This is a genomic window from Methylobacterium sp. Leaf456, assembly GCF_001425465.1.
Lineage (GTDB): Bacteria > Pseudomonadota > Alphaproteobacteria > Rhizobiales > Beijerinckiaceae > Methylobacterium.
The window spans coordinates 1-55,819 of record NZ_LMQV01000043.1; the positions used below are offsets into that span (position 1 = coordinate 1).

Here is a 55,819-nt window from a genome sequence, read left to right on the forward strand (position 1 = left end):
CGTCAAAACTCTGCGCCCAGCCCGCTGCATCCGCTCCCATCAGCCGCCTCATGGCCTACCTCCGCCATGACAACGCACAAAACCCGGCTGTAGTACTAGAAGGCGCAGGAAATGAACGGGAGCGGCTTGGTCGTCGACGTCCTGCGCCAATCCGAACGGACGGCCGGGACGCCTGGGCCGGACGTGGCTGTCCGCACCGTTGGGAAGGCTGCGGGCCAGGTGGGAAAGGCGAACGTAAGGACCATCGTGGATAGGCTCCTGGCAGGAGATCTCGACCATTGTCGGATGCCCACGCATCGGTAAGGTTTGCCACCATAGGGTCCCATGTGGCGGGGGATTCGAGCCGGCCGGCCGAAGGCCGCGCTGAACCGGGACGAGGGGCGGCGGTCAGTGGTGATGGCGGGCAACACCAAGCTGAAGGTCGTACCGGACGCCGGGGACGCGCCCGATCCATCCGACGTCTCCCCGTTGTCGAAGGAGTTGGTGATCGGCATCGTCGGGTTCGCCGGCTCGGGCTGCTCGACAGCGGTGAAGCGGCTTCAGCTTCTCCTGGAAGTCGCCGGTTACGACGTCGAGCCGGTCAAGCTGAGCACATTGATCGAGCGGCAGTTCGCCGACAGTCCGATAACCCAACTCGGTACGGGCGTTAACTTGGGTCCGTCACGGTTCGCGCGGGCCTGCGACCTGCAGAACCTCGGGGACGAACTCAGAAAGGCGCATGGCAACCATGCCGTGGCCGCGCTGGCGGTTCGTGAGATCATGAAGCTGCGGGGCGAGGCCGTTCCAGGCGAGAGGAGGCTGGCCGTTATCCTCGACTCCATCAAGCACTCGGACGAGGTGAAGCTCCTCCAGAACGTCTACGGGCAGTCGTTCCGGCTCGTTGCCACGCACTGTGAGCCCGCCAACCGCGAGCGGCGGCTAATCGGGGCGCAGATGGCTGTCGCCAAGTACCGTGGCGTCGACCGTGAGGAGGTGCTTCGGTACATGGAGCGGGACGAGAAGGACGTCGGGAGACCGCACGGCCAGCAGGTGCGGGACGCCTTTCACCTCGCCGACTTCTTCATCGACAACAACGAGGTCAGTCAGGAGGGTGAGAACCTCACGGACGATCTCCGGCGCTTCACGAACCTCCTACTTGGAACGGGCCTCGTTCGACCGACGCGGGCCGAGCGGGCGATCAAGCACGCCTATGCCGCCGCCCGGCAATCGTCTTGTCTCTCACGTCAAGTCGGAGCTGCTTTGACCGCAGATGACGGGACCATTGTCTCGACGGGGACGAACGACCCGCCGGCGTTCGGCGGCGGCGTGTACGACGAGGACAGCCCCGACGACAACCGCTGCAGCTCGTGGCAATGGACCGGCGAGGGTGGCTTGCAGTTCGTCGGCTGCCACAACACCCGTAAGAAGAACAACCTAAGGAACGAACTCGCCCGCTGGATGGCGACAAACCTCAGCGCGGACCTAGCCTTGGCCGCCCACCCAGTGCCTGAGACCGGCATCGATGTCGCGAAGACTGCTCGAGAGAGGGCCCAGGCCGACATCTCGGCCAAGCTCATCGCCAAGGCCGAGATCATGGGGGACATGCCGGGGGTCAAGGACCTGATCGAATACTCCCGGTCGATACACGCCGAAATGGACGCTCTCTTCTCGGCGGCCCGCAAGGGCGTGTCGCCGGTGGGCACGACGCTCTATTGCACGACGTACCCGTGCCATAACTGCGCCCGGCACCTCGTGACCGCTGGGGTCGAGCGGGTCTACTACGTCGAGCCCTACAAGAAGAGTCTCGCGAGCGAGCTGCATTCCGACGCCATCGCCAACGAGCTGCCGAAGCGCCCGAAGGGCGGTTCGGCCGTGGGTGTGGACAGGATGGTCGTGGTCCCCTTCACGGGGGTAGGCGTGCGCATGTACGAGGACTTCTTCGTCAAGCGGACCGAACTGAAGAACGAGGACGGGAGCTACCGGGTCCCTGTCGGCGGCGTCCCGGAACACGCGGTCCGCCTGAGAGCTTTGGAATCCGTGGAAGAGAAGGCTGCCGCCCTCGTGCCGGAGAAGCGAAATGCTTGAAGCCAAGGTCATAGGCTTCCCGGTCAGGACCGCGGTCGCGCCCGCCGCGCCCTGCGTGCAGGTGCAGCACTCCCTCTTCCCTGCCCGTGACGAGGGCCGCGGCAAGGTCGCGTTCATCGACGTCGGGGCGCTCGACGAGGAGCGGCTGTTCAAGCTCCTGGCGCTGAACGCCGTGACCGCGCTCGTCGACCTGCGACCGTGCCCGGTCTTCGAGCGTCCCCGTTTCCGGCACAAGTCCGTGGTCTTCCACCTGCGCGACCGCGACATCCGGTACATCGAGTTCGCGATGCTGGTCCGGCGGCCCCTGGCCGACCCGACGCTGGTCTCCATGGGCGTCTCGAACGCCTATGCCAAGATCGAGCCCGCCCTGACGATGGGCCTTTCCATCTGCATCTACGACGCGGCGGCCCGGGACCTCGGCTGGATGGACCAAATGCGCCGGTTGCTCCGACACTCCAGCACCTACCAAGCCGAATTGCATCCCCGGGCGCTCGCTGGCGTAACGGGCTGAGGCAACGGACCGACGGGCCGACCGGTGGGTCGGGCCCTTCATGATGTGCCTAGGACGCCGGGAACGTCGCCGAGGCGACTGGTGGGTGACCTGCGCGAGGCCCAGGCATTCATGAGTTCGGCCTCCCTGGCACGAACCCAGGGTGGCAGCGGGACGCCGTGCCTCTGCATCAGGAAGGCTCGGCTCGCCCAGGGCGCCCCTGCCTTGGTCATCGCGTTCAAGGTGTCCAAGCCGTCGAGGATCGGTCCGAAGGTCACGTCGTCGACCGTGCCATCGCGCAGCATCCCGGCAAGACGCGCCATGACTTGACGCTCGAATAGCCGAAGGTCGATGGCGTCCTCGGGGTCGCCGAGGTCGTGAACCTCGGTATCCGGGAGGTAGCGGATGACCGGCGGCCAAGTGCCTGGGTCCGTCCACCAGAGCGGCAGGTTCGGCAGGTCGTCCGGCCCTCCGGCGGCGGGATGTCGATGGAGGACCTCGACCGACAGGTCCACGAGCTCGCCGAAGGCGGTCATGAGCCAGATGTGATGGTCCTGGTCCCAGAAGCCGGCCCAGCGTGGCGGTTCTTCTGGCGGATCTGGCCGTTCTGATCGCGGTGCCGGCCATCGAGCCCGGGCTGCTTCATCTGTCGTACTCCGTCGTCTTCCAGGGAGGGCACAGGTGGGCGACCGCCTGGCCGGGCGCCTCCTCAAGGTTGCGTCCCGCTGCCGGGCTGGCATCCTGGGGCCCTATGCCGGCCAGGGCGTGGGATTCGGACCCGGGCCGGACAAAAACTTTTCCGAATTCGTCGAAATGCCCGGCATAGGGCATTGGGAGCGGGGGAATGGGGGGGCAGGACGCGTCCGCGTCGGTCGATGCCGACGGGGACGATCATCTCGACGATGCAGAGATGCGCGCCGCGCTCGCGTCGCTGACGAGCGCCGATTGGCTCAGGCTCGCGAAGGTCGATGCGCGCTACCGCGGCGGCACCGACTTCCGCGACGGCGACCTAGTGCAGGAAGCCCTCTGCCGGGCGATTGCCGGCAAGCGGAAATGCCCCCGAGGGGTTTCCGTGGTGAAGTTCCTTGCCGACGCCATCTGGAGCATCGCGGGCCACCGGCGGTCGCGGATGCTGGCGGAGGTATCCTTCGAGGCTTCCCCACCGACGGCGACGGGAGAGCAGAAAGAGGGACTCGCGCCGGCGGACGTCCTGTTCGCCCCCGGGGAGGACCCCGAAGCGCCCCTGCTTAAGGCCGAGGGCGATGGTGCCGTCGGCGACCTAATCGGCCTCTTCCCGGGCGACGGGGAGGTTGAGCTCGTCGTCACTGCGCTCTCCCTCGGGTTGAAAGGTGCCGACCTGTACGAGGAAACGGGGCTTGCCCCGAACAGGGTTCACTACGTGATCAAGAAGATCAGGAAACAGTCGGACAAGCGCTTCCCGGGAAGGTGGACGCGATGACCGCAGGCAAATCGACCCCGCGAACGCCCCTCGACCACATCGAGGAGGCCTTCCTGGACAACATCCTCGAAACCTCGGAGGCGGATCTCCGCGAGGAATCCGTCGAGGAGGGCCGCTCGCCCGACGAGGTGGTCGCCCTCATGAAGGCGCGCCTGGCCGCGGCGCACGAGGAATGCGCGCAGGCACGGATGGCACAGGCGCGCGAAGGTCTGGCGGCGTTCCGGCGGGAGGAGAAAGTCGTCCCGCTCGACCTCGCGCGCCAGAGGGAGCGCCTCGCCGCGATGAGGTCGCGGGCGCCGGCCGCCTCCGGGATGATGATGGCGGCGCGCAAGGGAGATGGATTGTCCGAGCGCGACGAGGAAGGCCTGCTCGAAGACCTCGCCGACCTGGAAAGGCTCTCGCAGCTTCGGGACGGGGACGGCGAGGCGTGAGCGCTCCCAGCCAAGCGGAACGCCTGCTCCACGACCTCGGCATCCGGGCACCCGGCGAGATCGACCTCGAAGCCATCGCGTTCTCGCAGGGCGCCTTGGTGAAGTTCCGGCCCATGGACCGATGCGAGGCGACCATCGTCGGCAATGCCCGGCACGCCATCATCGCGGTGAACAGCGAGAGCATCCATACGCGCAGGCGGTTCTCGCTGGCCCACGAGATCGGGCACTGGCACCTTCACCGGAACAGGCTGCTCCTCTGCACGGACAAGCAGATCGGGCGCTTCGCCGGCAGCGCGCTCGACCCCGAGCGGCAGGCCGACGACTTCGCGTCCGACCTGATCCTGCCGGGATACCTCTTCGACCCGCTGGTGCGGCGGATGCGCAGCCTCACCATCCAGGCGCTCGACGAGTTGGCCGGGACGTTCGACGCCAGTCGAACGGCGACGCTCCTGAAGGCGGTACGGGCGAACCGCTTCCCCGTCACGATGGTGCGCGACGGCCTGGATGGCCGGCGCTGGTTCTGGAAGTCGGAGGCGGTGTCCCCTCGGTGGCGGCTGCGCACCGACCTCGATCCCGAGAGCTTCGCGTTCGGCATGCTTCACAGGGATGAGACCGAGTCCTCGCACCCCCGGATGGTGGGGGCCGACGCATGGTTCGACTTCCCCTGTTGCCAGGACCACGACGTGCGCGAGTAATCGTTCCGCCCGTCCTCAGGCGAGGTGATCACGGTGGTGACGGTACCCGAGCGAGGACGTGCCTAGTTCGCGCCGCCAGGCGTCAGTCGATGCGGGTCTGGACGTGGAAGCTGCCCTCGCCCGCCAGTTCCTGGTCGAAAACCTTGCACGCCGCCCGGCAGGCGACCTCGTAGGCCGTGATGCTCTGCGTGTCCGCATCGCGCGGGAAACGCGAGACGTACCAGGTCCCGTTGGAGGTGCGCTCCGTCTCGCCGAGGGCCTTCAAGGCGTCCTGCAGCCGGCGGGTAGGCGTGTACATGATCACGTGGGCCCAGCCGAACGTGTCGACGATCAACCCGCTCTCATTGCGCCTGGCGGACCGGGTGAACGCTTCGTAGGCCGCCTCGGACGCCGCATGAGCGCGTTCCAGCGTCGCCGTCACCTTCTGCAGAAACTCCGCCTTCTCGGCGGCCTTCATCACGGCGCTGGACTTGGTTCCCGGCACGACACGTCCCGCTATTGGAAGCCTGAGCGGCCTTCGAGCCAAAGGCGCCAGCCGCAACGGTCCCAAGACTATCGCGGTCTTCCCCATGGATCCACCGCGGCCAGGCCCGAACCTTGCTGTTTACGAAGGGTAAGCTTGACGACCTCTTGCGTCGTCGCCAGTTTGCCTCCACGCTGGACAACAACGCCCCTTCGCGAGACCCAAGTGTCTTCGAGAGAGCCCAGCATCGTTCGCCACATCCCATCGGCGATGTCTCTACGCCCCGCGCGGCAGTACGAACTGCGCGAGGCGGTCAAGGACCCGGCCCCGGGCCGCGTCGTAGACCTCCTGCCCAGCGGATCGCCCCCCGCATCGCAGGTAGCCCGCGACGCTGACGACGTCTGCTACGGAAACCTGCGGCTTGCCGATAGCGAGCGGGCCGGCCGGAGACCGGTGCAGGCCGCCCATCTTGACTAGCGCCCGCACGAGGTCCTCGTCGACGGTGGCAGCCTCGGCGACCTGCTCCAGCCCATCCCGCTGGGCCCGCAGGTCGGCGACCTCGGCACGGAGGGCGTCGATCTCGGCCTGCCGGGTGGCGTCGGCCTCGCGCTGCTCCTCGCGCCACTTCCTGGCACGGTCGGCGGCGGCGACGCGGCGACGGGCGGCCGCGGTGCTCTCGCGTTCGGTGGTGGGGGTGGTGTCGGTCATGGGCGGATCGTGCCATCCCGGCCAGCAAGCCACCAGCGTCAGGCGGCCGCCGACGCCATGCGCGCGAGCCCCCACCGGAACCGCTCGTCAGCCTCGGCGAGGCGACGGGGCAGACTGCGCGCGCCGTCGACCGTGCCACAGTACGACGCGATGACCAGGACGACGCTGGCTGCGTAGCGGAACGCCAGGCCGCCGTGCTCGCGCAGGGCGATGCCCGAGTTGACGATGGCCTGGCGCAGGGCGCCCTGCATCTCATCGTCGAGCCGCGCGACCATCGCGAGTTCAGGCGCCTTCCACCAGCGCAGGACCCGACGGAGTCCCTCGGCGACCTCGTCCACCGTCGTCGGGACCGGGAGCTCGTCGAGGTCGAACTTCTTAGCGTCCTCGACGTCGAAGCCCATGTAGACGGCCCGCATGGCCTGCATCGCCGGCCGCACCGCGTTGACGCGCCAGTGTGCCGAAATCTCCTCGATCATATCGAGGCTGAGGACCGCGTCCTTGACGTGTGTCGGGTAGAACTCCGGCTCAGGGGCCGGCGCCGGGGCGGCGGGCTTTGGCGCGCGGGGCATGACGACGACGGGGTGCGAGTGGCGGCGGCCGGGGCGGGCGGAATAGGCGTCGAGTAGCACCGCCGCCTCCCAGGCCTCCGGGCACGGGGCCTTCGACAGGGCCGCCCCGATGCGCCGGACCCGCTCGCGGGCGCCGGACGGGTCCCGGCGGAGGCGGTCGGCCATGTCGCCCTTCGCGGCGTACAGCGCCCAGGCCTGATCGAGGCCCGCCTCGCACGCGCGGGTGACTATGGTGCGGACAAGCTCGACGCCGTCCTGCGTCTGGGACGAGAGGCGCCCGTTGACCTCGCTTGCCGCCGCCTTCGACATGGCGTCGGCCAGGACCAAGCTGTCGTGCTGCACGGGTTCGCCGGCGCCGTCCCATACCGTGGAGACGTCCTGCGCGGCACCGTGCAGCCCAACGGCGGTCATCGCGAGCCAGTAGTCGTCGTGCCCGGCATGGGACGCGGCGACGCGGCACACGGCCTGGGCAACGTCGCCCTCAATCGTGCCCCATAGGCCCCGGCGGGACGGCACGAGGCCGCGGGACAGGACGGCGATGCGCTTCCTTCCGCGCCGGGGCGAGACGGCAGCGTCGACGATGGCCTGCAGCCTCTCGCCCTCGGGAAGCCGGCGGCCGCGCCCGACGACGACATGAGACCCGGCGACGGCGAGGTGCAACCCGATGTCCGCGGCTTCGATGACCTCGGCGGCCACGCGCAGGCGGCGGACGTGCTGACGACTGCCCTCGGGCGTCCGCGACGGCGCCCACAGCTTACCGGCGAGAGCGATGGTTTCGACGACGCTGATGCGGTTCTGCGGGAGCTCGGCCTCCAGGGCGCCGACGAGGTCGCGCGCGGTCGGGGAAAGGCGGTTGATGGTGGCGGCGCGCCGGGGCTGGCCCCGGTGGCGCTCGACGGCGCCGCGGACCGAGGCCCGCGTCACGCCGGACAGGCCCCTCGTCGTCCGGCCGTCGGTCAGGACGACGTGGTCGGTCTTCAGCCGATCCAAGATTGCGTCGATGGAGAGCGGACGGGCCTTGCGCCCCGCCTCGTCCGCCGACGCGTCTTCCAGCTCCTGGGTTACCCTGACCTGGTAGGAAGTCTCCGCCAGTCCTTGCGACGTGCGGTTCGGTCGGACAACCGGGGGCTTGACCGCCCGCATGCGCCCGAAGAACCCGGTCAGGGCCTCGACGACGGCGGCCCGCTCCTCGTCGGTGCACGCCTGCCCGGGGACGGCCACGAAGGCCCCTGCCTCGCGCTGGAGGTGGGCTCTGAGCCGGTCGCGGTCGACGGGCGCGCGCCGGGTCCGGCGGTCCGCCTTCGCCCACTCCTTCGCCTTGGGGACCATGGCTCGGAACAGGCTCTGCCTGGCGTCGCTGAAGCCCTGCACCGGCATGGCGACGCAGAACCGGGTCACCGACCGGCACGTGTCCTCGACGACCGCGTCCGTGAGCTCGCCGACCCCGCCGCCGACCACGTACCGCGCCACCGCCTGTTGGAGGAACGTCCCCATGGCCTCCGCCGTGACCCGGGCGCCGGTCGTCCGATGGACGTGGCGCGTGTAGGCCCGGGCCTGCGGGGCGAGCGTGTCGAAGATCTCTGTCGACGCTGACACGAAGGGCGAAGCTCTGGGGACCTATTCCCCACCGACTACTATACGTCTGCATCCGCATACCGCAAGGGCCATTCGCGCATTTCATCTCCATGGCGGGCAGGTCTTTCGCGGTTTCAGGTTGTCACGCCGGGTCTTCGGAAGCCGCCGCCGCAGGCCTTGACGAGACCCGCCGGGGAGAACCCGGACCGTGGAAGCCCGATCGGCCATGACCTTCCCCCGATCCTTATACCCGCCCATCCGCATGGGACCGCCCCATTCCCGTCGGCACAACCCCCGTTCGAGTTGTCACGCCCGTTGCCGAGACCCCTTCCCGCGCAATCCTACGGGACTTGGGGACGGGAACCCGGACCGTGGGACCCGAGCCGTTCAAACCTTCCCCCAAACCTTATACCCTTCCATCCGCATGGGCTGGGCCACTCCCCTCAATAGCCCCCCGTTCGGGTTGTCACGCCGCTGCGGACAGAAGGCCGATCTCGAGCCAGCCTTGACCGCCCACCCGCCATCACCGCCCCGGCATGAGGCTGGCGGCGTGACCGCCCCGGCACTGCCGCTGAGGCCGACGCTGCCCCGGGCGACGGTCCCCCGGGACGCCGCGCCGGCCGAGAAGCCGAAGCGGTCGGCCGGGATGCGGAAGCTCCCGCTGGAGCTCATCCCCCGCGTCGCCCTGGTGCAAGAGGCCGCCGTCCTTGGCCTCGGCGCCGATTGCCCGGCCAAGGCCTACGGGCGCTGGAACTGGCGCCGGGACCCCATCGACGCCGAGACCTACGTCGGCGCCATCGAGCGGCACCTGACGCTATGGGCCGCGGGGGAGGACCTCGACGAGCAGTCCGGCGTTTCGCACCTCGCCCACATCCGGGCATGCTGCGCGATCCTGCTCGACGCCATCGACGCCGGGGCCTTCCTCGACGGGCGCCAGGTCAGCGCCGAGACCATCCGCGTCCTCAAGGGCTACGACGCGGCCTCGATGCCGGCCGTGAAACCTGTGGAGCTTGTAGTCGCCTGTGATCGCCACTAGGCGGGACCCCTCCTACCTTGGAGGCATGACCCTGCCTGACGCCAAGTGGCTGGACTTCCTCAAGGCCGGCATCCCGACCTTCGTCGGCCTCGCCGCCTTCGCCGCGGCGACGCTCTACCTGAACCGCATCGGTGAGCTCCCAATGGAGCTCCCGGCGGTCGCGGCGCTGATCATCGCGGTCATGGGGCTGCTGTCCGGCGGCCTGGCCGCAGGCCTGCTGCTCGGCGCCGGGTACCGGGCCATCGTCTGGTTCGTGAAGCCGCGCTACGAGGGCTACGTATTCCGGAAGCTGAACGCCAAGCGGAAGCGCGAGTTCATCAGCTACATCCCGAACTTGAGCGAGAAGGAGCGGCAGATCTTCGCCCATCTGCTGCACCACAACCAGCGCACGTTCGAGAACACCCCGGACTGCGGGTACGCCTCCCTGCTGTATTCCCTGGGCTACGTTCAGGTCATCGGCGGCAACCGCCAGGTGGACTACTTCGCCGTCCCCTTCGGCGTCCCGGACCCGGTCTGGGAGGCGCTGCAGGAGCGGAAGGCCGAATTCCCGTACCGGCTGGCGAACGCGCCGCGGGGGAGGACGGCGGAGATCTCGCCCTGGCGCGTGCCCAGGGTCTGAACCTCCAACGGGAAGCGCCATTTCAACAACGGCTCCGCCATCACCCTGTTGGTAAAATGGTTGGGGCTCAGTGCTCAGATGTCGCAGGCGGGGTGACGACGAATGTCACCGAAGGGGCGATTTCGGTGTTGTGCGATGCCCCCCGCACACGCGGGATGCCGCCGTGATGCTCAACGGTGCTCACCGCGACACGCGGCGTGCCCGCGGCGGCCCACCCGGCCACAGCCAGGCCGAGGGCGCAGATCGCCCACGTCGTCGCCAGTGTCGCGTCCATGCCGGTCCCTCCGCGCGGGATGATCGAGGATCCCAACAGCCGCGCTAGTCCAGCGGGGACGGAAGGCCGGCATCCTCGTCGGCCTGCGGGGCGGTCTCGGGCACGTTCCTGGCGAGCCGTGTCATCGTCGCCACGACATCGAGGCCGACCGCTTCCGCCACCAGGACGGCCATGCCGACGTCGACCGCGTGGCCCGCCTCCAGGTCGTCGATGGTGCGCTCCGCGATGCCGGTGACGGCGGACAGGCGCCTGACGGGCATGCGCCGCGCGAGGCGAACGCTGCGCACCGCCTCGGCGACGTCGCGCCGGCGCCGGGCCGCCTCGGCGACCGCGTGTTCCTCGGCCGTCGGCTCCGGACCGTCCATCGTCTCGTCGTCGTACTCGCTACTGCGCATCGTCGGTCTCCTCCGGCCGAGGTTAGTCCTCGCCCTGGCTAGTCACCAGACGAGACGTCGCCGGTGCCGCTGTCGGGGCATGGGCCGCTCATCGAGACGACGACGTCGAGGCCGTCCTGGCGGTCGACGCTCCATGTGCGCATCTGCGCCTCGCCGTACCGGCCGCTCAGGGGCGACCACGTCCCAGTGAACCCGTCCCGGTCGCGGTAGGCGGTCCCCGGGGCCTGGAGCTCGATCCGCTCCCGCCCGGTCCGGACGTCGACGGTCCCGCACGTCACCGTCGTCGTCCAGCCGTCCTTGCCGACCGGCGTGGCGTAGACCCGCGCGAATCCCGCGCGGCCGCCGACGACCGGACCGCGCACGGCCAGGAAAAAACGGTCGCCGTGCTGGGGGAACGGCGGCGGCTCGGGCTGGGCGGCCGCAACGTAGCCGGCGGTCAGCACGGGGATCACGGCGAGGCGGGTGACGGCGTGGTCGAGGAGGGCGATGATCATGGCGTGGGCCCCAGGGAGGGGATGGGCGCGAGGGCCCAGGCGGTACCATCGGGCTCGAACCAAGCGGCCGCGGCGGCGGTGATGGGACGGCCGTCGACGAGGAAGGCGCCGGCCAGGGCCATTGCCTCGACGTGGGCGACGACGCGGCCGCTTTCGCGCACGGACCAGCACCGCCGCCTCGTATGGCGATGCAGCTCGACCGTCACGGCGCCGGAGGATGCCGCGGGATCAGGTTGTAGGCGTTGTCGATGGCTTCGACCCATTGCGCTAGGCGGAGGACCTCGTCCAGCTTCATGATCCCCCTCGCCAGCGTCTCTCCGTGCCCCAGCACGTTCTCCCTGCCGCGGCGCCCGACGAAATCGGGGACGATGCCGGCCTCCCAGGCGGCATGGATGCGTTCGGCGGCGGTCGGGATCCTGGCCAGAAGCTCCACGTAGTTGGCCGGGTTGACGTAGGGGGAGCGCGGCTTGCGCTTGCGCTTGCTCGGCGGGCGAGGGGTGGGAGTTTCAAACTCGATCTCGATCTCGATCATCGTGGTCTCCTTCGGGTGGGATGAGGGGTCAGGGGCAGGCGGGGTCGCGATGCGATCCCGTCCGGGTGAGGGAGCGGGCGCAGACGGCCCGCGTCGGCGGCGGCCGCCTCGGCGTCAGCCATTGCGGCGCTTCCTGGCGGCTGTCCGGGCCAGATTGAGCTCGACGCGGAGCAGTTCGAGCGCCGCGATGGCGGGATGGAGCGTGCCTGCGTCGACCTCGCGGGAGATCTCCCAGACGCGGTCATCGGCCCTCTTGGCGTGCCACCGCGAGTGCCTGCCGGCGCGCATGCCAGTGTGGATCCTCGACGCTGCGAGGCTGGCGGCGCGCCAGATGATGTGCTCGTCCTTCAGGAGCGGCGGGATCTCAGAGGACGTACGGGATGCGGTCATTGGAGCTCTCCATGAGAGGGCGGTAGGGAGTGGACAGGGCGGCGCCGAGCAGGACGCCGGCGTCGTGGATGACGTCGTCCTCGCGGGCCCGGCCGGCGCGGACGTCGGCCTGCATGCGCTGGATCTCGATGCCGACGGCGCCGAGGACGAGGATGGAGGCGCGGCGGTCGCGTTGGGCCGTGCGGAGGCGTTCCTGGACGGCGTCCAGGCCGGGTGTCGTCGTCATGGCGGTCTCCGGAGGGCTAGTGGCGTGGCATCGCCGCGGGGCCGCTCTCGCGGCTCCGGAGACAGATTTCGACTAGGCGGCGCAGGCGGCGGATCGAGCCTCCCCGCCAGGCGTCGGCCAGGGCCGAGATCTCGTCGCCGTCAAGGTCGCCGAAGCGCTCGTCCTGTCCGGTCTCGCGGCAGACCGCCCGGGCCAGCCGGGGCGCCAGGACGCCGAGGTGCTCCGGACCCGGCTCGGGTACCCGCACGATCTTCATGCGGTCGAGCAGGCTCGTCGGCAGGCCTTCGAGCAAGTTCGCCGTGCACACGAACGGCACGTGGGCGAGCGACACCGGGTGGAGCAGGAAGACCGAGTGCCAGTCGCCGCAGGTCTCCGGTTCCCACATGCCGTGGAGGCAGTCGTGGAGGCGCCCCCCGTTCGAGTGGCGGGTGCCCGCCGCCTTCTCCAGCTCCTCGACGAGGATCATGGGTCCGGCGTGCCGGTGCCGTGCCATCGCCTGCTCGACGAAAGAGGGGTGCTTGGTCGTGTACCTGGCGTTGGTCCCGGCGAACGAGTTCTCGGCCGCGCTGTCCGCCCCGAAGCGGGCGAACGGCACGCCCAGGCTCTCGGCGGCCTCCCGGACGAGATGCGACTTCCCGGCGCCGGCAGGGCCGACGAAGCAGATGACGTCCCGGCCGACGTGCGTCCGGCCGGCCTGTCCCTCGCGGATCGCCCGGAAGGCGTCGCCGCCCCAAGGGGAGATGGCGAGGCGTGCCGTCTCCCAGGCGTTCCAGTCCTCCGGGACCGGCGTCAGGGCGAGCGGCTTGTCCAGGGCCGCGCCGAGCGCCGACTTGACGTCCCGCTTGCCCTCGGCGGTCGCATGGGCGTCGAGGACGGACGCCGGGAAGATGACGACGCCGCTTCCCTGCGGCGCCGGCTCGGACGCCGGTACCGGCTTGACGGGGACGGGCTTCGGCGCCGACGGCATGTGGCGCACGATGCCCGCGCGGTCGTCGTCCATCTCCTCGGCGTGCGTGGGACGCTCCGGACGCTCCGAGGCGCGGCCGGTCTCGTGCTCAAGCCGGGCGAGGGCGTTGCGCCCGACCTGGATCGCCGTTCCGATGACCGCCAGCGGGGGGTGTCCCGGGCGCCATTCGCCGAGGTCTTCCTGCGTGGCGAGGACGTGCCGGGCGCCGGTGGCGAAGGGCTGGTAGCCGGACGCGCACAGGGCGGCGCACGTCTCCGCGGTCTCGGCGAGCCGGATCAGCGCTTCGCGTTCCCCGCATTCGGCGAGGCAGACGTCGGCGATCTGCGCGATCCTGATGGTGAGGGTGACGGCCCGCTCGGCTGAGACGTCGAGGATGGACATCGGCTCCGCATCGAGACGCTTGGCCAGCGCGGCGGCCGCGGCGCTCAGCGTGGCGACCTGGATGCGCGCCATGGCGAGGTCGCACGTCGACGACAGCAGGTGGTCGCGGATCGCGCAGGCGGACCAGAGCATGCCCGCGTAGCGGTCGTCCTCGGCGTCGAGTCCCTCGTCCGGCTCCCGCAGGTCGGGCGTCACCGGGCACACGGACGCCGTGTAGGCGATGAGGGGAAGGAAGGGATGGGGGTCGTGGCGGGATGGGGCCGGAACGATGCCACGCAGGATGTGGTGCGCGCTCGGGCCCTCCGCCCTCTCAAAGGCTTCGGTCATGATGGTCTTCTCCAGAGCTCATCGAGGCCCATGCCCCAATCCGCTCGTCCGACCGTTCTAGCCTGGAGGTCTTAAGGAATGGTATCCGCCGAAGGATCGTGTTCGTTATCCTTGGGGCGCCATGCGGGTAGCGTGCGCCGGGCGATCTTCAGCCATTCGGACGCGTTCGAGGCCGCCTGCATGGCGCGCTCGATCCGCTCGTTCGGGTTCGAGTGTTCCCCCCACGCGTCGGCGTAGCGGGCGAGCGACATCAGCATCCAGCCCAGGCCCTCGGGGTCCGGCTCTGACGACATGTCCCCGAGGGCCCTCAGAACACCCGGCGGCAGGCCCTGGCGGGCCAGGCGGTCGGGGAGCAGGGACCGTCGGTTGACATTGAAGACCTGCGCGAACGGAACCGTCCAGCCGCCCGGCCAGAGGCGTGAGGCTGCGGCGTCGACGGCGTGCGCCAGGGCGGCGTTGACTTCGGCGCGGTCGAGCGGAACCGGCACCCCTTCGCCGATGAGGTGGGGACGCCGCTCCGGATCGTAGGCGAGCGCCAGGCGCCCGGCGCCAACGGCGCCGACGACGGTCCATCCTTCGGGGCAAGAGCAGGTCTCGGCGTAGGCGTAATGCAGTCGGATCTCCATGCGCCTCGGGATAGCACGGCCCCGGCGGCGCGCCACCGGCCCGGCGGCGTCCCTGTACGAATCGAGGGATCCCCGTACCCTCCCTAGCGGGAAGGGACCGGGACATGCTGACGGACACGGAACTGGTCGAGCTCGCGCGCGCCGTCGCCGCGCTCGACGACGAGGATGCCGGGCGCCTCGACGAGGCGGTCCGCGAGCGCCGCCGGGAAATTTGGGACAACTCAGAGCGAGCTGATGCTTTCGGGGATCCCGTGGCTATGCTCCCTCCATGAACGACCTTTCGCCAAGCACCCTAGCCAGAACCCGCGATCCAGTGGCCTTGAGCGATGCCGTAGGGTCCGCCTATGCGGCTATCGTCGATGCTGACCATCGGCGCGACCATGGCCTCTATCTGTCGCCGCCCGAGGTGGCGCGTTTCATGGCGAGCCTAGTTGGGTTCCATAAGGGTATCGTCCGGGTCCTCGACCCCTGCGCCGGCGCGGGCATCCTGTCTGCCGCGGCGGTCGAGGCCCTAGTGCGGCGCGGCGCAACCCGCATCCACGTCGTCGCCTATGAGGTCGACAAGACGCTGGCTAAGGAATTAAGGAAGGTCCTTCGCGGGGTAGAGCAGTGGGCTGCCAAGCAGGGCGCTGAGGTGACCTGCGACCTTCGAACGGCCGACTTCGTAATGGCGAACGCCGACGCTCTCGAAGGGCTCGGAAGCCTTTTCGCACCAGATGCCGACCGCACGTACGACGTGGTCATCGCCAACCCGCCCTACTTCAAGCTCAACAAGGCCGATCCGCGCGCACAGGCCGCCCTGAGCGTTGTCCACGGTCAGCCCAACATCTACGGCCTGTTCATGGCCATCGGCGCCGCGCTTCTTCGGAAGGGCGGCGACCTCGTCTTCATCACCCCGCGCAGCTTCGCCTCGGGCGACTACTTCCGGGCCTTCCGGCGCCGGTTCTTCGGTCTCGTCCGGCCGCAGGAAATGCACGTCTTCGGGTCCCGCCGGGACGCCTTCGCGCGCGACGCTGTGCTCCAGGAGAACGTCATCCTGCATGCCGTCCGCGACGATGGCTGGAAGGACGGCGACGTGACCATCAGCACCTCCGCCGGCATCGGTGACTTGGCGGAGCGGGAGACGCGCACGAAGCGCATCGGCGAGGTCCTAGACCTTGCCTCGAACGACCTCGTCCTGCGCATGCCGGCGACCGAGGGCGACGAGGATCTGATGCGGGCGGTCGACGCTTGGCAGGGGCGCCTTGCCACGCACGGCTGGAAGATTTCAACGGGGCCGGTCGTCGCTTTTCGGGCAAAGGAGTTCCAGAGCGCGACCGGCGGTTCCGGGACCGTGCCGCTCCTCTGGCTGAACCACGTTCATCCAATGGAGATCCGCTGGCCTCTGGTGAAGCGGAAGAACGAGCACATCCTCGACCGGATAGGCTCCCGCAACATCCTGGTGCCGAACGCCAACTACGTCGTCATGCGTCGGTTCTCGGCCAAGGAGGAGAAGCGCCGCCTAGTGGCCGCTCCTTACCTAGCGGCCACGATGAACGTGCCGATGGTGGGGCTGGAGAACCACCTCAACTACATCTACCGGCCGGGTGGCTCGCTTACCGAGGAGGAGGCCGTCGGGCTCGCCGCCTTCCTGAACTCGACCCTGCTCGATACCTGGTTCCGGGCGACGAACGGCAACACGCAGGTCGGCGCATCGGAGATCCGCGCCATGCCCATGCCGCCGGTGCCAACCATCGTGGCGCTCGGCCGGCAGGCCCGGGGTGTGACCAACCTGGCCCGCATCGACGCGCTGGTGGGCGAGGTCCTCGGGCGGCCCTAGGCGAAGGACTCGACCTTGAAGTGCTTGGAGGGGTCGGCCTGTATCCAGATGTATGTACCGACTGCGATATTGCCGTGCTTGCCCTGCCGGGCCGCGGCGTCCTTCCAGGTCAGGTAGGTGGTCGTGAAATCGACCCCGGCCTTGCCGCAGCGCTTAGCCATCCTCTGGAGCGCCTCAACCTTGTGCAGGTCGACCTCGCCGTCGCTGGTCACGGCCTCGATGACCCACAGCTTGTCCGTCTGCCGGCACCAGAGCAGGACATCGGGCATGGCGTCGCCCAGTTCCAGCGTGAGGCCGGCGGCCGCGAGAGCTGCTCGGTCCTCATCCGTGATGCGGTCTCCGTCCCCGTCGTCGACGTACACGACCTTGTAGCTGGGCAAAAACCGCTCGGCGTACTGATGGATGCTCGCCTCTATAAGACCGCTGTGCCCGGTGTCGACGAGGAGCTTGGACGCCTCGGCCGCCTCCGCCTGGAACGCGCGCCGGGTCCTTACAGCGTCCGCGTCCGCCCAGGCGGTCAGCAGCCCCTGCCACTCGCCCTCCGGTGCCTTGAGCACGGCCTTGAGGTCCTCGCTAAGCCGATAAGCTGAGTTCGGCGACTTGGCCTTCACGTGCCCAGGGATGAATGCGCCGTCGTTCAGGAGGATGGCCTCGATACCGCCGAGCTCGCGCAGCGGCTTGATCCAGAAGTCTCGCCCCTCGCGGTCTAGCTTGAACTCGCCGCGCTGGAGTACACCGACGTGGCTGGCGAGATGGGCGGTGGAGGCGCCGTCGGCGAACGTGGCGCCGGCCGGAGCGGTGGGGAACCAGCTCGTGGTCTCGTCGTCCAAGAGGGCGAACACGCCGTCCACCAAGTCGGTGTTGCCGGCGAAGTCGATGCCCCTGAGCACTCGGGCGATCTTGTCCTTCGTGACGCCCTGATAGGCATCCGGGACTGCCTTGCCATTGCCGGATGCTGCGAGGCGCTCCTCGCGCAGCCTCGCGACCTTCACGTTCAGACCGCCCTTCGCCACTTCGCTCCCCCGGGGTTGCTCGAAACCCGGGCGAATCGTTGTCAGGCCGGGCACCCTGAAGGGCCCAGCCGTGGTATCCTGGTGGTATCCCTCGTTTTCGGGATACCACCGAACCTCGTTAAGTGCTTGAAGGAATTGGAGCGGGCGATCGGGATCGAACCGACGACATTCAGCTTGGGAAGCTGACGTTCTACCACTGAACTACGCCCGCGCTGGGGGCTCCGGTCGTCGTCCCGGCGGGCCGGGAGGTTGAGGGAGCGCCGCGCTCCTTGGTTCTAAGCGTTGGCGGGCGGCTGTCCACCCTAAAAATGCGTCACGGCTCGGGCCGACGGGCGCCCGCGGAGCGGCCGGCGATCAGCCAGTAGGTCAGGCCGGAGGCGGCCCCCGTCGCGAGCAGGAGAACGGAGAGCCGTGCCTCCGCCGCCGCCGCAGGCCCCGTAGGCAGGATGGCGCCGCGGGCGAGCCAGGGCAGGGCCGCGGTGAGCCCCGCGCAGGCACCGCCGTACCAGAGGGCCGAGCGCAGGCCGAACAACGCGCCGATGAGCGCAGCCAGGACCGGAGGCAGGACGACGAGGAGGGCGAGCGCCTGCGCCAGGAACGCGAGTATCAGCGCGGCCATGTCCGGCGGGAGCCCCGCCGCCAGGTCGGTGAGGCCGGCGAGCAGGCCGGCGAGCCCCAGACGGCCGAAGGTTTCGCGCAAGGCGGGATCGAGCAGCACCCCGCCCATGAGCGTCAGCGCGCCAGCAGAGATCGCCAGCAGCAGCGCGAGGGTGGCGAGGAGGATGCGGCCGAGCATCCGTTTGGGCTAGCCGACGCCGGTCGGCCCGTCGATGACCCGGCGCACCCGGCGGGCCAGCTCCATGCGCTTGTAGGGCTTGTTGATGATCTCGAACTCGGTGCCGCCCGCGTCGGTGCGCTCCAGAGAGGCCTCGGCGTAGCCGGTGGTGAGCAGCACCTTGATCTTGGGCTGGCGCTCGCGGGCGGCGCGGGCCAGCATCACCCCGTTCATGCCGCCGGGCATGATCAGGTCGGTGAACAGGAGATCGATGCGGGCCTCGCCGTCGAGGATGTCCAGCGCCGCCTTGGGCCCATCGGCGATCGTGACCGTGTAGCCGAAATCCTCCAGGATCGTGCCGGCGGTCGCGGCGACATCGGGCCGGTCGTCCACGACGAGCACCGATTCGGTGCCGTGCCGGTCGGCGGCGCGTGGGGTCGGCGCCCGCTCGTCCTCGACCTTCTGGTCGGAGGCCGGGAACAGGAGGCGCACGGTCGTGCCGTGGCCGACCTCGGAATAGAGCTTGACCGACCCGCCCGACTGCTTGGCGAAGCCGTAGACCATGGCGAGCCCGAGGCCGGTGCCCTTGCCCTCGCCCTTGGTTGTGAAGAACGGCTCCATGACGCGGTTCAGGATCTCGGAGGGCATGCCGGTGCCGGTATCGGTCACCGAGATCACGACGTAGGCGCCGAGCGGCACGGTCTTGTAGAGGGCGGCGTCCTCGTCCTCGATCAGCAGGTTCTCGGTCCGCACCGTCACGGTGCCGCCGTCCGGCATCGCGTCGCGGGCGTTGATCAGCACGTTGAGGAGCGCGACCTCGGCCTGGGTCGGGTCGATGCGCGTCGTCCAGAGATCGGGGGCCAGCACGGTCTTCAGGAGGATCGTCTCGCCCAGCGTGCTGCCGGTCATCTCGCTCATGCTCTCGACGAGGCCGTTGAGGTTGAGCAGCCGCCCTTCCAGCCGCTGCTTGCGCGAGAAGGCCAGCAGCTGATGCGTCAGCTTGGCGGCCCGGTCGGTCGCCGCCCGCACCGCCTCGCCGGCGCGACGCAGGCGCGCGGGGTCGATCTCGGGCCGCTCCAGCTGGGCCAGGATCACCTCGTTGTGGCCGGAGACGACCTGCAGCAGGTTGTTGAAGTCGTGCGCAATGCCGCCGGTGAGCTGGCCGAGGCTCTCCATCTTCTGCGCCTGATAGAGCGAGTCCTCGGCGTCGCGACGACGCGAGACGTCGAGCTGCGAGCCGAAGAAGTAGACCAGATCGCCCTCGCGGTTGAACACGGGGCTGACGAACAGCGCGTTCCAGAACGACGAGCCGTCCTTGCGGTAGTTCAGGATTTCGGTCGAGAACTCGCGGTGCTCGGCGATGGCTTCCCGCACCTCGGCCACCGTGTCGCGGTCGGTCTCGGGGCCTTGCAGGAAGCGGCAATTGGTGCCGATCAGCTCATCGACAGTGTAGCCGGTCATCCGCGCGAAGGCGCGGTTGGCGAAGATGATCGGATTGTCCGGCTGGTGCGGGTCGGTGACGATCATCGGCATCCGCGTCGTCTCGACGGCGGCGAAGAAGATGTCGTGGTGCTGATCGACGACGCCGGACGGGCCGCTGCCGGACACCGACGGGTTCTTGCCGGGCGTCTTCGGCTTCTCGGGCGAGGAGGGCATCGTGCTGCGAATTCCCGCTGGTGCGACCCGGCGGGCCGGGCTTCGCCTCTCAATCCGACGATGCCGGAAGACGTTCCACGGGTAGCGACCACTTCAACGATGGGTCAACGACGCAAATTTACGCGCCGACAAACGAAAATTTGATCGAAATTCGGGAACTGAACCAGATTTCGGCGGGAAACATCTTTGTATGAAATCGTACAAAACACAGGTTGGACAGTCAAAACGATCTGGCGCCGGCAGGGCGGCGCCGGATTGTCCTCGGGCTCAGACGTGGATCGCGCGCTTATCGACCGCAAGCGCCGCTTCCTTCACGGCCTCGGTCAGCGTCGGGTGGGCGTGGCAGGTGCGGGCGATGTCCTCGGCGGAGGCCGCAAACTCCATCGCCACCGCGACCTCGGCGATGAGGTTGCCGGCATCCGCGCCGACGATGTGGACGCCGAGCACGCGGTCGGTCGTCTCGTCGGCGAGAATCTTCACGAAGCCGTCGGTGGTGCCGTTGGCCTTGGCGCGGCCGTTGGCCGTGAAGGGGAATTTGCCGGCTTTGTAAGCGATTCCGTCCTTCTTCAGTTCCTCCTCCGACTTGCCGACGGAAGCGACCTCGGGGAACGTGTAGACGACGTTCGGGATCACGCCGTAATTCACGTGGCCCGCTTGGCCTGCCAGGATTTCGGCCACCGCCACGCCCTCGTCCTCGGCCTTGTGGGCGAGCATCGGCCCGGCGATCACGTCGCCGATGGCGTAGATGCCCGTCACGTTGGTGGCGTAGTGGCTGTCGGTCTGGATGCGGCCCTTCTCGTCGGTGGCCACACCCACCGTCTCCAGCCCGAGCCCCTCGGTGTAGGGCACGCGGCCGATGGCGACGAGCACCACGTCGGCCTCGATCTTTTCCGCCTCGCCGCCCTTGGCCGGCTCGACCGTCACCGTTGCGCCCTTCTTGGCGGTCTCGACGCCGGTCACCTTGGTCGAGAGCTTGAACACCATGCCCTGCTTGGCGAGGATGCGCTGGAACTGCTTGCCCACCTCGCCGTCCATGCCGGGGAGCACGCGGTCGAGATACTCGATCACCGTCACCTCGGCCCCGAGCCGGCGCCAGACCGAGCCGAGTTCGAGCCCGATCACGCCCGCGCCGATCACCACGAGCTTCTTCGGCACCTCGGCGAGTTCCAGGGCGCCGGTGGAGGAGACGACCGTCTTCTCGTCGATCTCGACGCCGGGCAGCCGGGTCACGTCCGAGCCGGTGGCGATGACGATGCTCTTGGTCTCCAGCATCTGGGTGCCGCCGTCGTCCGCGATCACCTCGACGCGGCCCGCCCCGGCGATGCGCCCACGGCCGTGAAAGGCATCGACCTTGTTCTTCTTCAGCAGGAACTCGACGCCCTTGGTGTTGCCGTCGACGCCGCCCTGCTTGAACGCCTGCATCTTCTTGAGATCGAGCTTGGGCGTGCCGACGTCGATGCCCAACTCCGGAAAGTGCTTGTTGGCCTCCTCGAACGCCTCGGAGGCGTGCAGCAGCGCCTTCGACGGGATGCAGCCGACATTGAGGCAGGTGCCGCCATGGGTCGCCCGCTTCTCCACCACGGCGGTCTTCAGCCCGAGCTGGGCCGCTCGGATGGCGCAGACATAGCCCCCGGGGCCGGTGCCGATGACGACGAGATCGTAGGACATGCGTTTCCTAGTTCAGAGAATTCATTCGGCGGCGGTACGCCGAGCACGGAAGCGGGCAGCCATCTCCTCGACCATCTGCGTCTCGACGCGAATGCGCGTCGCTGTCGGACAGAAGTCGATCTCGTGGCCGAGTTCATCGAGGCGCCAGCCGAACGTGTGCCCGTACTCGCCGACTGCCACGGTCTTAAAGAAATCCCGATCTTTCAGCGGAGCGAAGATCGGGCCGGTGGCGATTTCGTCCGAGAGGTCGAGCGTGCCGCTCACCCCATCGTCGAAGGTCACGCGGATGACGGGATAGCTGAGTGCCTCAACCGAGGCGAAGCGATGCAGCGTCATCAGATCATGCCTCCGTCATACCGACCAGCTCGAATCTCGTCCCAGATATAGGCGACCTGATCGCGATTATTCTCCAGCCAGCGTTGCACCGCCTTCATCTTCGGGCGGGGCAGCGTGCCGCGCAGCACCTTGCCCGTCGCGATCGAAATCTGCGCCTCCTTGCCTCCAAAGAAGACGTGGAGGTGCGGCGGAACGTGATCCTTGAGATAGATCACGATCCGCACCCCTTCCGACGACGGCGATCGTCGGCATCGTCGAGCGCCGCTCGAGCGAGACCTTAGAGGTCGAGCACGAGCCGCGCCGGGTCCTCCAGCGCCTCCTTGACCCGCACGAGGAAGGTCACGGCCTCCTTCCCGTCGACGATGCGGTGGTCGTAGGACAGGGCCAGATACATCATCGGGCGCGCCTCGATCTTGCCGCCCCGCACGACCGGCCGCTCCTCGATGCGGTGCATGCCCAGAATGCCGGATTGCGGCGCGTTGAGGATCGGGGTCGACATCAGCGAGCCGTAGATGCCGCCGTTGGTGATCGTGAAGGTGCCGCCCTGCATCTCCTCGATCGAGAGCTTGCCCTCGCGTGCCTTCTTGCCGAAGCCCGAGATCTTCTTCTCGATGCCGGCGATCGACAGGTCGTCAGCGTCGCGCACCACCGGCACGACGAGGCCCTTGTCGGTGCCGACCGCGATGCCGATGTGGTAGTAGTTCTTGTAGACGAGATCCTGCCCGTCGATCTCGGCGTTGACCGCCGGCACGTCCTTGAGCGCGCCGATCACCGCCTTGGTGAAGAAGCCCATGAAGCCGAGCTTCGTCCCGTGCTTCTTCTCGAACACGTCCTTGTACTGCGAGCGGAGCGCCATCACGGCGCCCATGTCCACGTCGTTGAACGTGGTCAGCATCGCGGCGTTGTCCTGGGCGGACTTGAGGCGCTTGGCGATGGTCTGGCGGAGCTTCGTCATCCGCACCCGCTCCTCGCGGGCGGCGTCGTCCGGGGCGGACGGGGCGCGCGGGGGCGGCGGAGCCTTGGCTTCCTGAGCCGGGGCCTTGTCCCCTCCGGTCTGTCCGCCCTTGGCGATGGCGGCCAGCATGTCGCCCTTGGTGGCGCGGCCGTCCTTGCCGCTGCCGTTCAGCGAGGTCGGATCGACGCCGGATTCGCGGGCGAGCTTGGCGACCGCCGGGCCGCTCTCGTCGGCGCCGCGGCCCGCGGCGGCGGGCGGGGCGTCGCTATGGCTGCCGTAGGAGGCCGACGACTCTTGCGCCGGCTTCTCGGCCTTGGCGGGCTCGGCCTTGGTCCCGGCCGGCTCGGCGCTCTTCGGAGCCGCCTTGGCTTCGGACTTACCGGTCCCCTTGCCGCCCTCGACGATCGAACCCAGCACCGCGCCGGGCTCCACCGTCTCGCCGTCCTTCACCAGGATCTCGCCGAGTTCGCCCGCCGCCGGGGCGTTGACCTCCAGCGTGACCTTGTCGGTCTCCAGTTCCACCAAGGGCTCGTCGGCGGCGACCGTGTCGCCGGGCTTCTTGAACCAGCGGCCGATCGTGGCCTCGCTCACGGATTCGCCGAGCGTCGGGACGAGGATGTCGGTTGCCATGGTCTTGTCGCACCCCCTCGCAGGGGCCTCCTGTTCAGGATCGGGTGACGGCGGCGGGCCTCACGGCTGCCGCAGGATCAGGGATGGAACGGGCGCCGCCGCGTAGGCGAAGCCGGCCTGCGCGACGATGACGGGGTCGGCGTCGCCGAGGGCCAAGGCGGACGCCTCGTCCTCGGCCTCGACGAGGGCCAAGCCCCAGGTGTTTCCGGGCTCGAACACCGGGCCTACCGCGATCGCCCTCCCCTCCCCCGCTTGCGCGAGCCAGTAGGCCGCGTGCTCGGAGAAGAGCGCCTTCTCGGCCTCCGTCGCGTCGAACGGGAAGCTCGGACGCGGCGGGGTCAGGCGGAGGAGGAAATAGGGCATCGCCGTCAGACTCAGGTCGCCAGCGCCTCGTTGAGGAAGGCCTGGAGCTGGGCGACGTGCTTCGACATCAGGCCGACCGCGGTCGAGGCCGAGGCCGGGCGACCGACATAGCGCGCCCGCTTCGAGGCCGAGCCCGCCTGCCCCAGTACCCAGTCGAGATAGGGATCGACGAATGACCACGAGCCCATGTTCTTGGGCTCCTCCTGGCACCACACCACCTCGGCGTTGCGGAACCGGGTCATCTCGTTGGCGAGCGCCTTGAGCGGGAACGGGTAGAGCTGCTCGACGCGCATCAGGTAGACGTCGTTGACGCCGCGCTTCTCGCGCTCGTCGTAAAGGTCGTAATAGACCTTGCCCGAGCACAGCACGACGCGGCGGATCTTGTCGTCGCGCACCAGCTTGACGCCCGACTCGTCGTGCTCGGCGTCGTCCCACAGGATGCGGTGGAAGGTCGAGCCCTCGGCGATGTCCTCGATCTTCGACACCGCCCGCTTGTGGCGCAGCAGCGACTTCGGGGTCATCAGCACGAGCGGCTTGCGGAACTCGCGCTTCAGCTGGCGCCGCAGGATGTGGAAGTAGTTGGCCGGGGTCGAGCAGTTGGCGACCTGCATGTTGTCCTCGGCGCACATCTGCAGATAGCGCTCCAGACGGGCGGAGGAGTGCTCCGGTCCCTGGCCCTCGTAGCCGTGCGGCAGCAGCAGCACGAGGCCGGACATGCGCAGCCACTTGCGCTCACCGGACGAGATGAACTGGTCGATCACGACCTGCGCGCCGTTGGCGAAGTCGCCGAACTGCGCCTCCCACAGCACGAGCGCGTTCGGCTCGGCGAGCGAATAACCGTACTCGAAGCCGAGCACCGCCTCCTCGGAGAGCATCGAGTTGATGACCTCCAGGATCGCCTGGCCTTCCTTGACGGAGTTCAGCGGCGTGTAGCGCTGCTCGTTCTCCTGATCGATCACCACCGCGTGGCGCTGCGAGAAGGTGCCGCGCTCCACGTCCTGGCCGGACAGGCGGACGCGATGGCCCTCCGTGAGCAGCGTGCCGAAGGCCAGCGCCTCGGCCGTCGCCCAATCGATGCCCACACCGGTCTCGACCGCCTTGGCGCGGTTGTCGAAGAAGCGCTGGATCGTGCGGTGCAGGTGGAAGCCGGGCGGCGGCGTGGTGAGGCGCTTGGCGATGTCGCGCAGCGTCTCGGCGGGCACGCCGGTGCGGCCGCGGCGGGGATCGTCCACATCCTCGCGCACCGCTTGGAAGCCGGACCAGCGGCCGTCGAGCCAGTCGGCCTTGTTGGCCTTGTAGCCGCCGGCGCCGTCCAGCTCGCCCTCCAGCAGGGCGCGGAATTCGGCCTTGCGGGCGTCGAGCTGCTCCTGGGTGAGATCGCCGTTGGCGACGAGCTTCTTGCCGTAGGTCTGCAGCGCGGTCGGGTGCTTGCGGATGTGCTGGTACATCTTCGGCTGGGTGAAGGCCGGCTCGTCGCCCTCGTTGTGGCCGAAGCGGCGGTAGCACAGCATGTCGATCACGACCGGCTTGCCGAATTTTTGGCGGTACTCGGTCGCGACCTTCGCCGCGAAGGTAACCGCTTCGGGATCATCGCCGTTGCAGTGGAAAATGGGCGCCTCGACCATCTTCGCCACGTCTGACGGGTAGGGCGAGGAGCGCGAGAACCGCGGGTCGGTGGTGAAGCCGATCTGGTTGTTGATGATGAAGTGAATCGAGCCGCCGGTGCGGTGGCCCTTCAGGCCCGACAGCCCGAAGCACTCGGCCACCACGCCCTGGCCGGCAAACGCCGCATCGCCGTGGATGAGGAGCGGCAGCACCCGGCGGCGCTCGACGTTGGGCTTGGCCTTCTGGTCCTGCTTCGCCCGCACCTTCCCCAGCACCACCGGATCGACGATCTCGAGGTGGGACGGGTTGGCGGTGAGCGAGAGGTGGACGTTGTTGTCGTCGAAGGTGCGGTCGGACGAGGCGCCGAGATGGTACTTCACGTCGCCCGAGCCCTCGACCTCGGCCGGTGAGGACGAGCCGCCCTTGAACTCGTGGAACACCGCGCGGAACGGCTTGGCCATCACGTTGGTGAGCACGTTCAGCCGGCCACGATGGGCCATGCCGAGCACGATCTCCTCGACGCCGAGCGCGCCGCCGCGCTTGATGATCTGCTCCATGGCCGGGACCATCGATTCGCCGCCGTCGAGGCCGAAGCGCTTGGTGCCGGTGTATTTGAGGTCCAGAAACTTCTCGAAGCCTTCCGCCTCGATCAGCTTGTTGAGGATCGCCCGACGGCCCTCGGGCGTAAAGGAAATTTCCTTGTCCTTGCCCTCGATGCGCTCCTGAATCCATGCCTTCTCCTCGGGATCGGAGATGTGCATGAACTCGACGCCGAGCGTATGGCAGTAGGTCCGCTCCAGGATCGCGACGATCTCGCGGATCGTCGAGAACTCCATGCCGAGCACGTTGTCGAGGAAGATCTTGCGGTCCCAGTCGCTATCCTGGAAGCCGTAATGCTGCGGGTGCAGCTCCTCGTGGTCGCCGCGCGGGGCGAGGCCCAGCGGATCGAGCTTGGCGTGGAGGTGGCCGCGCATGCGGTAGGCGCGGATCAGCATGATCGCGCGCACGGAATCCTTGGTCGCCTGCTCGACCGAGACGCCGGTCGCCGCCACGATCGCAGCGCCCTTGGCGGAATCGCCGGGCTTGCCGGCCCGCGCCTGGATCTTTTCGCCGATCGCTTTCTCGAGCGCGCCCCAATTGCCGTCGAGCGCCGAGACGATCTCGCCGTTGAGCGGCACCGGCCAGTTCGGCTTTTCCCAGGAGGCGCCCTCGGCGTTCTTCTTCACCAGGGCGTCATCCTCGCCAAGTTCGGCGAAGAACTTCTGCCACTGCGGATCGACCGAATTCGGGTCGCGGGCATAGGCCGCCTGAAGCTCCTCGATCCACGCGGCGTTGGCGCCGTAGAGGAAGGAGGTTTCGAGAAGCGCTTCGTTCGCGTCCTGGCGTGCCATGGCTGCCTGTCCTGTCCGCTCGGGCGGCCCGCGCTTCAGGCGAGCGGCCACGGTGCAAGTCCGATCCGGCGCGCCATCCGTCGCGGGAACCTAGAACCCCGCGTCGCGCCTCCGGATGGGGCCGGGGCACGAATGCGCCCCGGCGATGTCTCTCATATGGGTGGCGCGCGTTTGCGTGCGGTGCAACACAGCCGCGCGGAACCCCGTTACAGACCCGATCAACCCTTCAGCACTTCGACGAGGGTGCGGCCGAGCCGGGCCGGCGAGGGCGAGACGCGGATGCCCGCGGCCTCCATCGCCGCGATCTTGTCCTCGGCGCCGCCCTTGCCGCCGGAGATGATGGCGCCGGCGTGCCCCATGCGGCGGCCCGGAGGTGCCGTGCGGCCGGCGATGAAGCCGACCATGGGCTTCTTGCGCCCGCGCTTGGCCTCGTCGGCCAGGAACTGCGCCGCCTCTTCCTCGGCCGAGCCGCCGATCTCACCGATCATCACGATCGACTGGGTCTTCTCGTCGGCGAGGAACAGCTCCAGCATCGCGATGAACTCGGTGCCCTTCACCGGATCGCCGCCGATGCCGACCGCGGTGGTCTGGCCGAGGCCCTCCATCGTGGTCTGGAACACCGCCTCGTAGGTCAGCGTGCCGGAGCGCGAGACGATGCCGACATTGCCCGGCTTGAAGATGTTGGCCGGCATGATGCCGATCTTCGACTCGCCCGCCGTGACGACGCCGGGGCAGTTCGGGCCGATGAGCCGCGACTTCGAGCCCTCCAGCGCCCGCTTCACCCGCACCATGTCGAGCACCGGAATGCCCTCCGTGATGCAGACGATCAGCGGGATTTCCGCCGCGATCGCCTCGCAGATCGCGTCCGCGGCTCCGGGCGGCGGCACGTAGACGACGGAGGCGTCGGCGCCGGTGGCCTCGCGGGCCTCGGCGACGGTGTCGAACACCGGCAGGTTCAGGTGCGTCGAGCCGCCCTTCCCCGGCGAGGTGCCGCCGACCATCTTGGTGCCGTAGGCGATGGCCTGCTCGGAGTGGAAGGTGCCGTTCTTGCCGGTGAAGCCCTGGCAGATGACCTTCGTGTTCTTGTCGATCAGGATGGACATCGGTCAGCTCAGCCCTTCTTCACCGCGGCGACGATCTTCTGTGCGGCGTCGTCGAGATCGTCCGCGGGGATCACGTTGAGGCCCGAGCCCCGGATGATCGCCTTGCCCTCCTCGACGTTGGTGCCCTCCAGGCGCACCACCAGCGGGACTTCGAGGCCGACCGCCTTCACCGCCGCGATCACGCCACGGGCGATGACGTCGCACTTCATGATCCCGCCGAAGATGTTGACGAGGATGCCCTTCACCTGCGGGTCGGCGGTGATGATCTTGAACGCCGCCGTTACCTTCTCTTCCGAGGCGCCGCCGCCGACATCGAGGAAGTTGGCCGGCTCCTCGCCGTAGAGCTTGATGATGTCGAGCGTCGCCATCGCCAGCCCGGCGCCGTTGACCATGCAGCCGATGGTGCCGTCGAGCGCGATGTAGGCGAGGTCGTACTTGGAGGCCTCGATCTCCTTGGCGTCCTCTTCGGTCTCGTCGCGCAGCGCGACGATATCCGCGTGCCGGTAGAGGGCGTTGGAATCGAAGGAGATCTTGGCGTCGAGGCACTTGAGATGGCCGTCGCCGGTGAGCACCAGCGGGTTGATCTCCAGCATGCTCATGTCCTTGGCGACGAACGCCGTGTAGAGCTTGGTGGCGAGATCGCCCGCTTCCTTGGCCTGTGGGCCGGAGAGCCCGAGCGCCTTGGCGACGGCGCGGCCGTGATGGGGCATGATGCCGGTGGCCGGATCGACCGAGAAGGTCACGATCTTCTCCGGCGTGTCGTGGGCGACCTGCTCGATGTCCATGCCGCCCTCGGTCGAGACCACGAAGGCGACCTGTCCGGTCTCGCGATCGACCAGCATCGACAGGTAGAACTCGGCGGCGATGGACGCGCCTTCCTCGATGTAGAGGCGGTTGACCTGCTTGCCGGCGGGGCCGGTCTGGATCGTCACCAGGGTCTCGCCCAGCATCTCGCGGGCGAACTGCACCACCTCGTCCTTCGACTTGGTGACGCGCACGCCGCCCTTGGCGCCCTCGGGCGCGCCCTTGAAGGTGCCCTTGCCGCGCCCGCCCGCATGGATCTGGCTCTTCACCACCCAGACCGGGCCGCCGAGTTCGTCGGCGGCGGCGGCGGCCTCCTCCGGCTTGAAGATCGGCACGCCGCGCGAGACGGGCAGGCCGAACTCCTTGAGGACCGCCTTGGCTTGGTATTCGTGAATGTTCATCGTTACCTCCCGGAGCGAGTAGCGAGTGTCGAATAGCCTAGGCGAGAGGCGACGGCCCGGGCGGGCCTGCTCCTCGCCATTCGCTCTTCGCTCGTCTTACGCGAGCTTCTCGTTGATGCCCTGGCAGGCGGCGATCAGGCCCTTCACGGCGCCGACCGACTTCTCGAACATCGCCTTCTCGTCGTCGTTGAAGGTGACTTCGAGGACGCGCTCGACGCCGCTCTCGCCGATCACCACCGGCACGCCGACATAGAGGCCGTCCACGCCGTACTCGCCCGAGAGGTAGGCGGCGCAGGGCAGGACGCGCTTCTTGTCGCGCAGGTAGCTCTCGGCCATGGCGATGGCGGAAGCCGCGGGCGCGTAGAAGGCCGAGCCGGTCTTGAGCAGGTTGACGATCTCGCCGCCGCCTTTCCGGGTGCGCTCGACCATGGCGTCGAGCTTCTCTTGCGTGGTCCAGCCGAGCTTGACCAGATCGGTCAGCGGCACGCCGGCCACCGTCGAGTAGCGGGTGAGCGGCACCATGTCGTCGCCGTGGCCGCCGAGCACGAAGGCGGTCACGTCCTCGACCGACACGCCGAACTCTTCGGCCAGGAAGTGGCGGAAGCGGGCGGAATCGAGCACGCCGGCCATGCCGACGACCTTGTTGGTGGGAAGCCCCGAGAATTTCTGCAGCGCCCACACCATCGCGTCGAGCGGGTTGGTGATGCAGATGACGAAGGCGTCGGGCGCGTGCTCCTTAATGCCGTTGCCGACGGCTTCCATGACCTTGAGGTTGATGCCGATCAGGTCGTCGCGGCTCATGCCGGGCTTGCGCGGCACGCCGGCGGTGACGATCACCACGTCGGCCCCGGCGATCGCGGAATAGTCGCTGGCGCCGGAATACTTGGCGTCGAAGCCATCGACGGGGGCGGATTCGGCGATGTCGAGCGCCTTGCCCTGGGGCACGCCGTCGACGATGTCGAACAGCACGACGTCGCCCAGTTCCTTCAGGCCCGCGAGGTGGGCGAGGGTGCCGCCGATCTGTCCGGCGCCGATGAGGGCGATCTTGCTGCGTGCCATGATGGGTTCGCCTCCGGTCGAAATTCGTGACGGTTCGGGCCTGCCCCGTAATCCTCGGATGCTGCGGTGCGGCCGAACCTTTGCCGATCAACGCTGATGCGGCCGGTGTTTGGCCGAAAAGCCACAGGCCTTCAACCCGACCAACGGGTGGATAAGCAGGGGACGGGCCAGACCGACAAAAGCGGCGGGCACCGCCACGCAATAGAAAAACCGATATTTTTCAGTATCTTGCCGAACCACGTCGGGCCGAAGTGCAGCCGGCAAGGCGTCGGTGACACAAAACCGTGTCTGTCAGTCGCGGTGGGCGGCGTGCTTCGCAGCGCAGCGCCCTGCCTCAAAAAGTGCCGGTGCGGAGCGCCCGCTGGATCGACTGGATGACCGCGCCGAGGCGCGCGTCGAGCAGGTCGCGCGGCACGTCCGAATCGTGCTGGATCGCCACCGGATGGGTGAAGCGGTAGCTCGCGTCGAAAATCACCGCGATGGCCCGCTCGCGGTCGCGGGCGGCGAACACGCCGGTGCCGATCCCCTCCTCGACGATCCGCTCCACCAGTGCCCGCAGCCGTACCCGGTGGCGCCGGGCGATCGGACGCGCGGCCACCGCGGCGTCGAGATGGACGGCGAAGAGATGCGGCTCGCGCACCAGCATCTCGCTCTGCGCGGTGGCGAGCGCGCCGAGGAAGCGCTCGATCTTGTCGTCTGCGGGGTCCGGCGCGTCGGCGATGTCGGCGAGTTCCGTCTCCAACTCGCGCAGCCAGCGCCCGGCCACCGCGTCGAGCAACGCGTCCTTCGAGGGAAAGTAGCGGTAGACGTTGGCGTGGGTCATGCCGGCTTCCGCCGCCACCGCCACCACGGTGACGCGCTTCGGCCCGAGCCGGGCGAGGTGCTCGCTGGCAATGGCCAGGAGCCGCGCATCGGTCGAGATCGGCGTCGGTCTTGCTCGGGCGGCGGGCCCGCTGAGACGCGGAGAGCGCGGATGGCTCCCCCTTGGATCGGGTCCCGACGGGACCGTCTCGCTGTCGCTGTCGTTCAGGGTGAAGGGGAGGGAAACGTTTCCGAACGGCAGCATGATGTCCCGGGCACGATGCGACAAGCGTGGGGGCACTCGACCGAAGCCGGTCGAGAGCGGTGCCGTCCCACGCACGCGAGACCCTTCCCGTACGCGCCGCGCTTGGCAAGCCCGTTCGGGCCAGGAATCGGTGCGAAGACTGCGCTCTTTTCGCGCAAAAGCTGCGGCGGGCCTCCCCGCGGGGCTTCCGGCGGCCTGTGCGGCACTGTACCGGGACGGCTTCGCCGCCCCGGCAAAACCGTCTATGACCGCCCGATGACCGTCCCCGAGACGTCGGCCTTTCCGCCCGGCGAACCGATCGAAGCGCGCCTGCGCCGTGGCCTCGGGGCCCGGTCGATCGTGCTCGTCGGCCTGATGGGCGCGGGCAAGAGCACGGTCGGGCGCCGCCTCGCCTCGCGCCTCGGCCTGATGTTCAAGGACGCCGATCACGAGATCGAGGCCGCGGCCAAGCTCACCATCGCGGACATCTTCGCGATCTACGGCGAGGCGAGCTTTCGCGAAGGGGAAGAGCGGGTGATCGCCCGCCTGCTGCGCGAGGGGCCGATGGTGCTGGCCACCGGCGGCGGCGCTTTCATGCGCGAGGCCACCCGCGCACGGATCGCCGAGGGCGGCATCTCGGTCTGGCTCAAGGCCGACCTCGAAGTGCTGATGCGCCGGGTGCGCAAGCGCAACACCCGCCCCCTCCTCCAGACCGAGGACCCCGAGGCGACGATGCGCGCCCTGATGGAGGTGCGCCATCCGATCTATGCCGGGGCCGACCTCACGGTGCTCTCCCGCGACGTGTCGCACGACCGGGTGATGCAGGACGTGATGGAGGCCCTCGACCTCCACATGAACCCGTCCGCCCCCCGCCCGAGTTCCGCCATGTCACAACCTATGCGTGTCAACGTTCCGCTCAACCAGGGCCGCGACTACGACATCCGCATCGGCCGCGGCCTGCTCGACGAGATCGGCATCGAGGCCCGCGACCTCGGCGCGCGCGCCGCTGGCATCGTCACCGACGAGACCGTGGCCGGGCTCTACGGCGAGCGGGTCAAGGCGAGCCTGGAGGCGGCGGGCCTGCGCTGCGGCCTCATCATGGTCCCGCCGGGCGAGGCGTCCAAGAGTTATGCGGAGTTCGCCCGCGTCTGCGACGGCCTGCTGTCCCAGAAAATCGAGCGCGGCGATCTGGTCGTGGCCTTGGGCGGCGGCGTCGTCGGCGACCTCGCGGGCTTCGCCGCGGCAAGCCTGCGCCGCGGCGTGCGCTTCATCCAGGCGCCGACAACGCTGCTCTCGCAAGTTGATTCCTCGGTCGGCGGCAAGACCGGCATCAACTCCCCACTCGGAAAAAACCTGATCGGCGCGTTCCACCAGCCGCGCCTCGTGCTCGCCGACACCGCGACCCTCGATACCCTCTCCGAGCGCGAGATGCGGGCCGGCTATGCCGAGGTGGCGAAGTACGGCCTGATCGGCGATTCCGACTTCTTCGAATGGTGCGAGGCCCACTGGTCCGGCATCTTTTCGGGTGGCCCGGAGCGCGACGAGGCGGTCGCCCGCTGCTGCCGCTCCAAGGCCGGCGTGGTGGTGCGCGACGAGCGCGAGGACGGCGAGCGGGCGCTGCTCAACCTCGGCCACACCTTCGGCCACGCCCTGGAGCGGCTGACCGCTTACGACTCCGCCCGCCTCGTCCACGGCGAGGGCGTCGCCATCGGGCTGGCGCTCGCCTTCCGCTTCTCGGCCCGCCTCGGCCTCTGCCCCGGCCAGGACGCCGGCCGCGTCGCCAACCACCTCGCGCTCGCCGGCCTGCCGACCCGCCTGCAACAGGTGCCGGGCGGCGCGGGCGATCCCGACGCGCTCCTCGACGCCATGGCCCAGGACAAGAAGGTCCGCGACGGCCGCCTCACCTTCATCCTGGCCCGCGGCATCGGCCAGAGCTTCATCGCGCCGGATATCGACGGGGCGGAGGTGCGGGCGTTCCTGGAGGACGAACTGCGGGGGTGAGAGCCTTTCGGCTCAGACGCGCTTCAACCGTCTCCCGAAGATCGCGGTCCCGACGCGCACATGCGTCGCCCCCATCTGGATCGCCGCCGGGTAATCCGCGCTCATCCCCATCGACAGGATCGGCAGCCCCTGCTCCCGGGCGATCCGCGCCAGCAGCGCGAAATGCGGAGACGGCGGATCCTCGGCGGGCGGGATGCACATCAGCCCGTGGATCGCGAGCCCGTGGGTATCGCGGCACTCGGCGAGCAGCGTCTCGACCTGATCGGGCGCGACGCCGGCCTTCTGCGCCTCGTCGCCGGTGTTGACCTGGATCAGGAGCTTCGGCGCCCGCCCCACCCGGTCGATTTCTTTTGCCAGGGCTGCGGCGAGGGAGAGCCGGTCGAGGGAGTGGATCACGTCGAACAGCGCCACCGCCTCGCGCGCCTTGTTCGATTGCAGCGGGCCCACAAAATGCAGCTCGGTGTCGGGAAATCTCTCCTTCAGCGCCGGCCACTTAGCGACCGATTCCTGCACGTAGTTCTCGCCGAACAATCGCTGCCCGGCCTCCAGGGCCGGCAGGATGCCCTCGGCGGGCACGGTCTTCGAGATCGCGATGAGATGGACGCTTGCGGAATCGCGCTCGTTGTCCTCGGCGGCGCGGCGGATGCCGGCCTGCACTTCAGCCAATCCCGCGGCGACGTCGGCCTCGCCGACGGGGGGGAGGGTGTCGAGGGATGTCGGGTGTTCGCTCATGCGCTTGTCCTGGGGCGGGGGCCGCCGGAGTTCAAGGCACCCCCACCCTTTCGTTGACCCGCGGCAGCCCGGATATGCTAGGTGCCGGGCCACGCGGGCGGCGGCCCTCACGGCCCCGCCCTCCCCGGCTGATCCTGGCGCCCTGCATGACCGACACCGCACACCCCGCCCCGAGCCTCGAGCGCTACAACGCCAAGGATGCCGAACCGCGCTGGCAGCGGGCCTGGGACGAGGCGCGGCTGTTCGAGACGAAGAACGACGATCCCCGCCCGAAATACTACGTGCTGGAGATGTTCCCCTATCCGTCGGGGCGCATCCATATCGGCCACGTGCGCAACTACGCCATGGGCGACGTGGTGGCCCGCTACAAGCGCGCCAGGGGTCACAACGTGCTCCACCCGATGGGCTGGGACGCCTTCGGCCTGCCGGCCGAGAACGCCGCGATGGAGCGCAAGGTCAACCCGCGGGAGTGGACCTACGCCAACATCGCCACCATGCGTGGCCAGTTGCAGAGCATGGGCCTGTCGCTCGACTGGAGCCGCGAGATCGCGACCTGCGATCCGGACTATTACAAGCACCAGCAGCGCATGTTCCTCGACTTCCTCGACAAGGGGCTGGTCACGCGCCGCACGGCGAAGGTGAACTGGGATCCGGTCGATCACACCGTGCTCGCCAACGAGCAGGTCATCGACGGCCGCGGTTGGCGCTCGGGCGCGCTGGTGGAACAGCGTGAGCTGACCCAGTGGTTTTTTCGGATCACCGACTTCGCCCAGGACCTCAGCGACGCCCTCGACGGGCTGGAGCGCTGGCCGGAAAAGGTCCGGCTGATGCAGAAGAACTGGATCGGCCGCTCGGAGGGCCTGGAGGTGCGCTTCGCGCTGGCCGCCCCCTTCGCCGGCACCGAGGAGTTGACGGTCTACACCACGCGGCCCGACACCCTGTTCGGCGCGAAGTTTTTGGCGATCTCGGTCGATCACCCGCTGGCCAAGGCATTGGCCGAGAGCGGCCCGGACACGGACGGCCTGCAAAAGTTCGCGGAGGAATGCCGCCGCATCGGCACCGCGCAGGAGGCGATCGATACGGCCGAAAAGCTCGGCTTCGACACCGGCCTCACCGTGCGCCACCCCCTCGACCCGTCCTGGGAATTGCCGGTCTACGTCGCGAACTTCGTGTTGATGGAATACGGCACCGGCGCCGTGTTCGGCTGCCCGGCCCACGACCAGCGCGACCTCGACTTCGCCAACAAGTACGGCCTCGGCAACACGCCCGTCGTCTGCCCCGAGGGGCAAAACCCCGAAGACTTCGTCATCACCGACACCGCCTATGACGGGGACGGGCGGATGATCCATTCGCGTTTCCTCGACGGGATGAGCACCGACGACGCCTTCCGCACCGTTGCCGACCGCCTGGAAGCCGAGACGCTGAACGGCGCCCCCGTCGCGCGGCGAAAAGTGCAGTTCCGCCTGCGCGACTGGGGCGTCTCGCGCCAGCGCTACTGGGGCTGCCCGATCCCGATCATCCACTGCGAGTCCTGCGGCCCCGTCCCCGTGCCGGTGGCCGACCTGCCGGTGCGGCTGCCCGACGAGGTGTCGTTCGACCAGCCGGGCAACCCGCTGGAACGCGACCACGCGTGGCGCAACGTCCCCTGCCCCCGCTGCGGCGCGGCGGCCCGGCGCGAGACCGACACGATGGACACCTTCGTCGATTCGTCCTGGTACTACGCCCGCTTCACCGCGCCCTGGCTCACGGAGGCCCCGACCGACCGCAAGACCGTCGATCACTGGCTCGCGGTCGATCAGTATATCGGCGGCGTCGAGCACGCGATCCTGCACCTGCTCTACTCGCGCTTCTTCATGCGGGCGATGCAGGCGACCGGCTGGGCCGGCATCGCGGAGCCGTTCGCCGGCCTGTTCACCCAGGGCATGGTGGTCCACGAGACCTACAAGGACGAAGGCGGCGCCTGGGTGCCGCCCGCCGACATCCGCTTCGAGACGGAAGCCGGACAGCGCAAGGCGTTTCACGTGAAAACCGGTGGGCCGATCGAGATCGGCCCGACGGAAAAGATGTCGAAGTCGAAGAAGAACGTCGTTGATCCCGACGACATCATCGCCAGCTACGGCGCCGACACCGCCCGCTGGTTCATGCTCTCCGACTCTCCCCCTGAGCGCGACGTGATCTGGACCGAAGAGGGCGTGCAGGGCGCCGCGCGCTTCGTGCAGCGCGTCTGGCGCCTCGTCCACGGCGCAGCGGCCGCGAGCGGGCAAGGCGGAGCGGCCGACGCCGGTGTGCGCAAGGCGGCCCACAAGGCGCTCGCGGCGGTCGGCGAGGATGTCGAGCGCCTGCGCTTCAACCGCTGCGTCGCCCACATCTACACGCTGGCCAACGCCCTCGACGAAGCCCTGCGCGGCGGCGCCTCATCCGCAGCGGCGGGGGAGGCGGCCCGCATTCTCGTCCAGCTCATCGCCCCGATGATGCCCCACCTCGCCGAGGAATCCTGGCGTGTGCTCGGAGGCCAGGGCCTCGTCGCCGAGGCGCCCTGGCCCGAGGCCGACGCGGCGCTCTTGGTCGAGGACGAGATCACCTTGCCCGTCCAGATCAACGGCAAGAAGCGCGCCGACGTGACGGTGCCGCGCGATGCCGACAAGGACGCGGTCGAGGCCGCGACGCTGGCGCTCGACGCCGTGCAGAAGGTACTGGAAGGCCGTGCCCCGAAGAAGGTGATCGTGGTGCCGGGGCGGATCGTGAACCTCGTGGTCTAGCCGATGCCCCCTGCCCCGCCGGAGCGTTCGGACACCATCTTCGCCCCCGCCACCGGCTTCGGCCGCGCGGCGGTGAGCGTGGTGCGGATCAGCGGCCCGGCGGCTGGCCCGGCGCTCGATGCCCTGGCGGGTACGCGGCCCGAGCCGCGTCGGCTGTCGCTGCGGCGTCTGCGCGATCCTGCTTCCGGCACCCTGCTCGATCAAGCCCTCGTCGCGTGGCTGCCCGGCCCCGGCACCGCCACCGGCGAGGACATGGCCGAACTGCACTTGCACGGCGGCACGGCGGTGCGGGCTGCGGTTCTCCAGGCGCTCGGCGCGGTGCCCGGCTGTCGCCCGGCGGAGGCGGGCGCCTTCACCCGCCGCGCCTTTCTCAACGGCCGCCTCGACCTCACCGAGGCCGAGGGCATCGCCGACCTGATCGACGCCGAGACCGAGGCGCAGCGCCTCCAGGCCCTGCGCCAGCTCGACGGCGCGCTCGGGCGTCAGGTCTCGGCATGGCGCGACATCGCCATCGATCTGCTGGCCTCGGCCGAGGCCGCCCTCGATTTCGCCGACGAGGGCGACGTGGACGACAGCGGCCTCGACGCGGCGCAGGCCGGCCGCGCCGCCCTCCTCTCGCAAGACATCCAAAAAACCCTTGCGGACGGACGCCGCGGCGAGCGCCTGCGCGAGGGGTTTTGCGTGGTGCTGGCCGGCCCGCCGAATGCCGGCAAATCGACCCTGCTCAACGCGCTCGCCGGGCGCGACGCCGCCATCGTCTCCGAAATCCCCGGCACGACCCGCGACGCCATCGAGGTGCGATGCGACCTCGGCGGCCTGCCGGTGGTGCTCGTCGACACCGCCGGCCTGCGCGACACCGTCGACCCGATCGAAACCGAGGGCGTCGCCCGCACCCGCCGCCGCATCGAGACCGCAGACCTCGTGCTGCGGCTCCTGCCCATCGACGCGCCCGAGCCGGACGGGGAGGGTGGACCGGGCACCCTATGGGTTCGCACAAAAGTGGATTTGGCGACGGCTTCCACGGAGCAACCGCATCCGGGCGCATCGCGCATTCCCCTCCCCCTTGCGGGGAAGGGCAGGGGTGGGGGTCGCGCCGAAGACACTTCTGCGCTTCCTCCGGCACCACTTCCTCCCTCCTCGCGGCCAGGGGGCGGAGAGTGCTCTGTCCTTCCTTATGGCGAGACGGCCGAAGCCCTGCCCATCTCCGCCCACACCGGCGCCGGCCTCGACGCCTTGCTCGACGCGATCCAGCGCAAAGCCGAGGCCTCGCTTGGCGGCGATGCCCTCGTCACCCGTGAGCGACACCGCACCGCCCTCACCCGCGCGGTCGCCCATCTCGACCGCGTGGCCGCCGCCGCGCCCGACCACCCGCCCGAACTGACCGCCGAAGACCTCCGCCTCGCCGTCCGGGCGCTCGGCGAGGTCGGCGGCCATGTCGGCGTCGAGGAAATGCTGGACCGACTGTTTGCCGGCTTCTGTATCGGTAAGTGAATTTTTGCGATGTTAATTTGCCGGCTTTTAATAATGACTAGGGCTGCTGCGGTACTGCGCCCGTCCAACCCAACCACCTCATCCTGAGGTGCCGCGCAGCAGCCTCGAAGGAGGGCTCCTTCGAGGCCTCCGCTTCGCTGCGGCTCCTCAGGATGAGGGCTGAGGGTGGCAAAGCCCTGGATCGCTTCGGCTACGTCTCGCCATAACGGTCCGGGTGCTCCCCGAATCCGATCATCCCGCGACACTGCTGGAAACCCGAATCGCGTTGACCGCCCCGCGCGCGCCCGCGTAAGTCATCGCCCATGCACCCTTCTGAGACGAGCTACGACGTCATCGTCGTCGGCGGCGGCCATGCCGGCGTCGAGGCCGCCGCCGCTGCCGCGCGAGTCGGCGCGCGGACAGTGCTGGTGACGCACCGCGCGGCGACCATCGGGGCGATGTCGTGCAACCCGGCCATCGGCGGGCTCGGCAAGGGCCATCTCGTGCGCGAGGTCGATGCGCTGGACGGTCTGATGGGCCGCGTCGCCGATGCCTCGGGCATCCAGTTCCGCCTGCTTAACCGCCGCAAGGGCCCCGCCGTGCGCGGCCCCCGGACCCAGGCCGACCGGGCGCTCTACGCCCGCGCCATGCAGGCGGCGGTGGCCGAGACCGCCGGTCTGACGGTGGTCGAGGGCGAGGTCGATGACCTGATCGTAAGGGCTGAGCGCGTCGCGGGCGCGGTGCTGGCCGATGGGCGGCGGCTGTCGGCCGGGGCCGTGGTGCTCACCACCGGCACCTTCCTGCGTGGGCTGATCCATATCGGAGAACGACAGGTGCCGGCGGGCCGCGTGGGGGAGGGGCCGGCCATCGGCCTCGCCCACACCCTCGACCGTCACGGCTTTCGCCTGGGTCGCCTCAAGACCGGCACGCCGCCGCGCCTCGATGGACGCACCATCGATTGGGCCGCCCTGGAAATGCAGCAGGCCGACGACGAACCGGTCCCGTTCTCGACGCTGACCGAACGGATCACCACGCCCCAGATCGCCTGCGGCATCACCCGCACGACGCAAGGGGTCCACGACCTGATCCGCGCGAACCTGCATCGCTCGCCGATGTATTCCGGCGGCATCAGCAGCCGGGGGCCGCGCTACTGCCCGTCGATCGAGGACAAGGTGGTGCGCTTCGGCGACCGCGAGGGCCACCAGATCTTCTTGGAGCCCGAGGGGCTCGACGATCCGACCGTCTATCCGAACGGCATCTCGACCGCTTTGCCCGAAGAGGTGCAGGCCGCGATCATCGCCGCCATCCCCGGCCTGGAGCGCACCCGCATCGTCCGGCCGGGCTACGCCATCGAGTACGATTACGTCGATCCCCGCGAACTCGACGCCACGCTCCAGACCCGGCGCCTGCCCGGGCTGTTTCTCGCCGGTCAGATCAACGGCACCACCGGTTACGAGGAGGCGGCAGGGCAGGGGCTGGTCGCCGGCCTCAACGCCGCGCGGCTCGCGGGCAGCTCCGACCTCGCCGTGTTCGACCGGGCCGAATCTTATCTCGGCGTGATGATCGACGATCTCGTCACTCACGGGGTGAGCGAGCCCTACCGCATGTTCACCTCGCGCTCGGAATACCGGTTGAGCCTCCGCGTCGACAATGCCGACGAGCGGCTGACGCCCCGCGGCGCGGCGCTCGGTTGTGTTGGCGCCATGCGCGCCGCCCATTTCGCCGCCGGGCAGGCGGTGCTGGCCCGCGCCCGCGCCCGACTCGACGCCCTGAGCCTCACCCCGAACGAGGCCGCTGCCCACGGCCTCGCGCTCAATCACGACGGCCTGCGCCGCTCGGCCTTTCAGCTCTTGTCCTACCCCGAGATCGGCTGGGACCGTCTCGCCGCCGTCTGGCCGGAACTGACCGAAGTGCCGCCGCGGATCGCCGAGCGGCTGCGGACGGATGCCACCTACGCGGTCTATCTCGACCGCCAGCAGGCCGACATCGCCGCCTTCCGCCGCGACGAGGCGGTGCGCCTGCCGCCCTCCCTCGACTACGCCGCCATCGCCGGCCTCTCGAACGAGATGCGGATCAAGCTCGACGGCGTGCGCCCGACGACGCTGGGACAGGCCGCCCGCATCGAGGGCGTCACACCCGCGGCGCTGACGCTGCTGGCCGCACACGCCCGACGCGGGCGGGCGCAGGCGACGGCGTCCGTCTCATGAGCGCCGATCAACGCGCCCGCGTGCTCGCCGAGCATGATGTTTCACGTGAAACAGCCAGCCTCCTCGATATCTATGTCGAGCAGCTCACCCGCTGGCAGAACGTCAAGAACCTCGTCGGTCCGGCCACCCTTACGGAGGTCTGGCACCGCCACATCGCCGACGCGCTTCAGCTCTTGGCACTCGCACCCGAGGCCAAGACATGGGTCGATCTCGGCTCCGGCGCCGGCATCCCAGGGCTGATTCTAGCGATATCCGGTCGAGTACGATCGGGGCTCACCGTGAGACTGGTCGAGAGCAACGCGCGCAAATGCGCCTTTCTCACCGAGACCGCGCGCCTCACCGGCGCGCCGGTGACGGTCCACAACGCCCGCATCGAATCCGTGGTCGAAAGTCTGACCGGCGCCGACATCGTCTGCGCCCGCGCGCTCGCCCCGCTTACTCAGCTCCTCACCTGGACCGAGCCTCTGTTGAAAACAGGCACCACCGGGCTGTTTCCGAAGGGGCGTGATGCAGCGGCGGAATTGACCGAGGCGGACAGAGAGTGGACATTCGCCCGCGACCTGATTCCGAGCCGCACCGACTCGCAGGCACGGATCGTGCGCGTCACGTCGCTTTCCCGCGTGGACCCATGACCGAATCTTCACAGCCCAAGCCGCTCCGGGTGTTGGCGCTCGCCAATCAGAAGGGCGGCGTCGGCAAGACCACCACGGCGATCAACCTCGGTACGGCGCTCGCCGCCATCGGCGAACAGGTGCTGGTGATCGATCTCGATCCGCAGGGCAACGCCTCGACCGGGCTCGGCATCGACCGCCGCCGCCGCCCGATCTCGACCTACGACGTGATGGCGGGCGAGGCCCCGCTCTCTCAGGCCGTGACGCCGACCGCCGTGCCGCGCCTGTCGGTCGCGCCTTCGACCATGGACCTGCTCGGCCTGGAACTGGAGTTGGCGAACGCCCCCGACCGAGCGCACCGCCTCCGCAACGTCCTGCGCGATCTCACCGAAGCGCCCGGCGCAGAGCCGATCACCTACGTGCTGATCGATTGCCCGCCCTCGCTCAACCTGCTGACGATCAACGCGCTGGCCGCCGCCGACGCCGTGCTGGTGCCGCTGCAATGCGAGTTCTTCGCGCTCGAAGGCTTGAGCCAGTTGCTCCGCACCGTCGAGCAGGTGCGCGGCGCCCTGAACCCGAAGCTGCAGATCCAGGGCGTGGTGCTGACCATGTACGATCCGCGCAACAACCTCTCGGCCCAGGTGGTGGCGGACGTGCGCGGCTTCCTCGGGGACAAGGTCTACGAGACCATGATCCCGCGCAACGTGCGCGTCTCCGAGGCGCCGTCGCACGGCAAGCCGGTGCTGCTCTACGATCTGAAATGCGCGGGCTCGCAGGCCTATCTGCGCCTCGCCTCCGAGGTCATCCAGCGCGAGGGCCGGGCCCCGCCGCCCGCCGCCGCCGCGTAGTTTTGGTGCATCGAACCCGCCCTTGGCGGGCTCGACGCATCCGGCGGACGCCCGCCGCCGCGCCGTTGCGCGGCTAAAAGTCCTGTTCAGTAACGGAGTTTCCCAGTGGCGATGGCGGATGATGCGGCGCGGCCGCGGCTCGGGCGCGGGCTCGCGGCCCTGATCGGCGACTTCTCCGACGATGCGCCGCGGGAGGATGCCCGGCCGCCGCAATCGCAGCGCAAGGTCGTGGTCGAATTCCTGCGGCCGAACCCGCGCAACCCCCGCCGCCGCTTCTCCGAGCCGGAACTCGAAGAGTTGGCTGCCTCGATCCGCCAGCGCGGCGTGATCCAGCCCATCGTCGCCCGGCCCCTGCCGGCCGTGCCCGGCACCTTCGAGATCGTGGCCGGCGAGCGCCGCTGGCGGGCGGCGCAGCGGGCCGGGATCACCGAGGTGCCGGTCGTCGTCGTCGAGATCGATGATCGCACCTCACTCGAATACGCGATCCTCGAAAACGTCCAGCGCACCGACCTCAACGCCATCGAAGAGGCGGCGGGCTACGAGCGGCTGATGGGCGAGTTCCAGTACACCCAGGCCGAACTCGCCGAGTTGCTCGGCAAGAGCCGCAGCCACCTCGCCAACACCCTGCGGCTGCTGCAGCTTCCGCCCGCGATCCAGGATCGCGTGACGGCGGGCGAGATCACCGCGGGGCATGCCCGCGCGCTGCTCTCGGTGCGCGACGCTGAGGCTATCGCCCGCCGCATCGTGGCCGAGGGCCTGTCGGTGCGCGAGGTCGAGGCATTGGCCGCGGCCGACAACGCCACCGAATCCGAGGCGCCTCGCCCCGGCCGCCCCCGCCGGGCTTCGGGCAGCGACGCGACGCTCCGCTCCCTGGAGGACGTGCTGGCGCGCGCGCTCGGCCATGCGGTGGCGGTCAAGGACAAGGCGAGCGGGGAGGGGGAAATCCGCATCCGCTACGCCAGTGCCGAGGAGCGCGACGCGCTCTGCCGCAAGCTCGGGGGCAATGCGTCAGGGGCGTAACGCGCTCGCGCGTTATTGATCGGACCAAGAATAGATTTGCCGGCTGAGCACGCCGGACAAATCGGATTAAATCATCGGCGAGATCGTCGGGCCTCGATCCCATCGACAGGACTGATCAACGCGTCTATCAGCCTCCGGCCCATCCGCCCCGAGCGGATCGAGGCCGGAGGCACGACAATGTTCAACATGTTCAAGTCGCAATCGCCGCTCGACCTGACGCCGCGCAACTGCCTCGTGATCTCGCTGCTCTACTGCATGGGCTCCGACGGCGAGCTCGATCCGGAGGAGCTGGGCCACCTGATGTCGGTGCTCGACCGCAACACCACCCGGCAGCAGCTCGACGCGCTGCTGCGCTACGCCCGCTCGACCCCGCCGCAGCAATTCCTGACTGAGGCGACTCCGCGGCTGCGGCCGGACCAGAGGCTCTGCATCGTCCTCAACATGATCGACAGCGCCATGGCAGACGGCGAGGCCGAGCCCGGCGAGCAGCGGCTGATCATGGAGTTCGCCCAGAATTTCGGGCTGAGCGAAGCCGAGCTGACCCCGCATTTCCGCACCCTGGTCGCCAAGAACGACCGGGCCGTGCTGGACCGCTGAAGTCGGATCAGGGCCGCCGCCCCAGTCCCGGCACGAGGGCGGCGAGCCGGTCCTTGAGGGCGAGGCGCGGCGGCCCGAACCCGCCGGGCGGCGGCCCCGGCGGCGGGCGCTCCGGCCGGCCGGAGGGCGTCACGGGCCAGTCGGTGAGGCCGGCGACGTCGGCGACGCGGTTCACGCCGATGACGAGGCTCGCGACGTAGCGGTCGCGCTCCTCCTTCACGGCGCAGAAGGCGCGCCGCTGCGGATCCTCTTCGCGGGCGATGCCGTCATTGGCGTTGACGACGAGCCGCTCCACCTTGCGTCCACCATAGGCCGAAACCTGGGTGTAGAGGAACTCGCTCAGCGCATCGGGGAAATAGATCTGCCCCGTCAGAACCGTGCGCCGGTCGAGAAAGACCTTGAGATGGATGTGGGTCGCCCGCCCCGGGTACCAGCCCGGATAGATCGTGTCGAACGCCGCCCACCCTCTCGCGTCGGTCTCCTGCGTCCCGCGGAGGAAGGTCTGGCCGCTGGTGTCGACGCGGCGGGAATCGCCCTGTCCCGGATAGGCCGAGTAGAGACCCTGCGCGTCGCAGTGCCAGACATCGACACGAGCACCGGCCAGCGGCGTGCAGGGGCCGGCCTCGATCACGCGCAGCCGCAGGCGCAGCGGCACGCCCGCGCGGCCCTCGGTGATGTCGGCGCGCACGAGGCGGGGATCGGTATAGAACGGGCCCTCGATCGCCTGCGGCGTCAGCAGGCAGGCGCCTTCGCTGGTCTCGTCCGCGGGCGCTGCCGCGGCGGCGGGGCGCGACAGCATCCCGGCGGCGCCGAGACCGAGAACGGAGAGCAGCCCGCGGCGCGAACTCGACGGCAACGGCATGACGGTCTCCCGGTGGTGGTTCGCGCGAGCGCTACACCGCCAAGATGTCTCTATCGTTTCCGTTCGTCACGGTGGCGTTCAGGCGCGCCGCCGCGAAGCCTCGACGGCGATCCGCAAAAAAATTGCCTGCGCCTGGGCGTGGGCGAGGTCCGGATCGGCACGGCGGCAGGCCAGCACCGCGTCCTGCAGCCACGCCACCGCGGGGCGCAGGCCTTCCGCCGACCAGCGGGCGAGCTGCATCTCGGCGGTGGCCTTGCGGCGGAAATGCAGGCCGCGCCAATTGGCGACGATCTGGCTCGCGCTACCGCGGGGATTGTCGAGCCGCAGCGACAGCAATTGCAGGGCGTGGCGAAGCCCCGCGCCGAGCATCACGGAGGGGTCCATGCCCTCGTGGCGGAAGCGGCGATAGGTACGCTCGGCGTCGCTCGCGCGCCCGGCGAAGGCGGCGTCGATCAACTCGTTGAGGACGCTCGCGCCGACATCGCTGACGATCGCCTCGACATCCTCGACGGCCACACTGCTCTGGCCACGGGCGAACAGGGCGAGCTTGCCGATCTCGGAGAGGCTGGCGCGGCGGTCGCTGCCGAGGCTGCCGGCGAGCAGGTCGCGGGCGTCGCGATCGATGCGCAGCCCGTCCTCTTGCAGCGTGCGGTCGATGAGGTCGGCCAGCGTGCGCTCGTCGTCGGGGTAGCAGGGGAGGGCGAGCGCCTTCGGCGAGCCCTCGCACAGCGTGCGCAGGGGCGCCGACTTGGCGAGGTCGCCGGCCTCGACGACGATGCGGGCGCCCTCGATCGGGGCCTTCAAGGCGGCGTCGACCGCGGGGGCGTAGTTGCGGCTGCCCGAGCGCACCCAGATCGTGCGCGCGCCGCCGAACATACCGAGCGTGCCGGCCTCGTCCACGAGGCGGCCGGGATCGCCCGCCAGCACGTCGCCGTCGAGGCGGATCAGGGCGAAGGGATCGTCCGGGTCAGTCACGATCTTGGCGATCAGCCGCGCCGCCCGGTCGGCGACGAGGCCGGTATCGGGGCCGTAGATCAGGACCACGGGCACGCGCGGATCGGGCCCGCGCCGGATCAGACCCTCGACATCCCCGGCCTTGACCGCGGTCATGGTCTTATATCCAGTTGCATGGAACATGACCGATGGTCCTGTTCCATGCGTCCCGCGGACGGCGGCCGCCCCCAAGTCTCAGCCCCTTGCGCGGGGGCAATCGGCGATGAGGCATGATTATCGCCGATTGGTCTCAGCTGTTCGGCTTCACGGCGAGGACGGAGGCGATGCGGGTCTTGATCTGCTCGGCCAGCACCTTGGCGAGCCGGATCTCGGCGTCGCGCGCGGCGCGCAGCGAGGCGAAGCGCTGGATCGAGCGGTCGTAGGTCGCGGTCGAGGTGGCCACGCCCTCGGTGATGATCCGCACGCCGTCGGTGCTCTCCAACGAATATTTGATCGTGCCGACGATGGTGCCGGCCTCGGCGCGGGCGGTGGTGGAGGAGACGATCGGCGTCTGCACCTGCTCGCTGCCCTGCATCTTCAGCCGGTAGCGCTTGGGCGGGCCGGCCTGGCCCGAGCCGTCGAGGGCGAAGATGAGTTCGCTGCGCAGGTAATGCCCGAGTCGCTCCTGATCCTGCGCCATCACGACGTCATCGACCTGGATCGCGGCGAGCACGGTCTGCATCGATTCGCCCGAGGCGGTCGGCCCGTAGAGGGGGCGGAAGCAAGCGCCGAGATTGAGCGCGAGCCCGAGCGCGAGCGCCACCCGCGCGATCCGGGCTCCCGGCCTGTCCGACGCCACACCCATCCGATGCCTCACGGCTGCTCCCCGACGCGACCCGCGCAACAGTCTCGCTTGTACGGCAAGCCTCGCGCCCGGTCATCCTACGAGTCCATGCTTTACGAACCCTCTGCGGCGAGACGATGATCTCAGCATCGGCCCGAAAGGTGGATGCCGGCTCTCGGACAAAGCCGATGCGGCACAAGGACCGGTCCTCGCGCTTGTGCCGCAGGGCGGCGATCCCCACCTCAGGTCTACCGCATTCACGCCTTCGACCACGCCTTGACGCTGAGCGAACGCGAGGGGTAGAACAGAACAAATGGCGAACAAACGAGCCCTGTCCTGGTCGGTCGCTTTGCGCGACCTGAGGGACGACCGAACCCGGAGAGCGGATGTGCGCGAGGAGCGTCTGCGAACGATGGCGGGCCTGCGCGGCAGCCCGGCCCTGGCCTTGAGCGCGTGGCGCGGGCGCTCGGGCCGGCGCTACGTCGTCGGCGTCCACGAGATCGCCGCGTCCGACCTGACCGAGGTCGGGCCGGCGGTGCTGATCGCGGTGCGCCGCGACGGCGCCGGCATCGCCCAGCCGGTCTCGGTGACGGCGACCGGCGAGAGCCCGCGCGAGCGGCTGACCCGCGGCTGGCTCACCCGCGTCCGTCAGAAGGGCGCGACCGAGATGCACGTGCATCGCCTCGCCGAAGGCGACGACGAGCGCCGCGCCATCGTGGCGGACCTGGTGCTCGACGAGGCGGCGACCGCCTGACGCCGCTTCCTGACGCCCGCGGATCGAATCGCGGCGGCACACCGCGCACTTGCCTTGCGCGCGCCCGGTCTCCAAACACGCTCCGCCCGGCCGCTTCGCCGGGCCGCGCAGGACGACCTTGATGGCGCAGACTTCTTCCCCGATTTCCGGCGGACCGAGTGACCGGCCCCGCAGGCGGATCGGCCTGTTCCTCCCCTACATCCTCCTCGGCGCCCTGGTGCTGGTCTGGACCGTCAGCTGGTTCCTGATCCGGGCGCGGGCGCAAAGCGAGATGGACGGCTGGCTAGAACAGGAGGCCAAGGCCGGCCGGCAATGGACCTGTGCCGACCGTTCGATCACCGGCTACCCGTTCCGGCTCGAACTGCGCTGCGCTTCCCTGCGTTTCGCCCGCTCGGACGGCAGCTTCGCCCTCGGGCCGCTCACCGTGGTCGTGCAGGTTTACGATCCGCGGCTCGTCCTCCTCGAAGCCACCGGCCCGTTCCGGGTGGAGCAGGGCGATCTCAGCGCCGACGTGACGTGGACGTCGCTGGAGGCGAGCTTCCACGCGGCCTCCGACGGCTTCAGCCGCGCCTCCCTCGTGGTCGATGGCCCCAAGGGCGTGGTGAGCACGCCCGATCCCGGGCCGATCGATTTCGCCGCCAACCATCTCGAACTGCATGCCCGGCCGACGCCGGGGCGCTTCGCCACCGACGGCGCCGTCGATGTGAGCCTGCGCCTCGCGAAAGCCGCCGTGCCGCGCCTCGACGCGCTCGCCGGCAGCCCGGACCCGGCCGACATCGACCTCGACACCACCATCGAGCAGGCGGCCGTGCTGCGCACCGGCACCGTCGCGCGCGAGTTGGAGACGTGGCGCCAAGCCGGCGGGCGGCTCGACGTGACGCGGCTGTCGATCGCCAAGGGCGAGCGCCGGCTCCAGGCCAAGGGCACCGTCGGGCTCGACGCGGCACACCGGCCGGAGGGGCGGTTCGACCTGCGCGCGGTCGGGCTGGAGGCGCTGGTCGGGCAGGTGATGGGCCAGCGCTACGGGGCCGACAAGGGCGCGCTGATCGGCAATCTCGTCGGCCAGTTCCTGGGCGGCCTGCGCCGCAAGGAGGAGGGCGACGCCGCCGTTGCGGAGAACGGCGCCGACGCCCTCAAGCCGTTGCCGACGCTCAAGCTCGGCGACGGGCGGCTGATGCTCGGGCCGTTCGCCGTGCCGAACGTGGTGCTGCCGGCGCTCTATTGAGCGCCGCTTTCACGCCCACGGCGCAGGGCCGCGGCGGAGCACCATCCGGCGTACGGTGCGCCCCGCCGTCTCCAGGCGGCGGCGATGGAGCTGATGCCAGCGCCACCAACCGAGGTCCCCCCTCGGGACCGGCGCGTCGAGTTCGGGCACGTCGGCCGACAGCGCCCGGAAGCGCGCGGCCGCCTCGGGCGCGCGCTCGCGCAGGTCGGCGAGGAACAGGCGCATATCGGTGAGCGTCGGCTCGATCCAGTCCTGCACCGTCGGATCGGGCCGACCGGTGGCGGTGGCAGTGGCGTCGCAGCGGACGAGCCGGATCTTCCCGCCCCGGGTTGGGGCCGGGACATCGCCCTCGAACGGCAAAAAATCGGCGGTGAGGCGCTCGCCCTGGACCACCTCCGGCCGCAGCGCGTCGCGGATCAGCGTGACGGCGCCGTGGCGGTAGAGCCCGCGGGTCGGGCGGCGCTCTTCGCCGGACGCCTCCAGAGCGGGGGCAAAGCGGCGCAGCACGAGATCGGTCGGGCTTGCGCCTGCCACGGGCGCGAAGGCGCGGGGGGCGAACTGCACGGTGCCGGCATGGGGCGGCACCTCGCGCAGCCACCGCTCGATGTGATCGCCCGGCAGCGGCATCAGGAACTCGTCGGGGTCGAGGAAGACCGCGAAGGGAAAGAACCGGGCGCGGGCGGCCAGAAAATGGTCCTGGGGCGTCAGCAGGTGGGCCGCCCCCCGGGCCTCGGGCCAGGGCACGCGGACGACGCCGAGGGCTTTGTGCGCGGCGAGGATCGCGGCGGTGTCGTCGCGGCTCTCGTCGTCGTAGACCACGACGTCGCGCACACCCGCCGCGCGGTGGAAGGCCAGCCACTCGACGAGGCGGGGGCCCTGGTCGCGGGCGGTCGTGACGAGGGTGAGACGGCGCATCGCTCAGCCCTGCACGGACGCGGGCGCGGCGGTGCGGGCGCGGCCGAAATCGGCCTCCGCGGTCTCCTGGCCCATGGCGACGATGCCGCGGCGGATCGTGCGGGTGCGGGTGAACAGCTCGTGCAGCGCCTCGCCGTCGCCCCAGCGGATCGCCCGCGACAGCGCCGACAGATCCTCGTTGAAGCGCCCGAGCATCTCCAGCACCGCCTCGCGGTTGGTCAGGAAGATGTCACGCCACATGGTCGGGTCGGAGGCCGCGATCCGGGTGAAGTCGCGGAATCCGCCGGCCGAGAATTTTATGACTTCGGACTGCGTGACCTCTTCGAGGTCGGCCGCGGTGCCGACGATGTTGTAGGCGATCAGGTGCGGCACGTGGCTGGTGATGGCGAGCACGAGGTCGTGGTGCTCCGGCGTCATGGTCTCGACGATGGCGCCCAGGCCCTGCCACAGGGCGCGGACCCGCTCGACCGCTTCCTCGTTGGCGCCGTCGGGCGGGGTGAGGATGCACCAGCGGTTCGAGAACAGGGTGGCGAAGCCGGAATCCGGCCCGGAATACTCGGTGCCGGCCACCGGATGGGCCGGCACGAACGCATTGGCCTCCGCGAGGTGCGGCGTGACGGCCGCGACCACCGCGGCCTTGACCGAGCCGACATCGGAGACGACCGCGCCGGGCTTCAGATGCGGCGCGATGGTTTCGGCCACCGCGCCGATGGCGCCGACCGGCACGCACAGGATCACGAGATCGGCCTCCCGCACGCCCTCCGCGGCGTCGGTCGTGGCGAGATCACTGATGCCGAGCGCCTGCACCCGCTCGATCACATGGCGGTCGCGGTCGATGGCGACGATGTGTTTCGCGAGCCCGTAGGTGCGGGCGCCGCGGGCGATGGAGGAGCCGATCAGCCCGAGGCCGACGATGGCGAGGCGCTCGACGCTCACGCGCCCTCTCCGCGCAGGAACCCGGTCAGCGCGGCCACGAACGCGCGGTTGGATTCCGCGCTGCCCACCGTCACCCGCAGGGCATCGGGCAGGCCGTAGGAGGTCACGCGCCGCACGATCACGCCGGCCCGCGTCAGGTGGGCGTCGGCCTCCGCGGCGGTGCGGCCGGGCGTGTCGGGGAAGTGGATGAGGAGGAAGTTGCCGACGCTCGGCGTGACGGTGAGCCCCAAAGCCTCGACCTCGCGGGCGAGCCAGGCGAGCCATTCGTCGTTGTGGGCGATCGCCTTCGCGACATGGGCGTCGTCGGCGATGGCCGCCGCACCCGCCGCGATGGCGCCGGCCGAGAGGTTGAACGGCCCGCGGATGCGGTTGAGGGCATCGACCACCGGCTCCGGCCCGACCATCCAGCCGATGCGCTGGGCCGCCAACCCGTGAATCTTCGAGAAGGTGCGGGTCATCACGACATTGCCGGCCTCCAGCGCCATCTCCCGGCCCGCCGAGTAGTCGTTGGCGCGCACGTATTCGGCGTAGGCCCCGTCGAGCACGAGCAGCACGTTGCCCGGCAGGCCGGCGTGCAGGCGGCGCACCTCGTCGAACGGCAGGTAGGTGCCGGTCGGGTTGTTGGGGTTGGCCAGATAGACGATGCGGGTGCGCGGCGTGACCGCGGCCAGGATCGCATCGACGTTCGCGGTCAGGTCGGTCTCCGGCGCCACCACCGGGGTGCCGCCCGCCGTCAGAATGGCGATGCGGTAGACGAGGAAGCCGTGCTCGCAGAAAATGCCCTCGTCGCCGGGGCCGACGAAGGCGAGCGCCAAGAGCGTCAGCAGTTCGTCCGAGCCCGCGCCGCAGACGATCCGGGCCGGATCGAGCCCGTAGCGCGCGCCGATGGCCTCGCGCAGGCGCGCAGAGGTGCCGTCGGGATAGAGCGCCAGCGTGCCGGCCTCCGCCTGCAAGGCCTCGACGGCGCGGGGGCTCGGGCCCAGCGGCGTCTCGTTGGACGACAGCTTGTGAATCTTGGCCACGCCCGGCGCGGCGCTCTTGCCGGGCACGTAGGCCTCGATGGCGAGCACGCCCGGACGGGGGAGGGGGCGCAGAGCAGAGGAGGAAGCGGACATGGCAGCACGGGGCGGCGAAGAGAATGGCCGTCCCTCTACAGCATTTCGCGTGCGTGCGAGAGCCGGTCGATGCGCCGGCTCACGCGGAGCTGGGCCCCGCCTCCATCAGGTTGCCCGGTGGGCGAGCACCGCCCCGCATGTGCGGCGGCGGCGATCGGCTCTCAGTTGGGCTTCTTCTCCGGCGGGGTGCTCCCCGGCGGCAGCAGCACGTTCTTGGTGACCGTGCCCTCCGGGCCGTACTCGCCGGCCACCGCGATGCAGGCCTGCTCGCGGTTGAGATTCATCTGGTTCGACATCAGCGTGAAGATGCCCATCACCCGGTTGCCGAACGGCCCGCGCGGGCTGACGTCCTCGGGGCGCGTGTTCTGCTTGGCGAGCAGCGTCTCGAATTCACCGGTGTTGAGGACGTAGCCGCAGACGTTGACGGCGGAGAAGATGTAGGCGGCGAATTCCAGTGCCCGCGGGCTCGGCGCATTGCGGATCGAGCGCGGCTGCCCCGGCTCCGGCGCCTCGGCCTTCGGCGCGGCGCTCTCCGCGGGTGGGGTCGGCTTGGGCGGCGTGGCGGGCTCCTGCGCGGCGGCCGGAGCGAGAAGGCCGCCGACGAGGGCGGCGGCGAGCAGAAGGCGGGCGGTCATCGGACGTTCCTCGGGGGCCGCGGATTCTCACGATCCGCTTAAAGTCGGAGAGCCCCGAGATAGGCCGGCCGGCCCCCGCGTCAAAGCCCGGCCAGGGCCCGCGGACGGGCCCTGCTGCGGTTCACCACCGGTAGTTCACGTTGGCGATGACGCGACGGGCCTCGCCGTAGAAGCACGAGAGTTCCGCTTGGCAGGAGGAGACGAAGCGCCGATCGCCGATGTTGGAGGCGGTGATCGACGCGCGCCAGTGGTCGTTCCAGTTGTAGTGTACGGTCGCGTCGAACAGCACGTATTCCGGCACCTTAAAGAAGTTGTTCTGGTCGGCGAACGAGCGCCCGACGTAGCGCACGCCACCGCCGAAGCCGAAGCCGCGCCATTCGCCGAAGGGGATTGTGTAGTCGGCAAAGACCGATGCGAAGGTTTCGGGGATGTTCGTCGGCGTCTTGCCGATGAGGAAATTGAGAGAGGGGCTGCGGACCTTCGTATATTCCAGATCGTAATGCGTGACGGCCGCAACGACGTTCAGGCCCTCGGCGAGGTTGGCGACGAACTGCCCTTCGATGCCGCGCGACCGCACGGTGCCGAGCTGCGTCGTCCCAAAGTTGAACGGGATCGGCGGATTGTCGCGCACGAGGTCGAAGGCCGCGACCGTCAGGGAGTAGCCGGCGCCGACCGGCTCGACCTTCAGGCCGACTTCGATCTGCTCGCCGCGATCCGGCACGAGGGCCTGCGTCGTGATCACGTCCGGGCCGATCTGCGGCTGGAACGACGTGGAATAGGCGACGTAGGGCGCGATGCCGGGATCGAAATTGTAGAGCAACGCGATGCGGCCGGTCAGTGCATTGTCCCGGCGTTCCCGGCTGTTGGCTCCGGCGAAGAGCTTGTCCTCGACGATGCTCTCGGCGAAGTCCTGGCGCAGGCCGCCGATGAGGCTCAGGCGGTCGGTCAGCTTGATCTGATCCTGCGCGTAGAGACCGAGCTGCTGGAACCGGTTGACGTTGACGAGGTAGGGCGCAGGCCGGCCCCGCACCGGTTGTCCGTAGTTGGGGTTCAGGATGCTGATCGGGTCCACCGCGTAGCCAGCGGAGAAGTTGGTGCCCTGATTGTCGTGCAGGGTGAAGTTCTTGTAGTCGACGCCGAGGATCAGGTCGTGCTGGAACAGCCCGTCCGAGAAGCGCGCCTCGGCTTGGTTGTCGACCTGGAACAGGCCGATTTTCGAACTCGTCAGGAACTGGTAGCGCCCGAGTTGCGTCTGCGCCGCGTCGGCATAACCGGTCTGGTTGATGTAGGTGTTCAGGAACGCGTCGCTGAACGAGTAGCGCAGGTTCTGCCGCAGCGTCCAAGTCGAATCTAGAGCGTGCTCGAACTCGTAGCCGGCGAAGGCCTGGGCGCGCTGGAAGGTGTTGAGCCTCGGATCGCCGACATTGAGCGAACGGGGGATGCGCAGGCCGAAATCGTTGGGCTTCACGGTGCCGGAATAGGGCAGGAAGTTCGCCGTGAAGGCCGTCGAGTCGCGCTGGTAGCTCGTCAGCACCGTCAGCGAGGTGCCGCCGTCCGGCCGCCACGTGACGGCCGGGGCGATGTAGATGCGGTCGGAATCGGCGCCATCGACCTGCGTGCCGCCCTGCCGACCTATGCCGGTGAGGCGATAGAACAGCTGGCCCTTGTCGTCCGTCGGCCCGCCGACATCGAAGGCCGCGTAGGTCTGGCCGAACGAGCCGCCACCGAGTTCGACGTTGCCGAACGACGTGAGCGTCGGCCGCTTGGTGATCTGGTTGACGATGCCGCCCGGATTGCCGGCGCCGAACAGCACCGCCGAAGGGCCGCGCAGCACTTCGATGCGCTCCAGGCCGAAGATATCCACCTTGAAGGTGCCGAAGCCGTAATTCAAGAGCTGGAGGCTGTCCTTGTAGAGGCCGTAATCGCTCGCCACGAAGCCGCGCAAAGTGAAGAAGTCCACGCGCTCGTCGGCGCCGAACACGCCCGAATAGATGCCGGCGGTGTAGGCCGTCGCCTGCGTCAGCGTCTGGGCGCCCTGCGCCTCGATCTGCTGACGGCCGACGACCGTGACGGATTGCGGCGTCTCGATCAGCGGCGTGTTGGTCTTGGTCGCCGTCGCCGAGCGGGTCGCGACGAAGCCGTTCACCGGCCCGCGCGGATCCTCGACCGGCGCCACGGCCGGACCGCGCGGGCCCGGCAGCGCGCGGCCGGCCGTGGCGCCTCCGTTGCCGCCCTCGCCCTGAACGGAAATCTCGTCGAGGCGCGTGCTCTGCTGAGCGAGCGCGCCGACCGTGAGGGCCAGCAGCGAGGCGCCCGCCAGGGTCGCCTGCCGCAATCCGTGCCGAAGTTCGTGTCCGCCGACCCGTGTGTGAACCGACCGCATCACCGTGTGAGCCCCATCTGTCCAAACCGGCCGATCCGGGCGGTCGCGAGCCTCTCGCGCCGCCGGACCGACAGTTTGGAATTATGCTAAACTGCTGTTATTACAGGGTTTTTGTAAGCACAGCCGTATCAGTCCCGGCCCGCGGGGCAAGGCGGGCGGGGGTGAAGCTCGGCGAAAGCCGGGGGGCTGTAGCGGGAGTGTCACAGAAATGCGCGCGCCCCGTGTCGCGGTGTGCGGCACGGGGCGTCAGGTTGCAGCGCACGATGCCGGGGCTCTGCCCCGGCGCCCCACCAAAGGGCTTGCCCTTTGGGAACCCGTTAGACGGTGACTTGAGTGCCGACTTCGACGACGCGGCCCGTCGGGATCTGGAAGAAGTCCGTGGCGTCGTTGGCGTTCTTGGCCAAGGTAATGAAAATGCGGTCCTGCCACAGCGGCATGCCCGAATGGGCCGCGGGGCGGATCGAGCGGCGCGAGAGGAAGAACGAGGTCGACATGATGTCGAACTTGAAGCCCTCGCGCTTGAGCAGCGACAGCGTGCGGGGGATGTTGGGCGTCTCCATGAAGCCGAACCGCATGACCACCCGGTAGAAGCCCGGCCCCACCGGATCGATCCGCACCCGCTCGGATTCCGGCGCCCGCGGCCGGTCCATGGTCTCGACGGTGAGCACCACGTTCTTCTCGTGGATCACCTTGTTGTGCTTCATGTTGTGCAGCAGCGCCGCCGGGGCGATGTCGGGATCGCTCGTCAGGAACACCGCCGTGCCCTTCACCCGGTGATACGAGGCACTCTTCTCCAGCATGCCGACGAGTTCGACCAGCGGCACGTCGGTCTTGCGGGTCTTGTTGACGAGGATCGCCACGCCCCGCACCCAGGTCCACATCATCAGCATCAGCCCGCCCGCGAGCATCAGGGGGACGTAGCCGCCCTCGTGCACCTTGAGCAGGTTCGAAAGCATGAACAGGAACTCGAGGACGATGAACGGCGCCATCACGAGGCCAGCGACCACGGGCGTCAGGCGCGCGACCTTCCACAGCACCACGTAGGCCATGGAGGCGGTCAGCAGCATCGTGCCGGTGACGGCGATGCCGTAGGCCGAGGCGAGCGCCGAGGACGAGCGGAACGTGACCGCCAGGATCACGACGCCGAGCGCCAGGAGCATGTTGATCCGCGGCAGGTAGATCTGGCCCGAATGCGCCTCCGAGGTGTGGCGGATCTCCATGCGCGGCAGCATGCCGAGTTGGATCGCCTGCCGCGACAGCGAGAACGCCCCGGTGATGACCGCCTGGCTCGCCGTCACCGTGGCGATGGTGGCGAGCAGCACCATGGGGATCAGGCCCCATTCGGGCACGAGTTGGTAGAACGGATCGGTGGTCTCGGGCTTGGCCAGCACCAGCGCGGTCTGGCCGAGATAGTTCAGCACGAGGCAGGGCGCGACGAGGAACAGCCACGCCACCTGGATCGGCCGGCGCCCGAAATGGCCGAGATCGGCGAACAGGGCCTCCGCCCCCGTCACCGCCAGGAACACCGCGCCGAGCGCCACCAGCGCGCCGGTGCCGTGGCCGAGCAGGTAATGCAGCGCGTACCAGGGATTGAAGGCGGCGAGCACGCCGGGATTGCCGACGATATA

Annotated in this window: 54 protein-coding genes and 1 tRNA gene (1 of these 55 cut by a window edge); 19 read left to right on the forward strand and 36 right to left on the reverse strand. The window is 69.3% G+C overall.

Annotated features, from left to right (window positions below):
• The first annotated feature begins 396 nt into the window (after window positions 1–396).
• On the forward strand, window positions 397–2,064 hold the full coding sequence (locus ASG52_RS28495) for an anti-phage dCTP deaminase (protein ID WP_056247651.1): 1,668 nt from the start codon (window positions 397–399) through the stop codon (window positions 2,062–2,064).
• Window positions 2,057–2,575 (forward strand): hypothetical protein, encoded by a 519-nt coding sequence (locus ASG52_RS28500; protein WP_286159131.1) that lies wholly within the window; start codon window positions 2,057–2,059, stop codon window positions 2,573–2,575. Before ASG52_RS28495 ends, ASG52_RS28500 begins: the two co-directional genes overlap by 8 nt.
• 38 nt (window positions 2,576–2,613) lie before the next feature.
• Here the strand turns inward: ASG52_RS28500 and ASG52_RS21545 are convergent, their stop codons facing one another.
• Complete coding sequence (locus tag ASG52_RS21545; RefSeq protein WP_056247653.1) at window positions 2,614–3,090, reverse strand: hypothetical protein; 477 nt, start codon at window positions 3,088–3,090, stop codon at window positions 2,614–2,616.
• Window positions 3,091–3,398: 308 nt separating this feature from the next.
• On the opposite strand from ASG52_RS21545, the gene ASG52_RS21550 reads away from it, so the two are divergent.
• From ASG52_RS21550 to ASG52_RS21560, 3 genes are read left to right on the forward strand one after another with little or no spacing between them, the layout of a single operon-like run.
• The gene (locus ASG52_RS21550) at window positions 3,399–4,013 is read left to right on the forward strand and encodes a hypothetical protein (protein ID WP_056247654.1); all 615 of its coding nucleotides are present in this window, start codon (window positions 3,399–3,401) and stop codon (window positions 4,011–4,013) included.
• Window positions 4,010–4,444, forward strand: a complete 435-nt coding sequence (locus tag ASG52_RS21555) for a hypothetical protein (RefSeq protein WP_156384073.1) — start codon at window positions 4,010–4,012, stop codon at window positions 4,442–4,444. Before ASG52_RS21550 ends, ASG52_RS21555 begins: the two co-directional genes overlap by 4 nt.
• Window positions 4,441–5,139: an ImmA/IrrE family metallo-endopeptidase gene (locus tag ASG52_RS21560; protein ID WP_056247658.1), complete on the forward strand. Its 699-nt coding sequence runs from the start codon at window positions 4,441–4,443 to the stop codon at window positions 5,137–5,139. The genes ASG52_RS21555 and ASG52_RS21560 overlap by 4 nt, the downstream gene beginning before the upstream one ends.
• 82 nt (window positions 5,140–5,221) lie before the next feature.
• Here the strand turns inward: ASG52_RS21560 and ASG52_RS21565 are convergent, their stop codons facing one another.
• The 3 genes from ASG52_RS21565 to ASG52_RS21575 all read right to left on the reverse strand — a co-directional run bounded on the left by ASG52_RS21565 (window position 5,222) and on the right by ASG52_RS21575 (window position 8,373).
• On the reverse strand, window positions 5,222–5,623 hold the full coding sequence (locus ASG52_RS21565; RefSeq protein ID WP_156384074.1) for a hypothetical protein: 402 nt from the start codon (window positions 5,621–5,623) through the stop codon (window positions 5,222–5,224).
• Window positions 5,624–5,878: 255 nt separating this feature from the next.
• The gene (locus ASG52_RS21570) at window positions 5,879–6,310 is read right to left on the reverse strand and encodes a hypothetical protein (RefSeq protein WP_210170419.1); all 432 of its coding nucleotides are present in this window, start codon (window positions 6,308–6,310) and stop codon (window positions 5,879–5,881) included.
• Window positions 6,311–6,348: 38 nt separating this feature from the next.
• Window positions 6,349–8,373: a hypothetical protein gene (locus ASG52_RS21575; RefSeq protein ID WP_156384075.1), complete on the reverse strand. Its 2,025-nt coding sequence runs from the start codon at window positions 8,371–8,373 to the stop codon at window positions 6,349–6,351.
• 505 nt (window positions 8,374–8,878) lie between these two features.
• Between ASG52_RS21575 and ASG52_RS28505 the strand changes: the two genes are divergently transcribed.
• Entirely contained in the window at window positions 8,879–9,490 is a 612-nt protein-coding gene (locus tag ASG52_RS28505; RefSeq protein ID WP_286159132.1) for a dATP/dGTP diphosphohydrolase domain-containing protein, read from the forward strand.
• 25 nt (window positions 9,491–9,515) lie between these two features.
• Entirely contained in the window at window positions 9,516–10,109 is a 594-nt protein-coding gene (locus ASG52_RS21585; RefSeq protein ID WP_056247668.1) for a hypothetical protein, read from the forward strand.
• Between the two features lie 67 nt (window positions 10,110–10,176).
• Here ASG52_RS21585 and ASG52_RS21590 read toward each other — a convergent pair whose 3' ends face one another.
• The 8 genes from ASG52_RS21590 to ASG52_RS21625 form a co-directional block, all read right to left on the reverse strand.
• On the reverse strand, window positions 10,177–10,383 hold the full coding sequence (locus tag ASG52_RS21590; RefSeq protein WP_056247670.1) for a hypothetical protein: 207 nt from the start codon (window positions 10,381–10,383) through the stop codon (window positions 10,177–10,179).
• A gap of 44 nt (window positions 10,384–10,427) precedes the next feature.
• Window positions 10,428–10,778 carry a hypothetical protein gene (locus ASG52_RS21595; RefSeq protein WP_056247672.1) on the reverse strand — a complete coding sequence of 117 codons (351 nt, stop codon included), beginning with the start codon at window positions 10,776–10,778 and terminating at the stop codon, window positions 10,428–10,430.
• A gap of 38 nt (window positions 10,779–10,816) precedes the next feature.
• Window positions 10,817–11,272 carry a hypothetical protein gene (locus ASG52_RS21600; RefSeq protein ID WP_056247673.1) on the reverse strand — a complete coding sequence of 152 codons (456 nt, stop codon included), beginning with the start codon at window positions 11,270–11,272 and terminating at the stop codon, window positions 10,817–10,819.
• A 202-nt stretch (window positions 11,273–11,474) separates the two neighbouring features.
• Window positions 11,475–11,804: a hypothetical protein gene (locus tag ASG52_RS21605; protein WP_056247675.1), complete on the reverse strand. Its 330-nt coding sequence runs from the start codon at window positions 11,802–11,804 to the stop codon at window positions 11,475–11,477.
• A gap of 114 nt (window positions 11,805–11,918) precedes the next feature.
• Window positions 11,919–12,194: a hypothetical protein gene (locus ASG52_RS21610; protein ID WP_056247676.1), complete on the reverse strand. Its 276-nt coding sequence runs from the start codon at window positions 12,192–12,194 to the stop codon at window positions 11,919–11,921.
• Window positions 12,169–12,420, reverse strand: a complete 252-nt coding sequence (locus ASG52_RS21615; protein ID WP_056247678.1) for a hypothetical protein — start codon at window positions 12,418–12,420, stop codon at window positions 12,169–12,171. The genes ASG52_RS21610 and ASG52_RS21615 overlap by 26 nt, the downstream gene beginning before the upstream one ends.
• A gap of 16 nt (window positions 12,421–12,436) precedes the next feature.
• Window positions 12,437–14,095 carry an AAA family ATPase gene (locus ASG52_RS21620; RefSeq protein ID WP_056247680.1) on the reverse strand — a complete coding sequence of 553 codons (1,659 nt, stop codon included), beginning with the start codon at window positions 14,093–14,095 and terminating at the stop codon, window positions 12,437–12,439.
• Window positions 14,096–14,166: 71 nt separating this feature from the next.
• Window positions 14,167–14,721 carry a hypothetical protein gene (locus ASG52_RS21625; protein ID WP_056247682.1) on the reverse strand — a complete coding sequence of 185 codons (555 nt, stop codon included), beginning with the start codon at window positions 14,719–14,721 and terminating at the stop codon, window positions 14,167–14,169.
• A gap of 104 nt (window positions 14,722–14,825) precedes the next feature.
• On the opposite strand from ASG52_RS21625, the gene ASG52_RS27500 reads away from it, so the two are divergent.
• Window positions 14,826–14,993 carry a hypothetical protein gene (locus ASG52_RS27500; RefSeq protein WP_156384077.1) on the forward strand — a complete coding sequence of 56 codons (168 nt, stop codon included), beginning with the start codon at window positions 14,826–14,828 and terminating at the stop codon, window positions 14,991–14,993.
• Between the two features lie 47 nt (window positions 14,994–15,040).
• A complete protein-coding gene (locus ASG52_RS21630; RefSeq protein ID WP_162250018.1) occupies window positions 15,041–16,540 on the forward strand; it encodes an Eco57I restriction-modification methylase domain-containing protein in 1,500 nt (499 codons plus the stop codon).
• Here the strand turns inward: ASG52_RS21630 and ASG52_RS21635 are convergent.
• The 14 genes from ASG52_RS21635 to ASG52_RS21700 form a co-directional block, all read right to left on the reverse strand.
• Entirely contained in the window at window positions 16,537–17,553 is a 1,017-nt protein-coding gene (locus ASG52_RS21635; protein WP_200945647.1) for a BsuBI/PstI family type II restriction endonuclease, read from the reverse strand. The genes ASG52_RS21630 and ASG52_RS21635 overlap by 4 nt on opposite strands.
• A gap of 136 nt (window positions 17,554–17,689) precedes the next feature.
• A tRNA-Gly gene (locus ASG52_RS21640) sits at window positions 17,690–17,764 on the reverse strand.
• 102 nt (window positions 17,765–17,866) lie between these two features.
• Window positions 17,867–18,349, reverse strand: coding sequence for a hypothetical protein (locus ASG52_RS21645; protein ID WP_056247687.1), 483 nt, complete (start codon window positions 18,347–18,349; stop codon window positions 17,867–17,869).
• A gap of 9 nt (window positions 18,350–18,358) precedes the next feature.
• Window positions 18,359–19,984: a hybrid sensor histidine kinase/response regulator gene (locus ASG52_RS21650; protein ID WP_056247689.1), complete on the reverse strand. Its 1,626-nt coding sequence runs from the start codon at window positions 19,982–19,984 to the stop codon at window positions 18,359–18,361.
• A 267-nt stretch (window positions 19,985–20,251) separates the two neighbouring features.
• On the reverse strand, window positions 20,252–21,652 hold the full coding sequence (gene lpdA, locus ASG52_RS21655) for a dihydrolipoyl dehydrogenase (protein ID WP_056247691.1): 1,401 nt from the start codon (window positions 21,650–21,652) through the stop codon (window positions 20,252–20,254).
• Between the two features lie 21 nt (window positions 21,653–21,673).
• Window positions 21,674–21,988: a DUF2442 domain-containing protein gene (locus ASG52_RS21660; protein WP_056247693.1), complete on the reverse strand. Its 315-nt coding sequence runs from the start codon at window positions 21,986–21,988 to the stop codon at window positions 21,674–21,676.
• Window positions 21,988–22,203 (reverse strand): DUF4160 domain-containing protein, encoded by a 216-nt coding sequence (locus ASG52_RS21665; RefSeq protein ID WP_162250019.1) that lies wholly within the window; start codon window positions 22,201–22,203, stop codon window positions 21,988–21,990. The genes ASG52_RS21660 and ASG52_RS21665 overlap by 1 nt, the downstream gene beginning before the upstream one ends.
• Window positions 22,204–22,265: 62 nt before the next feature.
• Window positions 22,266–23,573, reverse strand: coding sequence for a 2-oxoglutarate dehydrogenase complex dihydrolipoyllysine-residue succinyltransferase (gene odhB, locus ASG52_RS21670; protein WP_056247699.1), 1,308 nt, complete (start codon window positions 23,571–23,573; stop codon window positions 22,266–22,268).
• Between the two features lie 60 nt (window positions 23,574–23,633).
• Window positions 23,634–23,936, reverse strand: a complete 303-nt coding sequence (locus tag ASG52_RS21675) for a YciI family protein (RefSeq protein WP_056247700.1) — start codon at window positions 23,934–23,936, stop codon at window positions 23,634–23,636.
• An 11-nt stretch (window positions 23,937–23,947) separates the two neighbouring features.
• Window positions 23,948–26,932: a 2-oxoglutarate dehydrogenase E1 component gene (locus ASG52_RS21680; protein WP_056247702.1), complete on the reverse strand. Its 2,985-nt coding sequence runs from the start codon at window positions 26,930–26,932 to the stop codon at window positions 23,948–23,950.
• Window positions 26,933–27,150: 218 nt separating this feature from the next.
• Complete coding sequence (gene sucD, locus ASG52_RS21685) at window positions 27,151–28,035, reverse strand: succinate--CoA ligase subunit alpha (protein ID WP_056247705.1); 885 nt, start codon at window positions 28,033–28,035, stop codon at window positions 27,151–27,153.
• 8 nt (window positions 28,036–28,043) lie between these two features.
• On the reverse strand, window positions 28,044–29,240 hold the full coding sequence (gene sucC, locus ASG52_RS21690) for an ADP-forming succinate--CoA ligase subunit beta (RefSeq protein WP_056247707.1): 1,197 nt from the start codon (window positions 29,238–29,240) through the stop codon (window positions 28,044–28,046).
• A 96-nt stretch (window positions 29,241–29,336) separates the two neighbouring features.
• Entirely contained in the window at window positions 29,337–30,299 is a 963-nt protein-coding gene (gene mdh / locus ASG52_RS21695; protein WP_056247709.1) for a malate dehydrogenase, read from the reverse strand.
• Window positions 30,300–30,633: 334 nt separating this feature from the next.
• The gene (locus tag ASG52_RS21700; RefSeq protein ID WP_056247711.1) at window positions 30,634–31,365 is read right to left on the reverse strand and encodes a TetR family transcriptional regulator; all 732 of its coding nucleotides are present in this window, start codon (window positions 31,363–31,365) and stop codon (window positions 30,634–30,636) included.
• A 255-nt stretch (window positions 31,366–31,620) separates the two neighbouring features.
• Here ASG52_RS21700 and aroB point away from each other — a divergent pair, with 255 nt between their 5' ends.
• A complete protein-coding gene (gene aroB / locus ASG52_RS26690) occupies window positions 31,621–33,345 on the forward strand; it encodes a 3-dehydroquinate synthase (RefSeq protein WP_082552681.1) in 1,725 nt (574 codons plus the stop codon).
• Window positions 33,346–33,357: 12 nt separating this feature from the next.
• Here the strand turns inward: aroB and ASG52_RS21710 are convergent, their stop codons facing one another.
• Window positions 33,358–34,077, reverse strand: coding sequence for a YggS family pyridoxal phosphate-dependent enzyme (locus ASG52_RS21710; protein WP_056247713.1), 720 nt, complete (start codon window positions 34,075–34,077; stop codon window positions 33,358–33,360).
• A 146-nt stretch (window positions 34,078–34,223) separates the two neighbouring features.
• Between ASG52_RS21710 and leuS the strand changes: the two genes are divergently transcribed.
• The 7 genes from leuS (at window position 34,224) to ASG52_RS21745 (ending at window position 43,589) form a co-directional block, all read left to right on the forward strand.
• Complete coding sequence (gene leuS / locus ASG52_RS21715; protein ID WP_056247715.1) at window positions 34,224–36,836, forward strand: leucine--tRNA ligase; 2,613 nt, start codon at window positions 34,224–34,226, stop codon at window positions 36,834–36,836.
• Between the two features lie 3 nt (window positions 36,837–36,839).
• Window positions 36,840–38,327, forward strand: coding sequence for a tRNA uridine-5-carboxymethylaminomethyl(34) synthesis GTPase MnmE (gene mnmE, locus ASG52_RS21720; protein ID WP_056247717.1), 1,488 nt, complete (start codon window positions 36,840–36,842; stop codon window positions 38,325–38,327).
• Window positions 38,328–38,629: 302 nt separating this feature from the next.
• On the forward strand, window positions 38,630–40,513 hold the full coding sequence (mnmG, locus tag ASG52_RS21725; RefSeq protein ID WP_056247718.1) for a tRNA uridine-5-carboxymethylaminomethyl(34) synthesis enzyme MnmG: 1,884 nt from the start codon (window positions 38,630–38,632) through the stop codon (window positions 40,511–40,513).
• Complete coding sequence (gene rsmG / locus ASG52_RS21730) at window positions 40,510–41,145, forward strand: 16S rRNA (guanine(527)-N(7))-methyltransferase RsmG (protein ID WP_056247720.1); 636 nt, start codon at window positions 40,510–40,512, stop codon at window positions 41,143–41,145. The genes mnmG and rsmG overlap by 4 nt, the downstream gene beginning before the upstream one ends.
• Window positions 41,142–41,972 (forward strand): ParA family protein, encoded by an 831-nt coding sequence (locus ASG52_RS21735; RefSeq protein ID WP_056247721.1) that lies wholly within the window; start codon window positions 41,142–41,144, stop codon window positions 41,970–41,972. The genes rsmG and ASG52_RS21735 overlap by 4 nt, the downstream gene beginning before the upstream one ends.
• Before the next feature lie 111 nt (window positions 41,973–42,083).
• Window positions 42,084–42,992, forward strand: a complete 909-nt coding sequence (locus ASG52_RS21740; RefSeq protein WP_056247724.1) for a ParB/RepB/Spo0J family partition protein — start codon at window positions 42,084–42,086, stop codon at window positions 42,990–42,992.
• Window positions 42,993–43,169: 177 nt separating this feature from the next.
• Window positions 43,170–43,589, forward strand: a complete 420-nt coding sequence (locus ASG52_RS21745) for a tellurite resistance TerB family protein (RefSeq protein WP_056247726.1) — start codon at window positions 43,170–43,172, stop codon at window positions 43,587–43,589.
• A 7-nt stretch (window positions 43,590–43,596) separates the two neighbouring features.
• Here ASG52_RS21745 and ASG52_RS21750 read toward each other — a convergent pair whose 3' ends face one another.
• The 3 genes from ASG52_RS21750 to lptE all read right to left on the reverse strand — a co-directional run bounded on the left by ASG52_RS21750 (window position 43,597) and on the right by lptE (window position 46,249).
• Window positions 43,597–44,445 (reverse strand): intradiol ring-cleavage dioxygenase, encoded by an 849-nt coding sequence (locus tag ASG52_RS21750; protein WP_200945655.1) that lies wholly within the window; start codon window positions 44,443–44,445, stop codon window positions 43,597–43,599.
• Window positions 44,446–44,529: 84 nt separating this feature from the next.
• The gene (gene holA / locus ASG52_RS21755) at window positions 44,530–45,561 is read right to left on the reverse strand and encodes a DNA polymerase III subunit delta (protein WP_056247733.1); all 1,032 of its coding nucleotides are present in this window, start codon (window positions 45,559–45,561) and stop codon (window positions 44,530–44,532) included.
• A 133-nt stretch (window positions 45,562–45,694) separates the two neighbouring features.
• Window positions 45,695–46,249 carry an LPS assembly lipoprotein LptE gene (lptE, locus tag ASG52_RS21760; protein ID WP_056247734.1) on the reverse strand — a complete coding sequence of 185 codons (555 nt, stop codon included), beginning with the start codon at window positions 46,247–46,249 and terminating at the stop codon, window positions 45,695–45,697.
• A gap of 391 nt (window positions 46,250–46,640) precedes the next feature.
• On the opposite strand from lptE, the gene ASG52_RS21765 reads away from it, so the two are divergent.
• Together ASG52_RS21765 and ASG52_RS21770 are read left to right on the forward strand one after the other, a co-directional pair.
• On the forward strand, window positions 46,641–46,982 hold the full coding sequence (locus tag ASG52_RS21765) for a hypothetical protein (protein WP_056247736.1): 342 nt from the start codon (window positions 46,641–46,643) through the stop codon (window positions 46,980–46,982).
• Window positions 46,983–47,103: 121 nt separating this feature from the next.
• Window positions 47,104–48,207: a DUF2125 domain-containing protein gene (locus ASG52_RS21770; RefSeq protein ID WP_056247738.1), complete on the forward strand. Its 1,104-nt coding sequence runs from the start codon at window positions 47,104–47,106 to the stop codon at window positions 48,205–48,207.
• A gap of 9 nt (window positions 48,208–48,216) precedes the next feature.
• Here ASG52_RS21770 and ASG52_RS21775 read toward each other — a convergent pair whose 3' ends face one another.
• The 6 genes from ASG52_RS21775 to ASG52_RS21800 form a co-directional block, all read right to left on the reverse strand.
• A complete protein-coding gene (locus tag ASG52_RS21775) occupies window positions 48,217–49,122 on the reverse strand; it encodes a glycosyltransferase family 2 protein (RefSeq protein WP_056247741.1) in 906 nt (301 codons plus the stop codon).
• A 3-nt stretch (window positions 49,123–49,125) separates the two neighbouring features.
• Window positions 49,126–50,058 carry a prephenate/arogenate dehydrogenase family protein gene (locus ASG52_RS21780; RefSeq protein WP_056247743.1) on the reverse strand — a complete coding sequence of 311 codons (933 nt, stop codon included), beginning with the start codon at window positions 50,056–50,058 and terminating at the stop codon, window positions 49,126–49,128.
• Window positions 50,055–51,173 carry a pyridoxal phosphate-dependent aminotransferase gene (locus ASG52_RS21785; RefSeq protein WP_056247745.1) on the reverse strand — a complete coding sequence of 373 codons (1,119 nt, stop codon included), beginning with the start codon at window positions 51,171–51,173 and terminating at the stop codon, window positions 50,055–50,057. Before ASG52_RS21785 ends, ASG52_RS21780 begins: the two co-directional genes overlap by 4 nt.
• Window positions 51,174–51,334: 161 nt before the next feature.
• Entirely contained in the window at window positions 51,335–51,808 is a 474-nt protein-coding gene (locus tag ASG52_RS21790) for a hypothetical protein (RefSeq protein ID WP_056247747.1), read from the reverse strand.
• A gap of 121 nt (window positions 51,809–51,929) precedes the next feature.
• On the reverse strand, window positions 51,930–54,191 hold the full coding sequence (locus tag ASG52_RS21795) for a TonB-dependent siderophore receptor (protein WP_056247749.1): 2,262 nt from the start codon (window positions 54,189–54,191) through the stop codon (window positions 51,930–51,932).
• Between the two features lie 317 nt (window positions 54,192–54,508).
• A protein-coding gene (locus tag ASG52_RS21800; RefSeq protein ID WP_056247751.1) for a potassium transporter Kup crosses the window boundary here: on the reverse strand, window positions 54,509–55,819 show its 3' portion. The gene runs 708 nt beyond the window's last position; 1,311 of the gene's 2,019 nt are visible here — the last part of the coding sequence; its start codon lies off the right edge, out of view; its stop codon occupies window positions 54,509–54,511.

Coding starts and splice junctions, on each gene's coding strand:
- ASG52_RS28495 (WP_056247651.1), top strand. CDS start 397: ATGGCGGGCAACACCAAGCTGAAGGTCGTACCGGACGCCGGGGACGCG.
- ASG52_RS28500 (WP_286159131.1), top strand. CDS start 2,057: ATGCTTGAAGCCAAGGTCATAGGCTTCCCGGTCAGGACCGCGGTCGCG.
- ASG52_RS21545 (WP_056247653.1), bottom strand. CDS start 3,090: ATGACCGCCTTCGGCGAGCTCGTGGACCTGTCGGTCGAGGTCCTCCAT.
- ASG52_RS21550 (WP_056247654.1), top strand. CDS start 3,399: ATGGGGGGGCAGGACGCGTCCGCGTCGGTCGATGCCGACGGGGACGAT.
- ASG52_RS21555 (WP_156384073.1), top strand. CDS start 4,010: ATGACCGCAGGCAAATCGACCCCGCGAACGCCCCTCGACCACATCGAG.
- ASG52_RS21570 (WP_210170419.1), bottom strand. CDS start 6,310: ATGACCGACACCACCCCCACCACCGAACGCGAGAGCACCGCGGCCGCC.
- ASG52_RS21575 (WP_156384075.1), bottom strand. CDS start 8,373: ATGGGGACGTTCCTCCAACAGGCGGTGGCGCGGTACGTGGTCGGCGGC.
- ASG52_RS28505 (WP_286159132.1), top strand. CDS start 8,879: ATGGGCTGGGCCACTCCCCTCAATAGCCCCCCGTTCGGGTTGTCACGC.
- ASG52_RS21585 (WP_056247668.1), top strand. CDS start 9,516: ATGACCCTGCCTGACGCCAAGTGGCTGGACTTCCTCAAGGCCGGCATC.
- ASG52_RS21590 (WP_056247670.1), bottom strand. CDS start 10,383: ATGGACGCGACACTGGCGACGACGTGGGCGATCTGCGCCCTCGGCCTG.
- ASG52_RS21595 (WP_056247672.1), bottom strand. CDS start 10,778: ATGCGCAGTAGCGAGTACGACGACGAGACGATGGACGGTCCGGAGCCG.
- ASG52_RS21600 (WP_056247673.1), bottom strand. CDS start 11,272: ATGATCATCGCCCTCCTCGACCACGCCGTCACCCGCCTCGCCGTGATC.
- ASG52_RS21605 (WP_056247675.1), bottom strand. CDS start 11,804: ATGATCGAGATCGAGATCGAGTTTGAAACTCCCACCCCTCGCCCGCCG.
- ASG52_RS21610 (WP_056247676.1), bottom strand. CDS start 12,194: ATGACCGCATCCCGTACGTCCTCTGAGATCCCGCCGCTCCTGAAGGAC.
- ASG52_RS21615 (WP_056247678.1), bottom strand. CDS start 12,420: ATGACGACGACACCCGGCCTGGACGCCGTCCAGGAACGCCTCCGCACG.
- ASG52_RS21620 (WP_056247680.1), bottom strand. CDS start 14,095: ATGACCGAAGCCTTTGAGAGGGCGGAGGGCCCGAGCGCGCACCACATC.
- ASG52_RS21625 (WP_056247682.1), bottom strand. CDS start 14,721: ATGGAGATCCGACTGCATTACGCCTACGCCGAGACCTGCTCTTGCCCC.
- ASG52_RS27500 (WP_156384077.1), top strand. CDS start 14,826: ATGCTGACGGACACGGAACTGGTCGAGCTCGCGCGCGCCGTCGCCGCG.
- ASG52_RS21645 (WP_056247687.1), bottom strand. CDS start 18,349: ATGCTCGGCCGCATCCTCCTCGCCACCCTCGCGCTGCTGCTGGCGATC.
- ASG52_RS21650 (WP_056247689.1), bottom strand. CDS start 19,984: ATGCCCTCCTCGCCCGAGAAGCCGAAGACGCCCGGCAAGAACCCGTCG.
- lpdA (WP_056247691.1), bottom strand. CDS start 21,652: ATGTCCTACGATCTCGTCGTCATCGGCACCGGCCCCGGGGGCTATGTC.
- ASG52_RS21660 (WP_056247693.1), bottom strand. CDS start 21,988: ATGACGCTGCATCGCTTCGCCTCGGTTGAGGCACTCAGCTATCCCGTC.
- odhB (WP_056247699.1), bottom strand. CDS start 23,573: ATGGCAACCGACATCCTCGTCCCGACGCTCGGCGAATCCGTGAGCGAG.
- ASG52_RS21675 (WP_056247700.1), bottom strand. CDS start 23,936: ATGCCCTATTTCCTCCTCCGCCTGACCCCGCCGCGTCCGAGCTTCCCG.
- ASG52_RS21680 (WP_056247702.1), bottom strand. CDS start 26,932: ATGGCACGCCAGGACGCGAACGAAGCGCTTCTCGAAACCTCCTTCCTC.
- sucD (WP_056247705.1), bottom strand. CDS start 28,035: ATGTCCATCCTGATCGACAAGAACACGAAGGTCATCTGCCAGGGCTTC.
- sucC (WP_056247707.1), bottom strand. CDS start 29,240: ATGAACATTCACGAATACCAAGCCAAGGCGGTCCTCAAGGAGTTCGGC.
- mdh (WP_056247709.1), bottom strand. CDS start 30,299: ATGGCACGCAGCAAGATCGCCCTCATCGGCGCCGGACAGATCGGCGGC.
- ASG52_RS21700 (WP_056247711.1), bottom strand. CDS start 31,365: ATGCTGCCGTTCGGAAACGTTTCCCTCCCCTTCACCCTGAACGACAGC.
- aroB (WP_082552681.1), top strand. CDS start 31,621: ATGACCGTCCCCGAGACGTCGGCCTTTCCGCCCGGCGAACCGATCGAA.
- ASG52_RS21710 (WP_056247713.1), bottom strand. CDS start 34,077: ATGAGCGAACACCCGACATCCCTCGACACCCTCCCCCCCGTCGGCGAG.
- leuS (WP_056247715.1), top strand. CDS start 34,224: ATGACCGACACCGCACACCCCGCCCCGAGCCTCGAGCGCTACAACGCC.
- mnmE (WP_056247717.1), top strand. CDS start 36,840: ATGCCCCCTGCCCCGCCGGAGCGTTCGGACACCATCTTCGCCCCCGCC.
- mnmG (WP_056247718.1), top strand. CDS start 38,630: ATGCACCCTTCTGAGACGAGCTACGACGTCATCGTCGTCGGCGGCGGC.
- rsmG (WP_056247720.1), top strand. CDS start 40,510: ATGAGCGCCGATCAACGCGCCCGCGTGCTCGCCGAGCATGATGTTTCA.
- ASG52_RS21735 (WP_056247721.1), top strand. CDS start 41,142: ATGACCGAATCTTCACAGCCCAAGCCGCTCCGGGTGTTGGCGCTCGCC.
- ASG52_RS21740 (WP_056247724.1), top strand. CDS start 42,084: ATGGCGGATGATGCGGCGCGGCCGCGGCTCGGGCGCGGGCTCGCGGCC.
- ASG52_RS21745 (WP_056247726.1), top strand. CDS start 43,170: ATGTTCAACATGTTCAAGTCGCAATCGCCGCTCGACCTGACGCCGCGC.
- holA (WP_056247733.1), bottom strand. CDS start 45,561: ATGACCGCGGTCAAGGCCGGGGATGTCGAGGGTCTGATCCGGCGCGGG.
- lptE (WP_056247734.1), bottom strand. CDS start 46,249: ATGGGTGTGGCGTCGGACAGGCCGGGAGCCCGGATCGCGCGGGTGGCG.
- ASG52_RS21765 (WP_056247736.1), top strand. CDS start 46,641: ATGGCGGGCCTGCGCGGCAGCCCGGCCCTGGCCTTGAGCGCGTGGCGC.
- ASG52_RS21770 (WP_056247738.1), top strand. CDS start 47,104: ATGGCGCAGACTTCTTCCCCGATTTCCGGCGGACCGAGTGACCGGCCC.
- ASG52_RS21775 (WP_056247741.1), bottom strand. CDS start 49,122: ATGCGCCGTCTCACCCTCGTCACGACCGCCCGCGACCAGGGCCCCCGC.
- ASG52_RS21785 (WP_056247745.1), bottom strand. CDS start 51,173: ATGTCCGCTTCCTCCTCTGCTCTGCGCCCCCTCCCCCGTCCGGGCGTG.
- ASG52_RS21790 (WP_056247747.1), bottom strand. CDS start 51,808: ATGACCGCCCGCCTTCTGCTCGCCGCCGCCCTCGTCGGCGGCCTTCTC.
- ASG52_RS21795 (WP_056247749.1), bottom strand. CDS start 54,191: ATGCGGTCGGTTCACACACGGGTCGGCGGACACGAACTTCGGCACGGA.